Source organism: Methylobacterium nigriterrae (assembly GCF_037106235.1).
Taxonomy (GTDB): domain Bacteria; phylum Pseudomonadota; class Alphaproteobacteria; order Rhizobiales; family Beijerinckiaceae; genus Methylobacterium; species Methylobacterium nigriterrae.
In genome coordinates this window covers 1-54,418 of sequence record NZ_JBAWTG010000031.1, presented here as the reverse complement: position 1 = coordinate 54,418, position 54,418 = coordinate 1, and the positions used below count along the sequence as shown (strand labels likewise).

Below are 54,418 nucleotides of genomic sequence, written 5' to 3'. Positions count from 1 at the left end.
CCCATTCGCGCTCGCCGCTGATCCACGGGCACTGGCTCGCCGAGCACGGCATCGCGGGCAGCTACGAGCGGATCGACGTGGCGCCCGAGGCCTTCCCGGACTTCGTCAGCGGCCTGCCGGGATCGGGGTTTGCCGGCGGCAACGTCACGATCCCCCACAAGGAGGCGGCCTGCCGGCTGGCGGACGCGCTCTCGCCGCGGGCCGCGAAGATCGGCGCCGTCAACACGCTGGTCGTCGGCGCCGACGGCCGGATCCTCGGCGACAACACCGACGCGCCGGGCTTCATCGCCCATCTCGACCAGAGCCTCGGGGCCGACTGGCCGCGCGCGACCGGGGGCACCGCCCTCGTGCTCGGGGCGGGCGGCGCGGCCCGCGCCGTCGTGGTGGGCCTCGCCGAGCGGGGCGTCGCCCGGATCCTCGTCGCCAACCGCACGCCGGCCCGGGCGGAGGCCCTGGCGGCGCTGGAGCCGGCGCAGGCCCGCGCGATCGCGTGGGAGGATCTCGCGAGATGGCTGCCCGAGACCGGGCTCCTCGTGAACACGACCGCGCTCGGCATGGCGGGCCAGCCGCCGCTCGACCTCGACATCGCGGGCCTGCCCGGGCAGGCGGCGGTCGCCGACATCGTCTACGTTCCGCTCGAGACGCCGCTCCTCGCCGCCGCGCGGGCGCGCGGCCTCGCGGCGGTCGACGGGCTCGGCATGCTGCTGCATCAGGCGGTGCCGGGCTTCGCGGCGTGGTTCGGGGTCCGGCCGCGGGTCAGCGAGGCCCTGCGCGCCCGCCTCGTCGCGGACATCGCGCCGCGATGACGCGGACCCTGGCGCGGCCGGAGGGGCGTTCCTTCGTGCTCGGGCTCACGGGCTCGATCGGCATGGGCAAGTCGGCCACCGCCCGGATGTTCGCGCAGGCCGGCGTGCCGGTCCACGACGCGGACGCGGCGGTGCATGCCCTGTACGGGCCGGGCGGGGCGGCGGCCGAGGCGATCGGGCGGGCCTTCCCCGGCACGCTCTCGCCTGACGGCGCCGTCGACCGGGCGGCGCTGCGCGCGGCCGTGCTCGGGGCCCCGGAGCGCCTCGCGCGGCTCGAAGCCATCGTGCATCCCCTCGTCCAGGCGGAGAGCCGCGACTTCCTCGCCCGCCACGCCCGCGAGCCGCTCGTTCTCCTCGACATCCCGCTCCTCTACGAGACGGGCGGCGAGGGGCGCTGCGACGCGGTCCTGGTCGTCACCGCGCCGCCCGAGGTGCAGCGCGCCCGGGTGCTGGCCCGCCCCGGCCTGGACGAGACCGCCTTCGCGGCGATCCTCGCCAAGCAGATGCCCGATGCCGAGAAGCGCGCCCGCGCCGACTTCGTGATCGACACGGGCCTCGGCTTCGCGCACGCGCAAGGGGAGGTGGCGCGGATCATCGCGACGCTCGGGGGGCCGCCTGGATCTCCGTCCCGCCCACCCGCGTCCTGAGATGCCCGGTGGAAGGCTCGCCCATGGATCGGCTCACACCGAGTTCACTTGCTCGGGCCTGCGGCTCCGCCCATCCTGGCTCGGCGCCGAGGCTGCCAGCCATGAACGCCTTCGTCTACATCCTGCGCTGCGCAGACGGCAGCTACGACGTCGGATCGGCCCGCGGGCAGAGCCTCGATAAACGCCTTGGCGAGCATCAGAGCGGCACCTACCCGGGCTACACCAGCCGGCGGCGCCCCGTCACGCTGGTCTATGCCGAGGATTTCGAGCGGATCACCGACGCGATCGCCTCCGAGCGGCGCATCAAGGGCTGGAGCCGGGCCAAGAAGGAAGCCCTGATCCGAGGGGATTGGGCCCGCCTGCAGGATCTGGCGAAGCGGCCATCGGCGCGGAGCCGGCAGCTCCCTTCGTCCCATCCTCCCTCCTCATCCTGAGGCGCCGCGTCAGCGGCCTCGAAGGAGGGCTCCAGAGGGCATTGCGGGTCCTGGAAGCCTCCTTCGAGGCTCCGCTCCGCTTCGCGCCTCAGGATGAGGGCGCGGGTCGGAGGCCGGTCCTCGGCCGGGCCCGTCGGGACGCCGGGGAGGTCAGCCGCGCGGATGCCGGATCAGAGCACCGGCTCCTTCGCGGCAGCCTCCTCGCGGGCGCAGGTCGCCTGGTCGGGCGGGCTGCCGCCGCCGGCGAGCGTCCGGGCGAGCTCCTGGCGGGCGCGCTCGAGGTCCGCCCGGAAGCCCGGATCGCCCTGCAGGGCGGCCACGATCGCGGCGCCGTTGGTGCGGCCGGCCTCGACGTCGCTCAGCCAGTGCACGCCGCAGACCACCCGGCTCTCGCCGTAGGAGCGGCCGCGCAGGAGGATGCCGGTCGCCTTCTCGGGCACGAGGCTCGCCATGATCAGCGCGTAGGCCCAGCCCTGGGTCGCGTGGCCGGACGGGTAGCTGAAGCTGTCGGCGAGCGCCTGCGAGCGTTGCACGCAGATCGGCGCCTCGTTGCCGATGAAGGGGCGCAGGCGCCGGTAATGCACCTTGGGGTCGCGGGTGGCGCGGGCGATGTCGAGGCGGGCGCGCTCCAGGAGGTTGATCAGGGCGGGCACGCGGGCCTGCTCGAGGCGGCTGCCGAGCACGCAGGCGAAATTGTCGAGGATCGCCGCGGCCCCTTCCGCCACGTCGGCCGTGGCGAGGTCCCAGCGCGGGCTGCCCTTGAGCGCCCGGGTGTTGTTGTAGGCGACGCGGTCGGCGGCCTCGGCCGCCGAGTGGCTCGGAGGCGGTGGCGGCAGGATCAGGGTCGTGTCCGGCATCGTCGCGTCGGTGAGATAGGGCTTGTGCGCCGGCTGGTCCGGCTTGATCGGGTCGGCGCCGACCGAGGGCGCGGATTTCTGGGTGCCCGCCTTCTCCTGGGTGCCCGCCTTCTCCTGGGTGCCCGCCCTCTCCTGGCTGCCCGGCCCGCCACCCTGCCGCTCGGCCGCGGGGGCAGCCCCGGCGGGGCCGGCGCAGAGGACGGCGTGGAGCAGGATCTGGGCCAGGAGGGCGCGGGTCGGGAACGGGCGGTGCATCTCGGTCTCGGGCCTTCGGGCGAGGGTGCCACGCTCTACGCGCGGCGTGCGACACGGCTGTGATCGGTCAGGCGGCCGCCCGGATCGCGGCCGCGACCTCGCCGGCATATTCCTCGTGCGGGCTGAGCGCCCCCGGAATCGTCGCCCGGGCGACGCGGCCGGTGGCCACGAGCGCGTCCATCTCGGCGCCCGAGCGGCGCGGCGCGCGCTCGGGCCGCAGCACCCGGATCGGCGGCAGGGCGCCGGTGAAGAGGTCGAGGAAATCCTCGCGGGTCTCGACCGGGTCGAGGCCGCCGGTGACGAAGGCCGCGGTGCCGAAGCGTCCGCCGGGCTGGCGGGTGATCGCGTGCTTGTCGGCGATCACGCCGGGCGTGACGTGGGCGGGATCGGCGTAGACGTGGGCGCGCATCATCCGCCCGATCACCGGCGGGCTGATGTTGATGCGGTAGAGCACGTCGCCGAGGAACGGCGACTCGATGGTGCGGCGCAGGGCCCGGAACAGGCCGCGCCGCTCGGGGCCCATCATGGTGGGCAGCGGCCCCCGCCAGGTCGGGGCGATCAGGACGAGCCGGGAAAAGCGCCGCGGCTCCTTGCGGGCGGCGACCACGAGGTAGCCCGCCGCGTGGCCGGCCGCGATCCCGAGCGCGTAGGGGCCGGGCGCGGCGGCGAGCAGCGCGTCGAGGAAGGCGTGGAGCGTTCCCGGGTTGAGCGGCAGGCGCGCCCGCGGCTGGTCGCCGAAGCCCGGCCAGTCCGGCACGAGGCAGCGGTAATCGTGGCCGAGATCCTTGGCGAGCGCCCGCATCTCGGAGCGGGCCGAGATCGACGACAGGGCCGGCAGCAGCAGCGCCTCCGGCCCGTGGCCGACCACGTCGCAGGGCGTCGGGACCCGCCGGCCCGCGACGTCGAGGCTCAGGGTGCGGGTGGCGTGCGCCGGCTCGACCATGGCTCTCCCCCCTCGGCGGCGGACCGGACCGATCCGCGGTCCCGCCATCCGGCGACATGTAGCGCGTTTCGGGCGCGTCCGGGCGCGCGACACGTCGCCCGACGACGCGCCGCGCGCCCGGCCCTCAGGTCCGCAGGAGCTCGTTGATGCCGGTCTTGGCGCGGGTGCCGGCATCGACGCGCTTGACGATGACGGCGCAGTAGAGGCCCGGCCCGGCCGAGCCGTCGGGCAGGGCCTTGCCGGGCATGGTGCCGGAGACGACCACCGAGTAGGGCGGCACGCGCCCGTACATGACCTCGCCGGTGGTGCGGTCCACGATCTTGGTCGAGGCGCCGATATAGACGCCCATCGAGAGCACGCTGCCCTCGCCGATGATCACGCCCTCGGCCACCTCGGCGCGGGCGCCGATGAAGCAATTGTCCTCGATGATGACGGGGTTGGCCTGGAGCGGCTCCAGCACGCCCGCGATGCCGGCGCCGCCGGAGATGTGGCAGTTCTCGCCGACCTGCGCGCAGGAGCCGATCGTCACCCAGGTGTCGACCATGGTGCCCTTGCCGACATGGGCGCCGAGATTGATGAAGGAGGGCATCAGCACCGCGCCCGGCGCGATGAAGGAGCCGCGGCGCACGAAGCAGCCGGGCACAGCCCGGAAGCCCGCCTGCCGGAACGCGTCCTCGCCCCAGCCCTCGAACTTCGAGGGCACCTTGTCCCACCAGGGCGCGCCGCCGGGGCCGCCCGCGATCGGCGCCATGTCGTTGAGGCGGAAGGAGAGCAGCACCGCCTTCTTGAGCCACTGGTTCACCTGCCAGGCGCCGTCGGCCTTCTCGGCGACGCGGGCGCGGCCGGAATCGAGCAGGTCCAGGGCCTCGTCGACCGCCTCGCGCACGCGGCCGCGGGTGCCGGTGTCGATGCCGACGCGGTCCTCCCAGGCGGCTTCGATGGTGGTGGCGAGATCGGCGTGGGACATCGGTTGATCCGTCGGGGTCGTTTCCGCGGGGCCGCGGCGAGCCCGTGCTTACAAAAGCGGACCCGGCCTGTCACCTGAGGGCGCCGCCCCGTCCCTCAGACGCCGTCGAGCTGCGCCCGCACCCGGCCGAGCCCGCGCGTCAGCCCCGCCAGGTCGTCCGCGAGCGTGTCGTGGATCGCCGCGGCGGCGTCCGGGAATTCCTCCAGCACGCGCCGCATCAGGGCCGGGGTGATGCGCATCACCTCGGCGGGCGCGGCGGCGCGGGCATCCGAGGGGCGCTCGCCGCGCAGGAACAGGGCGAGCCGGCCGATCAGCGCGGAGGGGCCCGCGGCCACGGCGCTGCCGCCCGACACCCGCGGGCTCACCTCGATCGTGCCGGACAGGACCACGAAGCCGCCGTCGGCCCGCTCTCCGCGGGCGAACAGGAGGTCGCCCGCCGCGAGGCTGCGCCGCTCGGCCGCGAAGGTGAGGAGGCGGAGCGCGTCGCGGCTCATCAGCCCGAACAGCGGGGCGGCGGCGAGGATCGCGATGTCGTCGTCGAGCGCCAAGCCCTGAAGCCCCTGCCCCGCATCCGGCGGTATCCGGGGCGATCCTTAGAGCATGCTGCGAGAAAGTGGCAACGGCTTTCGCTCAAAGCATGGTCTAACTTATTGAATCGATCATGTTTTCTGCGTTTTGACCGATTCGGTCGGAACGCAGCATGATCGAGCCGAAGCCCGGCGCCGGCACCGAGCCGGAAGCGCGGGCGTCAGGGAAGCAGCTTGTAGCCGCCGCCCTCGGTGACGAGGATCGCGGCCGTGGCCGGGTTCGGCTCGATCTTCTGGCGCAGGCGGTAGATATGGGTCTCGAGGGTGTGGGTCGTGACGTGGGCGTTGTAGCCCCAGACCTCGGCGAGCAGCGTGTCGCGCCCGACCACCTCGCGGCCCGCCCGGTAGAGGAAGCGCAGGATCGCGGTCTCCTTCTCGGTGAGCTTCAGCTTCGAGCCGCGCTCGCCGACGAGGAGCTTGGCGCCCGGCCGGAAGGTGTAAGGGCCGATCTGGAAGATCGCGTCCTCGCTCGCCTCGTGCTGGCGCAGATGCGCGCGGATGCGCGCGAGCAGCACCGCGAACTTGAAGGGCTTGGTGACGTAGTCGTTGGCGCCCGCCTCCAGGCCCTCGACCGTGTCCTCCTCGGAATCCTGGGCGGTGAGCAGGATGACGGGGCCGCGGAAGCCGTTCCGGCGCATGATCCGCACCGCCTCGCGCCCGTCCATGTCCGGCAGCCCGAGATCCATCACGGCGAGGTCGACCCGCTCCTCGGCGACGCGGTTGATCGCCGTGCCGGCATCGGGATCGCTCACCACGATGAACTCGTCGTAGAGATCGAGCTGCTCCGTCAGCGTCTCGCGCAACGTGGCGTCATCGTCGCAGATGAGGAGGCGATGGGGATTCGACATCGTCCGCGGGACTCTCAAACAAGGCACACACGCCCGGAAACCGGGATTTCAGGCTGGCCCCGCGCGGGGAGGGCGCGGGCGGCGCCCCGGCCTCGGGCTCGTCGAGACTGACGCTCCGCGATCCGGGCATACGCGCCAAAGTAATACGGATTTCATGCCTGGGAATTGGCTTGCGCGCAATGATACAGGATTTTCGCGCCCGCCGCGCCGCGCACGCCCCCTCCGACCGGATCGCGACATCCCGATGAAACGAACCACGCTCACCATCCTGCGGGTGCGCCCCCTCGTCGGCGACCGGCGGCGCGGCCAGGTCCTGGCGGGGCCCTCCGCGATCCCCTGCGCGCTCGGCCGCTCGGGCCTGACCCGCGCCAAGCGCGAGGGCGACGGCGCCTCGCCGCGGGGCGCCTTCCGGCTGCGCGGGGGCGCCTACCGGCCGGACCTGTTCGGAGCCCGCCCGCGCACGGCCCTCCCCTTGCGCGCGACGCGCCCGCGGGACGGCTGGTGCGACGACCCGCGCGACCGCCGCTACAACCGTCCGATCACGCTGCCGGCCCCCGGCGTGAGCGCGGAGGCGATGTGGCGCGGCGACGGCCTCTACGACCTCGTCATCGACCTCGACTACAACCGCGGCCCGATCCGGCGGGGCCGCGGCTCCGCCATCTTCCTGCACGTCGCGCGGCCGGGCTACGGGCCGACGGAGGGCTGCGTCGCCCTGGCGCGGCCGGACCTGGTGCGCCTGCTGGCCCGGCTCGGGTCCCGGACCCGCATGCAGATCGGCTGAGGAGGGCCGGGATGCTCCCTCAGGCGGTGCCGTCCTCGCCGATATACTCGCGCCAGATCGCGTTCGCCCCGAGCGTGCCGAGGAAGGCCTCGTGGCGGGCCCGCTCCCCCGGCGTGAGGCGCGCGCGGACGCTGCGTGGCCCGATCGCGACGGGATCGGACGATCCCGGCAGGGCGAGCGCGCCGGCCGCATCGGCCTCGACCGCCGCGAGGCCGAGGCTCGTCTGCTTGCCGCCGAGCAGCTCGACATAGACCTCGGCGAGGATCTGCGCGTCGAGGAGCGCGCCGTGCTTGGTGCGCCGGGCGGTGTCGATGCCGTAGCGCGCGCACAGGGCGTCGAGGTTGTTGGCGGCGCCCGGATGCTTGCGCCGCGCCATCAGGAGGGTGTCGACCACCGCCTCGAGGTCGATCGCCGGCGGGGCCGCCGCCCCGAGCCGGGCGAACTCGGCATTCAGGAAGCCGACGTCGAAGGGCGCGTTGTGGATCACGAGCCGGGCGTCGCCGCAGAAATCCCGGAAGGCGTCCACCACCTCGGCGAAGACCGGCTTGTCGGCGAGGAACGCGTCCGACAGGCCATGCACCGCGAAGGCGCCCTCGGAGACCGCCCGCTGCGGGTTGACGTAGCGGTGGAAGCTCTTGCCCGTCTGGATGTGGTTGAGGAGCTCGACGCAGCCGATCTCGATCAGGCGGTCGCCGCCCCTGGCATCGGTGCCGGTGGTCTCGGTGTCGAGGACGATCTCGCGCAGCATGTCGGGTCCGTGGCGGCGGGCAATGCCTGAACAGACCGCCATCGGCCTAAGGCGCGGTTAACCGTTCGCGGGCGCGCCGCGCCGGCCGGGGACGGGTGCCCCGCTTCCTCTCCCATCCCGGCCCCGGAGTCGAGCGCGTGCCGCCGGAAACCGGGATTTCATGTTGTCCAGGGCCCCGTGCCAGGCGCGCCCGGGCAGCACGCCCTCCGGCGCGGGCTCGCCGCGATCGAGCGCGGGACGACCAGCGGAGGCATTGCAGCCAGTCTCCGTCGCCCAGTTTGAAGTTATTTTAAGTATAGGTTTAAATTCATCAACTGATCTTGAACGGCAAAGCTTGTCGCGGCAAAGGTGAGACTCGGGCGCACCAGATGTCCGCCAAGGGTCTCATCATGAATCAGCTTGCCTGTCGCTTCGCGGCCTCGATCGCAATCCTGCCGTTGGCGCTCGCGGCGGACGGGGTGCGGGCCCAGGATGCCAGCGTGAGCCTCGACCAGCTCTCGGTGGAGGGCACGGCGCCCGCCAGGCCCGGCATCCGCAACGGCAGCGCCACCAGCGGGGGCGGGGGCGGCCCGAGCGGGGTGGTCGGCTACACGGCCAGGGTCAGCCCGACGGCCACCAAGACCAACACGCCGCTGATCGAGACGCCGCAATCGGTCACGGTGGTGACGCGCGAGCAGCTCAACGACCGCAACGTGCAGACGCTCAACGAGGCGCTCGCCTACGCGCCGGGCACCTCCACGGACGTGTTCGGCTTCGATCCCCGCTTCGACGCCTTCTACATCCGCGGCTTTTCCGCCACCTATGACGGCGTCTTCCGCGACGGCCTGCGCCAGGCCGCGGTCGGCCTCGCGGTGCCCCGGATCGAGCCCTACGGGACGGAGGCCGTGACCATCCTGCGCGGTCCGGCATCCGGTCTCTACGGGCTAGGCTCCCCGGGCGGCATCGTGGACGTGACAACGAAGCGCCCGGTCTTCACCCACTTCGGCGAAGCCTGGTTCCAGGCGGGAAACTACGACCGCTACCAGGGCAATTTCGATCTCGGCGGGCCGATCGAGGGATCGAACGGCACCATGGCCTACCGCCTCACCGGCATCGTGCGCCGGTCCGATACGTTCCTGCCCGGCGCGACCGACGACCGGATCAACATCGCGCCGGCCTTCACCTGGAAGCCGTCGGCCGACACCACCGTCACGCTGCTCACCGAGTTCCAGAACGCGACGCTGCCGGGCACCTCGGCGTTCTACAACGCCCCGGGATTTCGCGTGTCGCGCCTCTACCAGGGGGATGCGGCGTTCAACGCCTTCACGCAGCAGCAGTATCGTGTCGGCTACGCCTTCGAGCACGCCTTCTCGCCGGAGCTGATCTTCCGCCAGAACCTCCGCTACTACGGCGTCAACGGCGACTTCCCCTACACCCAGATCGACTCGGTCACCGGGCTGACGGCGCAGCGCTCCACCGGCCTGTTCATCGAGGATCTCGGCTCGGTCGCCCTCGACAACCAACTCGAGGGCCACGTCGTGACCGGCCCGATCGTCCACACCCTGCTCGGCGGCGTCGATTATCAGCACTACGATTGGAACCGCGTCGGCGGCTTCGGCACCGCCCCCGACCTCGACATCGCGACACTGAACTACGGTCGCCAGTTCATCCCGCGGCCAGCCCTGACGAGCGCCACGCGCCAGGCTCAGGACCAGATCGGGCTCTACCTGCAGGAACAGGCGAAGTGGGACCGCTTCGTGCTGACGCTCACCGGGCGGCACGACTGGGTTTCGCAGACCTCGGCCAGCGGCGCTCCGGGGGCGCTCGGCGCGGCCTCGACCAAGACCGACACCGCCTTCACGGGCCGCGTCGGCCTGAACTACCTGCTGGCGCCCGGTCTGGTGCCGTATGCCAGCTACGCGACGACCTTCACGCCGCAGGTCGGCGCGGACGTGAAGGGGCGCCCCTTCCGGCCCGCGACCGGCGATCAGATCGAGGCCGGCGTCAAGTACGCCGTCCCGGGCACGAACATCACGGCGGCGATCGCCGGCTTCGACATCACGCAGTCCAGCATCCTGCGACAGGACCCGAACAACCTCGCCAACGTCGTGGCGACCGGCGTGGTGAATTCCCGGGGCTTCGAGATGGAGGCGATCGCGAATTTCGGGCCGGGCACGAACCTCACGCTGGCCTATACACATCTCGACTTCCGCTTCCTGCGCCAGACCTCGCTGGTCACGGGCCAGCCGATCGACGGCAACTATCTCTCCGGCATTCCGGGAGACAGCTTCAAGGCATTCGCCACCTACCTGTTCCCGCCATCCTCCCTCCTGTCCGGGCTGACGCTGGGCGGCGGCATCCGCTTCGCGGGCCCGAGCTTCGCCGACGACGAGAACACGGTGCGCAACCCGACCGTGACCCTCTTCGACGCGCTCATCGCCTACGACTTCGCCGCGATCGACCCGAAGTACCAGGGCTTCCGCGCCCAGGTGAACGCCTTCAACATCTTCGACCGCGACTACACCAACTGCCAGGCGGGCTTCTGCTACCGGGGCGCTCCCGCGACCGTGATCGGCAGCCTGATCTATCGCTGGTGAGGGGGCCCACGGGTAAGCGGGGCCAGTGCGCGGCTCGACGTCGATCGGACCGCGCGGGTCCCCTGCCCGTGCCGGAGACGGCGCCGGACCCGCGTCGAGGGCGGCCCGGACGCGGCCTCACGCCTTCGCCCGGCGCTGCACCGGCACGGGCTTGGCCGGCCCGTTGCCCGGCCTGGTATCCGGCTTGGCGCCGGCCTTGGCTTGCCTGCGGCGGCGGGCCAGCATGTTGAGGCCCTCCACCGCCGCCGAGAAGGCCATGGCGGTGTAGATGTAGCCCTTCGGCACGTGCGCCCCGAAGCCCTCCGCGATCAGCGTCATGCCGATCATGATGAGGAAGCCGAGCGCCAGCATCACCACCGTGGGGTTCGCCGCGATGAAGCGCGAGAGCGGGTCGGCGGCCACCAGCATCACGGTCACGGCGACGACGACGGCGATCATCATGACGGGCACGTGCTCGGTCATGCCCACCGCCGTGATGATGCTGTCGATGGAGAAGACGAGGTCGAGCAGGAGGATCTGCCCGATCGCCGCCGCGAAGCCGAGGCCCGCGCCGGAGCCCTTCGCCTCGTGAGGGGCCGGATCGACGCTCTCGTGGATCTCCTTGGTGGCCTTCCAGAGCAGGAACAGGCCGCCGCCGATCAGGATCATGTCGCGCCAGGAGATGCCCTTGCCCAGGATCTCGAAGACGGGCTCGGTGAGGTGCACGATGAAGGCGACGGTGCCGAGCAGCGCCAGCCGCAGGAACAGCGCCAGCCCGATGCCGATGCGGCGGGCCTTCTGCCGCTGCTCGGGCGGCAGCTTGTTCGTCAGGATCGAGATGAAGATCAGGTTGTCGATCCCGAGCACCACCTCCATGACGATGAGGGTGGCGAGCGCGGCCCAGACGGTCGGGTCGGCGGCGAGCTGAAGGAAGTGATCCACGGGGCGGGACTCGACGTGTGAGGGGATTCAGAGGGGAAGCAGGCCGCCCGCGCCCTGGCGGTCCGGCCGGCTCGCCCGGTCGGGCGAGAAGATCCGGACCGCCTCGGGGACGACCTTGAAATGGGCGGGCGTGTGCGTCGTCAGCTCGCCGTCGGTGTTGACCGGCCGGGGCTTGCGCGTCGTCAGCCGGATCTCGGTGGTCTTGAAGGCGCGCACGTCCTGCGAGCGCCCGTGGGTGCCGCGCCGCAGCGCCGGCAGTAGGGCGATGAGCCGCCACCAATGGGCGACCTCCAGGCTGTAGAAGTCGAGCTTGCCGTCGTCGACGGTGGCCCCCTCCTCCACCGTCATGCCGCCGCCGTAATGGCGCCCGTTGCCGACCGAGGCCTGGATGGTGACGACCTTCTCGGTGGTGCCGTCATGCTCGATCGTGACCGTGAAGGGCCGCACCCGGCGCAGCACCCGCACCGCCGCGATGGCGTAGCCCAGGACCCCCCAGGTCTTCTTCGATTCGGCCGTGAGGTCGCCGGCGAGCTCGGCCGAGAAGCCGATGCTGGCGACGTTGAAGTAGTAGTGGCCGTTGACCCAGCCGAGATCGGCCGGCCGGGCCTCCGCGGTGGTGATGAGGCGGGCGGCGGCGAGCGGATCGAGCGGCAGGCCGAGGGAGCGGGCGAGGTCGTTCGCGGTGCCCAGGGGCAGGATGCCGAGCGGGAGCCTCGTCTCGACGAGGGCGGGCGCGGCGGCGTTCAGGGTGCCGTCGCCGCCGCCCAGGACGACGAGGTCGACGCCGGGCGCGTGCCGCCTGATCACGGCGGTGCAGTCGGGGTCCTCCGGCGGCTCGACCGGCTCGATCCCGCCCCGCCGCAGGATGTCGCGGACGGCATCGAGGGAGACGCTCCCGTTGCGGGCCTTCGGGTTGACGAGGAGGAGCGCCCGGCGGGGCGCCGGCGAGCCGCTCATCGCCCGGCTCCCGCGAAGGGACGCGCCGAGGGACGCGCGCAGCAAGGCAAGCGGGGGGCGTAGGCCGGGATGACGGGCAAGGGTCGGGACCCTCCGTTGCGTTCGCGCCGCGTCAGCGCAAAGGCAGGGAAGGGGTCCGACATCACGGTCGACGCCTCGACCGCCAGAGGGGCCCGGACCCGGATAGTCCCGAACTTGGGAGCTGCCCGCGCGATCTCAAGCCCGGCGCCAGATCAAATCCCGGCGCCAGATCAAATCCCGGTGCCAGGTCAAATCCGCGTTGCCCCCGCGCCGCGGGCAAGGCGGATCCGACCCGCCGCGGACGGGCTGCGGCGGGGCCGTTGGATTGCGGGCACGGACGCGCCCGAGCCTTGCCGCGGGCGCAGGGCGCGTGGCATGCCATCGGGAGAGGGGCGGCGCGCCCGCATGGAACCCACGCCACCCGGGCGGACGTTTCAGACCGGCCGGCCGAGGCAATCCGGCCGGGCGGACCCGCCTCCCGTCGGCCGCGAACCGGTGATCTGCATGCGCCTGTCCCTCGTCTCCGTGTCCGCCGCGTCCCTCCTCTGCGCTCTTCTCGCCGCGGGCGGGGCGAGCGCCCAGTCCGGGCCGGGATGGGTCGACCCGCCGGCCCGCGCGGCGGTCCCGGACGCCGCGCCGCGCGAGGCCAGGCCGCCGCGCGACGTGAAGGCGCCGCGCAATGTGAATCCTCCGCGCGAGGCCGCGCCCCCGCAGGCCGCTGCGCCGGAGGCTCCGGAGGCGGACGAGGCCGCGGCGCCACCCCGCCGCAGGGCGGAGCGGAGCCGCCCCTCCCGCGCGGCCGCCCGGCAGGAGCGCCGCGCGCGCGGCCTGCACCGCGCGCCCCGGCGGCTCGCCGACACGCCCGCGCCTGTTCCCACGCCCGCGCCGATGGCGCCGCGGCAGGCGGAGGGCCGCGTGGCCGACTGGGCGGGCGCCGCGCAGCGCTTCGTCGACGATTATCTCGACAGCGTCTCGGCGCCCGGCGACGTCATGGTCGGCTCGACGCCCAGCCTCTATGCCGAGCGGGTGCGGTTCCACGGCCGCACCCTGTCGCTGGCCGCCATCATGGCCGAGAAGCGCCGCTTCGTCCGGCGCTGGCCCGAGCGCCGCTACGCGGTGCAGCCCGGCACCACCCGCACCGCCTGCAACGCGGCGCTCGCCACCTGCATGGTCTACGCGGTGTTCGATTTCCGGGCCGGGAACCCGGCCACGGGCGCCCGCTCGCAGGGTGTGTCCGAGCTGGCGCTGGAGCTGAGCTTCGCCGGGGGGCGGCCCGTGATCGTGTCCGAGCGCAGCCGCGTCCTACGCCGGGACGGCGCGGTCGGGGCGCTGGCGAGACCCGCGCGCAGCGCCGAGAGCGGGCTTCCATCAAGCGGACGCGGCAGCCCGCTCTATCCCCCTATGATCGCATGATGTTTCCGGAGAGCCGGATTCCCCTTCCCCGCGTCATGCTCTAATCAGGCCCCGACCCGCAACCGCATCCGCGAGCCGTGTGACAGGTCGCGGCAGGAGACCTAGATCCGTCCGATGACATTGTCGGGAGAGGCAGAGCCCTTGGACGAGCGCAGGGTGCCCGAGACCGCCGCGAGCGTGCCGACGGCCGACGAGCGCGAGCGGCTGCGCGCCCGCATCCGGGCCGCGATCGAGGAGCGCGGGCCCCGGCCCGTGGCCCTGCGCACCCTGCAGCTCCTCGCGGAGGCCGCGACCGAGCCCCTCGCCGAGGAGCCCGGCTACCGGGTCGTCGACCGGAACGGGGCGCCGCGCCTGCGCCCGCCGGAGGCCGGCGAGCCCGCGGATGAGCCCGTCTTCCTCACGCTCGCCGAGCTCGTCGCCGAGCTGCAGGTGCGTCACCCCGCCCTGTTCCTGCCCCCCGAGCCGTCGCCGGAGCCCGAGCCCGTCCCGGTCAAGCGGAGCGCGCGGGCGGCCGCGCAGGCCGCGCCCGAGCCCGGCACCCCGGACGCGGCGCCCTCCGAGATGCGCGCCGCCACGGCCCGCTTCGTCGAGACGCAGTCGGTGCTGGCCAGATCGCTCGCGGCGGAATCGGCCGCGCGCGGCCGGGCGCTGGCGACCTCGGTGGCCGGACGGTTGGCGGACCTGCGCAGCGGCCTCGCCGGGCGCCTGCGGAGCCGGCCGACGCTCGCCGGGGCCGGGGCCGCGGAGCCCGCCGCGGGCCCAGGCGTAACCTTCGCCGCCGCCCTGCGGGCCCGGGCCGGGCGCCTGCGCGAGGGCGTGTCCGGGCTCGGACGCGACCGCGACGACGGCCTCCACCGCCGCTGGCTCTACGGCGGCATCGCCGCCGTCGTGCTCGCGGTGGCGGCCGCCGCCCTCGTGACGATCGAGCGCGAGCCCGCCGCGCCGCCTCCGAAGACGCCCGCCGTCACCGCCCGGACCGAGCCCGGGCCGGACGCGAAGTCCCCGCCCGCCCAGCCGGCCGAGGTCGAGAAGGCGCCGGCCGAGCCGGCGCCCGGCCCGCCCGCCAACCCGAACGAGATCAGCGGCCAGGCCGAGGTGATCGACACCGCCACGCTCCGGGTCGCCGGCAAGCTCGTGCACCTGTTCGGCGTCGAGTGGGTGCGGGGCGGGCAGGCCGACGAGCTGACGAGGTACCTCGCTGGCCGCACGGTCGCCTGTCAGCCCGTGACCGGAAGCCAGAACGTGCTGTGCCAGGTGGAGGGGCGCGACCTCTCCGAGGTGGTGCTGTTCAACGGCGGCGGCCGCGCCTCCCCCGAGGCCACGCCCGACCTCGTGGCGGCCGAGGACCATGCCCGCACCGAGCGCCTCGGCGTCTGGAAGCGCTGAGCCCCGGCCGCCCCTTGCGCAACCGGGCCGGCTCCGCCTCAATGGCCGCGCGGTCCGTCGAGGGGGGCAACCATGGATCTGTCGGTCGGCCTGAGCGCCTTCGCGGTGGCGCTCGCCGTGCTCGTCATCGTCACGCTCGCGATCGGCATCAACATCGTGCCGCAGGGCCACGTCTACACGGTGGAGCGCTTCGGGCGCTACGCGCGCAACCTCGAGGCCGGGCTCGGGCTCATCGTGCCGTATGTCGAGCGGATCGGCCGGCGGGTGAACGTCATGGAGCAGGTCATCGACGTGCCGAGCCAGGAGGCCTTCACGCGCGACAATGCCGGCGTCACCATCGACGCTGTGGTGTTCTACCAGGTGCTCGACGCGGCCCGCGCCTCCTACGAGGTCTCGAACCTCGAGGTCGCGATGATGACGCTCACCATGACGAACATCCGCACGGTCGTCGGCTCGATGGACCTCGACCAGCTCCTGTCCCACCGGGACGAGATCAACGAGCGGCTCCTCCGGGTGATGGATGCCGCGGCCGCGCCCTGGGGCGTGAAGATGACCCGCATCGAGATCAAGGACATCGTGCCGCCCGCCGACCTCGCGGGCGCCATGGCCCGCCAGATGAAGGCCGAGCGCGAGAAGCGCGCCTCGGTGCTGGAGGCGGAGGGCCAGCGCCAGGCCGAGATCCTGCGCGCGGAGGGGCGCAAGCAATCGGCGATCCTCGAGGCCGAGGGGCGGCGCGAGGCGGCCTTCCGCGATGCCGAGGCCCGGGAGCGGGGCGCCGAGGCCGAGGCCCGGGCGACCGCGATGGTGAGCGAGGCCATCGCCAAGGGCGACCTCGCCGCGGCGAACTTCCTCGTGGCCGAGAAGTACGTCGAGGCCCTGCGCGCGCTCGCCACGGCGCCGAACCAGCGGGTCGTGGTGGTACCGATCGAGGCGGCGGCGCTCGCCGGCACCCTCGGGGGCATCGCCGAGATCACGCGCTCCGTGTTCGGGGAGGGCGCCGCCCCGGCGCGGCCGCGCTCGGGCCTGCCGCCGGGCGTCGGCCCGGCTCCGAAGGCGTGAGGCCGTGCTGAGCGGGCTCGCGGCCGAGATCGGGCCGGCCTGGATCTGGGTGCTCGCCGGGCTCGCCCTGATGGGGCTCGAGCTGCTGGCGCCCGGCGTCTTCCTGGTCTGGCTCGGGCTCGCGGCGCTGCTGACGGGTGCCTTGAGCGCCGGCCTGCCGCTGCCCTGGCAGGCGCAGCTCCTCGTCTTCGCGGGCCTCGCGGTGGCGAGCGTCGCGGTGGCGAGCCGGCTCCTGAGGCGGCCGGCCTCCGGCCTGAACCGGCCGGATCGCGGCCTGATCGGGCGCGAATGCGTGCTCGCCGAGCCGATCGCGGGCGGGGAGGGGCGGCTGCGCCTCGACGACACCCTCTGGCGCGTCCGCGGCCCGGACGCGCCCGCCGGCACCCGGGTGCGGGTGACGGGCATCGCCGGCACGGTGCTGACGGTGGCGCCGGTGTGAGACCGCCGCCGCTTGATCGCAGCGGCTCCGGGACCCTCCTCAGCCGAACGCGCCGACCTCGTGCTGGATCATGCCCGAGACTTCGCGCACCTGCAGGAACATGCGTCCGATCGGCTGGAACAGGCCGGTATGCTCGGTCTCGTAGGTGCCGACGTCGCGCGGGCCGGCGGGCTCGCCGAAATTGAGGCCCAGCGTCGGATCCGGCGTGATCGGGAAGATCTCGTCGAGGAGCGCGAGGCAGCCGTCGATGTCGAGGCGCAGGAAGCGCTCCAGGAGCTGCTCGCGGCTGACGCCCGCCTGCGGGCGGAAGCCCGGGATGTGGACGGCCAGGAACCAGATCCGGTGGATCAGCGCGAGGCGGATCGCGTGGAGCAAGGTGAGGCGCACCGACATCTTGCGCAGATCCGGCGCCGCCTGCTGCAGGTTCAGCCAGTCGCAGGTGAGGCGCCCGAACAGGCGGCGCAGCGAGGGCGCGAGGCTGAGGCCCTCGAGCGCGCCCGCGATGACGACGAGCTCGTCCCGGCGCCCGTCCTTCTGGGTGCGCCGCGCCCGCTCCAGCCACACGGCCGGGTCGAGCGTGTCGATGTAGGCGCGCAGCACGTCGAGGTCGCTGACCTGGGCGGCGTGCTGCACGAGGCGGAAGGCGCGGGAGAAGCGCATCGAGTCGCGGCGCAGGTCGCGGAACAGGTCCGGCGCGCGCGCCGCCGCCCGGCCCACCCCGTGCAGCGAGTTCGCGAGGTAGCCGAGCTGGTGCAGGATCGCGTTGTTGGGGATCGCCCGCATCTGGCGCGGATGGGTGATCATGGCGGGGCCGCCCGAATCCGACTGGCGGGCCACCGGGCGCGAGCCCGTGCGGTCGATCAGGCTCGGGCCGAAGGTGCCGAGCAGCGCCGCGTAGCCCGGATCGTCGACGAGCGCCTCCATGTCCTGGCGCACAACGGCGAAGAACTCGGTGGCGAAGTCGGTCTCGGCGTAGATCGGGTCGTTCGCCTCGTCGGGACCCGGGTCGGCGCCGTCATGGGCCGCCGACAGGGCGTAGCCCGCGAAGGCGTCGTCCTCCGCCACGTCGAGCGCGAAGACGTGCTCGGCGATGCGCGCGACGCTCGCCGTCGCGAGCGGCAGGGTGCCGAACAGGAGGTAGCCGTCCGTGCCCTGGAAGCTCGATTCGAGGCGCACCGGGATGCCGGCTCCGCGGTTGCGGCGGCGCGAATCCTCGGGGGCGAGATAGGCGAGGCGGTCGCGCAGCGATGTCGGGTGGGCGCCGCGGCCGATCGACTCGCCGTGCGTGTCGAAGATCACGAGCTCGACCCCCGCGAGGTCGTTCTGGACGAGGAGCTCGGTCAGCCGCAGCCGCAGCCGCTCGATCCAGAAGGTGGCGGCGAGCTGCCCGACGTAGCGGCCCGAATCCGAGTAGCCGAACTGCACGGCGAGCCGGCCGAGGCGCTTGAGGTACTGCCGCCAGTGCGGGTTGCGCAGCGCGTCGTCGAGCACCCGGATGCCCTGCTCCAGCGCCGAGGCCGTCTCGAAGAGCGGCGTGATCTCGACCTTGTCGCTGATCCCGTAATGGCGGGCGAGCCAGAGGGCGGCGAGCAGCGTGTAGCCCGTCTCCGTCTCGGCGATCAGGAAGCGCACCGGATGGGTGCCGTCCACGTGCTTGAGGATCTGGGTGATCGTCATCATCAGCCGCGCGGCCGAGGCCCGCTCGGCGGCGAGCGCCCCGAAATCGACGGCGACCGGGGTCACGTCGTTGAGGAGCGCGTGGATCGTCGAGAGGTGCGAGCGGCGCCGCGCGGCGTCGGTCGGCTCGCCGTCGAGGTCGATCACGCGGCGCACGGCATTGTGGATCTGGCTGGCGTTGAGCCGGAAATGCGGCAGCGCGTTCGAGAGGCCGTGGGTGGCGATGCCCGAGCGCAGCACCGCGATAGTGCGCTTGTCGGCCTCGTCCGCGGCCGCCGTGAGGGCGCCCGCGAGCCCTGCCAGGATCGCGCCCGCGTCGGTCTGGGCCCGCTCGCGCTCGATGATGAGGGCGAGGGCGAAGCGGTGCGTCGCCTCGAGCGAGGGCTTGGTGCCGAGGCGGGGCGCCACCGCGAGCTGCCGGTTGACGGCGCTGAGCGCGCCCTCGGTGAGGTCGCGCACCACCTGGGTGGCGGGTATGGCGGGCAGGTGGCGCACCACCCGCTCGAGCTGCATCCGCTTCGATTCGAGCCGGTAGCGCAACGTGTCCCACCAGCCGATATCGGTGCGCCCGTCGGTGTCGCAGCCGACCCAGGAGGCGATGGCGAAGGGCTTCGGCACCAGCTCGGTCCAGCGGTCCGGCCAGCGCTCGCGGGCGGCGTCGAGGAGCGCGCCGTTGAAGGCGTCGAGCGCGTTGCGGCCGTGATTGGCCGCGATGCAGGCCTGATCGAACTCGTCGTCGAGGGTGATCAGCGGGTCGGGCCGCGTCGAGAGCGCCGCCGCCTTCGCGATCAGGGGCGCGCGCGCACCCGCCTCCGGCGCGCTCGCCGCCTGGGCGAGCAGGGCCGCGATGGCCTTCGGCATGCCGAAGGTGGGATGGGCAGTGAACACCACCGCGAAGGCGGTGCGGCCGACGCGGTCGCGCAACGCCTCGAAATCGCCGCTGCCCTTCGGGATCGCCGCGACGATCCGGGCCGGCATGGCGGTGTCCGCGTCGAAGCCGGATTCGCCGTCGAGCCCGACATAGCCGCGCAGGCGCTCGGCGCGCTCGGCGAGCGCCTGCTCGCGCAGGCGCACGAACAGCGCGTCGAGGTCGGCCTCGCCGATCTCGCCCCGGTCGAACCGGCGGGTGATCGCGAGCGTCACCGCGAGCACGGGATTGCGGAACGGGTCCTCCCGCGCCTGCTCCCGCGAATCCTCGATCAGGCCGAGAAGATGCCGTTCCAGCTCCTCCGGGGTGCGGCTCTGATGGTCCGTTCGCATCGATCGGCCTTCGGGCATGGGGGCTCGCGCGTCGAGATGGACGACGGGTCGGGCCGGCCGGCGGCTCGGAGATCCGCGCCCGGCCGGCTCGCCCGTCTTCTCGACGGCCGGGCGCCTCGACGCAAGGACCGTTCCGCATCCGGCGCGCAAATCGGGCGAACGGGACCGAGCGCCCCCGGGAGCGGATGCGGGATGCAACCGCGCCCGCCATGGGGTAACGCTGGTCGGGCATGGAAACCCTCCTGATCCTTGCGGCCGTCGTGGCCTGCGCGGCCGTCGGCGTCATGGCCGTCTCGATGACGCGGCGCGCCCGTCGCCCGCCGATGCGGATGCCGCACGATCTCGACGACGACGACACCGACATGCTGATCGGCTCGCTGGGCAGGCCGGAGAGCCCGATCGACCGCACGGCGCCGATCCTCGATCTCGAGCCGCTCGAGCCGCGCCCGGAGGGCAGGGGGCCGGGCGGGCGCCCGGACGCGTCGCGATGAGGTCGACCACGCGATCCGTCGGCATCGGCCTCGCGGCCGGCCTCGTCCTCACGGCCGGCGGCCTCGCCGCGCTGACGCTCGCCACGCTGCAGCAGCCGGGCCCGCCGCCCGCTCCGGTTCCCGAGGCCCGCGTCGAGGCGCCGGAAGCTCCGGTCGCGAAGCCGTCCCCGCCGCCCGTTCCCGTCCCGCCCCCCGCCCTCGACGCCGCGCTGGCGGCGAGCGCCTGCGGGGCGAAGGCCGCGCGCTACGAGGGCGCCAAGGGCTTCGTCGTGTTCGTGACCCGCAAGGGCCGGTCGGAACTCGAGAACCCGCTGCGGCCGCTCACGCCCGAGGTGACGCAGGTGCTGCAGGTGACCATCGCCGGCAAGGCCGCCACCGCCTACGGGCCGGACCTGAAGGCCCTGCGCCGCGGCGGGGCGCCCGGCGCCCTCGAGGCGCAGCTCGGGGCGCCGATCCGCTGGGACGCCGCGCTGCCGGCCCTGCCGGACCCCATCGCCATCGTGTCGGAGGCCGGGGAGGTCCTGACCCGCCTCGATTTCCGCGACTGCGCCGAGGCGCCGCCCGTGAAGGCGCCGCCCCCCGAGGCGAAGGCGAAGGACGGGAAGGGCAAGGACGCCAAGGCCCAGAAGGACAATAAGACCAAGGCCAAGGAGGCCAAGGATGCCCGGGAGAAGCCCGCCGGGGCGACCGAGCCGGAGGGTGGGACGACGGCCGAGGCAGCGAAGCCCGCATCCAAGCCGGCCCGCAGGGCTGCGGCGCCCAAATCCGACGCCCAGAAGGCGCCGCCGGGCTTCAACCTGCCGCAGGGCGCGATCGCCGAGTAGCGCCGGGCCGTTTCGAGGGAGAGGGCCAGGATGCAGGGTTCGATGCAGGGTTCGATGAAGGCCGCGCAGGTGATCGCCGCGCTCGGGCTCGCGCCGCATCCGGAAGGGGGCCACTACCGCGAGACCTTCCGGGATCCGCGCGAGGCCGGGGGCCGCTCGGTCGGCAGCGCGATCTACTACCTGCTCGATGTCGGCGAGGTCTCGGCCTGGCACCGGGTCGATGCCAGCGAGATCTGGTTCTGGCACTCCGGCGCGCCCCTCGTGCTCACGGTGAGCCCGAACGGGCACGACGCCGCGGCGCGCCATCTCGGGCCGGACCTCGCGCGCGGCCAGCACCCGCAGATCGTGGTGCCGGCCGGCCACTGGCAGACCGCCACCAGCCTCGGGGCCTGGACGCTCGTGAGCTGCACGGTCTCGCCGGCCTTCCGGTTCGAGGGCTTCGAGATGGCCCCGCCGGACTGGCGCCCGACGCCGCGGGGCTGAACTTGGCTCAGAGCGCCCGGCGCTGGCCGGCCCGCGCCGCGACGAGCGCGCCGAGGACGATCAGCGCGCAGGCGAGGCCGAGGGCGGGCGTCGCGGCGGCGTAGCCCGCCGCGACGAGGATCAGCGTCGAGAGCACGGGCGCGGCGTAGGACGCGATGCCGAGGAGCCGGATGTCGCCCCGCTTCACGCCGACGTCCCAGAGGTAGAAGGCCGCCCCGACCGGACCGAGGCCGAGCGCTGCGACCGCCGCCCATTCGGCGGCCCCCTGCGGCCAGACCGTGCGCTCCAGCGCGAGGTGGCAGGCGAGGCTCAGGGCCGCGGTGCCGAGGCAGAAGCCCGCCACGGCGTCGGTCGGCACGGCGCCGACGCGCCGCGAGAGCACCGAGTAGGCCGCCCACACGAAGGCCGCCGCGAGCGAGGCCGCGTAGCCGGGCAGCGCGGCCGCCTCGAAGCGGAGATCGCCCCGGCCGAGGAACAGCGCGGCGACGCCCGAGAGGCCGAGGAGCGCGCCGGTGAGATGGCCCGGGCGCAGGCCGCCCTCGCCCGGCAGCCGCGCCGAGAGCAGCACGATCAGGAGCGGCCAGAGGTAGTTGAGGAGCCCGGCCTCCGCCGGCGGGGCGAGCCGCAGGGCCGCGAAGTAGAGGGCGTGATAGCCGAACAGGCCGCCGATCCCGAGGGCCCAGACCCGCCAGGGCTGGGCGAGCGCCCGGACCCCCTTCGGCCGCAGGATCCAGGTGGCGCATCCGACGAGGCCGCCGAGCGCGAACGTCATGGCGGCGAGCTGGAAGGGCGGCACGGCGCCCGACGCCGCCGTGAACAGGGCGAGCAGCGACCAGAGCAGGATCGCGCCGGAGCCGACGAGGGTCGCGGTCGGGGAGGCCGTCGCTGCGGGAAACGTCATGGCCCCGCGGCTATCATGGCGACGGAGCGGAGGCGAGGCGGCGGGCGCCGCCTCGCGGGAACGCGATCAGGTGAAGTACTGGCCGCCGTTGATGGTCAGCGTCGAGCCCGTGATGAAGCCGGAATCGTCGGCCGCGAGGTACTCGACCGCGCGCGCGATCTCCTCGGCCTCGCCGAGGCGGCCGGTGGGGATCGTCGCGATGATCTTGTTGCGGATGTCCTCGGCCACCGCCATCACCATCTCGGTGGCGATGTAGCCCGGCGCGATCACGTTGACGGTGACGCCCTTCGAGGCGCTCTCCTGCGCCAGCGCCTTGGCGAAGCCGATCACGCCAGCCTTGGCGGCCGAGTAGTTGGTCTGGCCGGCCTGGCCCTTCTGGCCGTTGATCGACGAGATCAGGATGATGCGCCCGAAGCCGCGGCTGCGCATGCCCTCGATGAGGGGCCTCGTGCAGGTGAACATCGAGTCGAGGTTGGTGCGGATCACCGCCTGCCACTTGTCGAAGGTCATCTTGTGGAAGGCGCCGTCGCGGGTGATGCCGGCGTTGTTGACCAGGATGTCGATCGGGCCGACTTCCGCCTCGATCTTCCTGATGCCCTCCTCGCAGGAGGCCATGTCGCCGACGTCGAACTTGAAGACCGGGATGCCGGTCTCGGCCTTGAAGGCGTTGGCCGCCTCGTCGTTGCCGCCGTAATTGGCGGCCACCTTGTAGCCCTTGGCCTTGAGACCCTTCGAGATGGCGGCGCCGATGCCGCGCGTCCCGCCCGTGACGAGGGCGACGCGTTCCTGAGCCATGGTTTCCTCCGATTTTCTTTGGGAATCGACGACGTGGTGCGGGTGCCGGTCCGGCGGGCCGGATGATTCATCCTGCCACCCGCCGGGGGCGTCCGCACGGCATTTGAATTTGGGGCGCCCTCAAACCGGATTGAGGGCGCCGCCGTCGGGCCTCAGGGCCGCTCGACGCCCATCAGGGCCGCTCGACGCACATCAGGGCCGCTCGACGCACATGGCGACGCCCATGCCGCCGCCGATGCAGAGGGTGGCGAGCCCCTTCTTGGCGTCGCGCCGCTTCAGCTCGTGCAGCAGCGTGACGAGGACGCGGGCGCCGGACGCCCCGATCGGGTGGCCGATGGCGATGGCGCCGCCGTTGACGTTCACCTTCTCGTCGTCCCAGCCCATGTCCTTGTTGACCGCGAGCGCCTGGGCCGCGAAGGCCTCGTTCGCCTCGATCAGGTCGAGGTCGGAGGGCTTCCAGCCGGCCTTGTCGAGGGCCTTGCGGGAGGCCGGGATCGGGCCCGTGCCCATGATCTTCGGGTCGACGCCCGCGGTCGCCCAGGAGACGATCTTCGCGAGCGGCTTGAGGCCGCGGCGCTCGGCCTCGGAGGCGGACATCAGCACGATCGCGGCGGCGCCGTCGTTGAGGCCGGAGGCGTTCGCGGCCGTCACGGTGCCGTCCTTCGAGAAGGCGGGCTTGAGCTTGGCCATCGCCTCGACGGTGGCGCCGTCGCGGATGTACTCGTCGGCGTCGACGATCGTGTCGCCCTTGCGGCCCGGCACCGTCACGGGGACGATCTCCTCCTTGAAGCGGCCCTCGCGGCGGGCGGCCTCGGCCTTGTTCTGCGAGCGGGTGGCGAAGGCGTCCTGCTGCTCGCGGGTGAGCTGGAAGGCCTGGGCCACGTTCTCGGCGGTGGTGCCCATGTGGTAGCCGTTGAAGGCGTCCCAGAGCCCGTCCTTGATCATGGTGTCGACGAGCTTGACGTCGCCCATCTTCTGGCCGCCGCGCAGGTACTGGGCGTGGGGGCTGAGCGACATGGATTCCTGGCCGCCCGCCACGATGACCTTGGCGTCGCCGTTGGCGATCTGCTGCATGCCGATCGCGACGGTGCGCAGCCCCGAGCCGCAGACCTGGTTGAGACCCCAGGCGGTGGCCTTCTCGGGGATGCCGGCCGCGATCGCCGCCTGGCGGGCCGGGTTCTGGCCCGCGCCCGCGGTGAGAACCTGCCCGAAGATCACCTCGTCCACGTCGTCGGGCGAGACGCCGGCACGCTCCAGCGCCGCCTTGATCGCGATCTTGCCGAGTTCGTGCGCCGGCATGCTGCCGAACGCGCCTCCGAAGGAGCCGACCGGGGTGCGCGCCGCACCGACGATCACGATCTCTTCGCTGCCTGCCATCTGACGTTCTCCTCTCGCGGCCGGCGCTGCTTGGGCTGATGCGCGCTCTGATGCCGTTCAGGGGATGAAAGCCTTGGGCTTGGTGAAGTCAAGCAGGCACTTGGAAGGTGCGTGACGTACGGGCAGGATTGGATACACGAGGCGTCCGGGCCAGCGGCATTATTCTGCGGGGACGGGGGGCAGATTGCTGTTTTCGTCGGCAGGGGAAAGTCTTAAGGTCGGCCGCAGGCGCGGGAGCGGCCCCGGTGCGGTTTCCGGGTGCTGCCCCAGGGTTTGCGCCGGTACGCTCGGGTCGGGAGAGGCCGCACAGATGGCGGAAAACGGCAAGGCACATCAGACCGTCATCAAGAAATACGCCAACCGGCGCCTCTATCACACCGGCACCTCGACCTATGTGACCTTGGAAGACCTCGCGACCATGGTGCAGAACGGCGAGGACTTCGTGGTCTACGATGCCCGCTCGGGCGACGACATCACCCGCTCGGTGCTCACGCAGATCATCTTCGAGCAGGAGAACAAGGCCGGCGACGACAACCTCCTGCCCGTGGCCTTCCTGCGCCAGCTGATCCGCTTCTACGGCGACAGCATGCGCACGATGGTGCCGAGCTTCCTCGAATTCTCGATGGCAAATTTCGCGCGGGATCAGGACGGGCTGCGCGAGAAGCTGGCCCAGAGCTTCGGCCCCTCGGCCTTCCAGCACGCCCTCGAGGAGCAGGTGCGGGCCAACATGAACTTCTTCGGCGACGCCATGAAGATGTTCACGAATTTCGGGCCTCCCGCGCAGCCGCCGGGCGGGCCGGCCTCGCCGCCCATCCCGGCGGCCGGCAGCGACCTCGACGACCTCAAGCGCCAGATGGCCGAGATGCAGCAGCGCCTCGAGGCGCTCGCCAAGAAATAGGCCCCGGGCGCATCGGCGCCTTCCGGGCCAGGTCGTCGAGCCAAGGTTTTCGGGCCAAGAGTTGACGAACCGTTAACGCCGGCCTCCAGCTTGCAGCGTTCACGCCGTGGCGGCACGGATGGTGAGGGCGATGGCTCGGGCTGGGACGGACGATCCGGAAACGGGGCAGGTGGGCGCGCAGGCGTCGCGGCCCGGCACGCGGGAGCGCGCGCTCGTCGCCCTGCCCGACAGGCAGGGCACGTCGCGGTCCGGCACCGTCTCGCCGGTCCGGGGCCCGCTCGCGGGATTCGTGGCTCAGCTGATCGTCAGCGCCGACCCGCGCCTGCGCCCCTCCCGGGGCGAGCGGACGCGCTCGGCCGTCGCCCTCTACGCCGAGGCGGCGCGGCGGCGCGCCTGATCGCGGCGCGCCCGTTGCGGCACGAAGCCCGGGCCTCGCGCGCGATGAGGCTCAGGCCTCGGCCGACTTCACCTTGAGGACCTGACGGCCGCGGTACATGCCGGTCTTCAGGTCGATGTGGTGCGGACGGCGCAGCTCGCCCGAATCCTTGTCCTCGACGTAGGTCGGGGCCTTGAGGGCGTCGGCGGACCGGCGCATGCCGCGCCGCGAGGGGGAGGTCTTTCGCTTCGGAACGGCCATGGCGGGGATCCTGCTAAACTGGCAAAGGCGCGCTCCGGCGCTCCCCCACTTTCGGAGGACCGCCTCGCACACCGTGTTCAAACGGAGATTCGAGGGCGCGCTTATAGCGGCACGCCCCCCGTCTGGCTAGAGCCCCCGGCGCGGCCCTGGCACGAACCGGCGGCCGCCGCAATCCGGCGCGATCAGCCCGCGCGCGCTTTGGCCGCACCGTTAAGCCGGGGTTCAACTCGCTGGCCCTAGATCCTGCCTGTCGATGCGGCCGCTCAGGCCCGCACGGCTCCGGGAGATCCCCATGACGTCATCCCTGCTGCGCACCCTCGCCGTCCTGACCTGCCTCGCGGCCGCGCCCGCTCTGGCCCAGACGCCGAGCCCCGCCACGCCGGCGAAGCCGAACGCGACGGCGCCCGCCTCCCCGGCGGCTCCCGCCAAGCCGACCGCGCCGGTGGCCGGTCCGCCGAACGCCGCCAAGGGCGCGCTGGTCGACCTCAACAGCGCCAGCGCCGAGGAACTCGACGCGCTCCCCGGCATCGGCGCCGCCCGCTCGGGCGCCATCATCAAGGGCCGCCCCTACAAGGGCAAGGACGAGCTCGTCTCCAAGAAGATCATCCCGCAGAACGTCTACGACGGGATCAAGGACAAGGTCATCGCAAAGCAGAAGTAGGGCGCCTCTCCCTCAACGCCTCCCCTCGGACCGGGCTGCCCGGTCCGAGGGGGCCGGCTCGGCAGAGGCAGGGGCGATCTCGGGGGCAATCTCGGGCAGGCGAGCGCGTCGCGACCGGCGTGCAAGCGTGCCCGGGACGAGACCGGTCATCCGGCCCGCGTGCTTGTCGCGACCCGGCCCCGGTGCTAGGCGGCGGGACACCGTCCCCGACTGCCCCCGACCCCGCCGATGCCCGCCCAGCCCACCATCCGCGTCCATCGCGGCGACCTGCCCGCCGATTACGAGGCCGGGCCGGCCATCGCCATCGACACCGAGACGCTCGGACTCAACCCGCTGCGGGACCGGCTCTGCGTCGTGCAGATCTCGCGCGGGGACGGCGGCGCCGACGTGGTGCAGATCCATCCCGACGCTCCCCCGCCCGAGACCCTGAAGCGGGTGCTGGCCGATCCGGGCGTGCTCAAGATCTTCCACTTCGCCCGCTTCGACCTCGCGGTGCTCCTCCACAATCTCGGCGTGATGCCGGCGCCGGTCTACTGCACCAAGATCGCCTCGAAGCTCGCCCGCACCTACACCGACCGCCACGGGCTCAAGGACGTGGTCCGCGAGCTCGTCGGCGTCGATCTCTCGAAGCAGCAGCAATCCTCCGACTGGGGCGCCGAGGCGCTGAGCCAGGCCCAGGTCGAGTACGCGGCCTCCGACGTGCTGCACCTGCACGCGGCCCGCGCCCGCCTCGACGCGATGCTCGCCCGCGAAGGCCGCACCGGTCTCGCGCAGAGCTGCTTCGACTTCCTGCCGACCCGCGCCCGGCTCGACCTCGCGGGCTGGCCGGAGGTCGACATCTTCGCCCACAGCTAGAGCGGGCGGCTCCTTCGCATCCTGGACCGGCCGGATCGGCGTCCCGGCGGTCCCCTCCGGGCGTGTGGCCCCGCACGTCGCCCACGCGAAAACGGCCCGTCGGCAATCGTCGACGTTCCGGCCTGGTTGAACATTCAGAAACGCTCAGGCCATAACTTCGCCACCGGGCAAGCGCATCCGGCAGCCGCCGGCCCGACGGGGACGCTCCAAGGGGACGCCCCGCGGGGTCGCGGACCGGCGGCGCGACGGGGGAGGCGCCGGTGTCTCTCAGGATTGTCATGCAGGTGGTCGACGCCGTCGAGACGAAGGGCGAGACGCGGGGCTCCGCGGGTGCGGAGGCGCGCCGGACGCGGGCGCATGCCCGCGCGCGCTCTCACAGCACGCAGGTGCGCACCCTGCGCCGCATCATCCCGCTCGTGGCCGGGGGCGCTGCCGTCTGCCTCGCCGCCGCGACGCTGTTCAACCCGTTCGGAACCCTGGCGCCGAGCGTCGCCATCGGTCCGGTCAGCCTGTCGGGCACCAAGGTCCGGATGGAGAATCCGCGCCTGTCGGGCTTCCGCAAGAACGACCGCGGCTACGAGGTGACGGCCTCGGCCGCCCTCCAGGACGTGCGCAAGCCGAGCCTGATCGAACTCGAATCCATGAGGGGCCACATCGCCACCGACGACAAGGGCGGCATCGCCCGGATCGAGGCCGCCGCCGGCCTGTTCGACTCGTCCCGCGAATCGCTCAACCTCGATCGCGACATCCGCCTCTGGACCGACAAGGGCGAGGAGGCGCGCCTCACCTCGGCCGCGATCGACTTCAAGGCCGGCACCGTGACGTCCCGCGAATCCGTCACCGTGACGGTGCCGAGCGGCTCGGTGGTGGCCGACAGCCTCGACGTCGTCGACAACGGCCGGGTGATCTCCTTCATCGGCAACGTCCGCACGGTCTTCCACGGCGAGGACAAGGGCGCGAAGGCATCGACGAGCGAGGCGGCGCAATCCGTCCGCCTCGTGACCTCGGCTGCCGAACCGGCGGACGGCCGGCCATGAGGGCCATGGAAGCCATGAGGGCCATGAGAATGAGGGCTCTCGCCCGTTCAGCCGCCCTCGCGGCCGGCCTGTCGCTCCTCGCCGCGGCCCCCGCCCTCGCGCAGAAGCCGGCCGTGCCGGCGGCCAAAGAGGTGCCCAAAGAGGTGCCCAAGGAAGCGGCCAGGAAGGAGCCGGCCTCGCCCCTCGGCGCGCTCGGCGGCGGCGGCAAGGAGCCGATCAAGATCGACGCCGACCGCCTCGACGTGTTCGACCGCGAGAACAAGGCGATCTTCGCCGGCAACGTCGTGGCGGTCCAGGGCGACAGCACCATCCGCTGCTCCAGCATGACCGTGCACTACAAGCGCGGCAGGGACGGCGCGAAGGAGGCCCGCGAGGGCGCGGCGGACGAGAAGGCCGCCGACAAAACAACCGATAAGCCCGCCGATAAGGCCGCCTTGGGCGAGAACGGCATCCAGAAGGTCGAGTGCGCCGGCCCCGTCACGGTGGTGCAGAAGGATCAGGTCGCCACCGGCGACAACGCCGTCTTCGATCAGGCCGCCAAGCGCATCGTGCTCACCGGCAACGTCGTGCTGAGCCAGTGCCAGAACGTCACCCGCGGCTCGCGCCTCGTCTACGACATGGGCACCGGCCGGGCGAATATGGATCCGGTGGCGGGCGGGCGCGTCTCGGCCCTGTTCGTGCCGGGCGAGAAAGCCGACGCCAAGGGCGGCTCCAAGGGCTGCCCGCAGCCGGCGGCCGCCGCCAAGGCGCCGCCGAGGCCGGCCGAGGACCGACCCGCCGCCGAGGGCTCCCCGGGCAAGCCCCGGGCCCAGGCCAACTGACCGGCGCCCCCTTGAGCACCTCAGCCCTGCCTCTGCAGGCGCCGCCCCGGCCTCCGCGCTCCTCCGGCCCCGTCGTCCGGGACAGATCGGCCGCGGGGGCGAGCGCCCGCACGCGCGGCTCCTCGCTCCTCGGCCGCCTGTTCGGCCGGGCGCGGCAGCGCGAGGCCGAGGTCGCGGAGGCGGTCGACGCGGGCGGCGGGCCCGGCATCCTCAGCGTGCGGGGCCTGCGCAAGAGCTACGGCGCCCGCACCGTGGTGCACGAGGCGGGGCTCACCGTGCATAACGGCGAGGCGGTGGGGCTGCTCGGGCCGAACGGCGCGGGCAAGACCACGATCTTCTACATGATCACCGGCCTCGTCGCGGCCGACCGGGGGCATATCAGCCTCGACGGGCTGCCGATCACGCACCTGCCCATGTACCAGCGCGCGCGGCTCGGCATCGGCTACCTGCCGCAGGAGGCCTCGATCTTCCGGGGCCTGACGGTCGAGGACAACATCCGGGCCGTGCTGGAAGTGGCCGAGCCCGACAGGCGCGAGCGCGAGCGCAAGCTCGACGCGCTGCTCGAGGAGTTCGACATCACGCGCCTGCGCCGGTCGCCGTCGATCGCCCTCTCGGGCGGCGAGCGGCGGCGCTGCGAGATCGCGCGGGCGCTCGCCTCCTCGCCGAGCTTCATGCTGCTCGACGAGCCCTTCGCGGGCATCGACCCGATCGCGGTCGGCGACATCCAGGACCTCGTCAAGCACCTCAAGCAGCGCGGCATCGGCGTGCTGATCACCGACCACAACGTCCGCGAGACGCTGGGGCTGATCGACCGCGCCTACATCGCCCATTCGGGCCGCATCCTCACCGAGGGCACGCCCGAGGAGATCGTGGCGAACCCGGACGCGCGCCGCCTCTACCTCGGCGAGGATTTCCGCCTCTAGCGCGCTTTCCGCCGAAGTGGTTGCCGGTTCGGCGATCAGAAAGCGCGCCAGATCAATGATCTGGAGCATTTTCCGTGATCCGGAAATCACGGAAAATGCTCTCGGGCGCGGGACGACGACGCAGCGTCCGGCTCCGCGAAAACGTCCCGCGACCCGTGACGCGATCGGGCACGCCGCCGCGAGGGGCCAATCACGCGAGCGTGCGCCGGCCAGGGAGGCCACCTTCAGCAAACCTTAGCGGCCGTCGCGCACGATCCGGGCGCCGCATCTGTGCGCTTCGCGCCACGATCGTGCGCAATCGGGACGCGCCCGCGAACACGCTTTGACGCGCCCGCGCAATCGGTCTACGACTGAGATCAAGAGAGGAAGCAAGAAATGTGCCGAGACCGCTCACCGCTGGGCGCGGCCTCGACCTCTCGCAGAATCGGGGCGCCGCGATGAGTTTGCTGCAACGGCTGGAGATGCGCCAGGGCCAGGCCCTGGTGATGACGCCGCAGCTCCTGCAGGCGATCAAGCTCCTCCAGCTCTCCCAGCTCGACCTCGCGGCCTACGTGGACGCGGAACTGGAGCGCAACCCGCTGCTCGAACGCGTCGAGAGCGAGGCGGGCGAGGTCCAGGAGGCGGCCGAGCCGCGCTCCGAGGGCGCCGATGGGTTCGACGGCGAGGCGGGCGAGGCCGAGCCCTGGCTCGTGAGCGACATCAGCCCGAGCCGCAGCGAGATCGAGGGCGATATCGACACACGCCTCGACAACGTCTTCCCCGACGAGAATCCGACCCCGGCCCGTGAGGCCTCGGCCGGCGACATGCTCTCGCTCACGCCCGCTCCCTACGGCAACACGGGCGGCAGCTTCGATGCCGAGGCGCCGGATTTCGAGGCGACGCTGACGGCCGAGATCTCGCTGCGCGAGCACCTCGCCGCCCAGCTCGACCTCGCCACCCGCGATCCCGCCGAGCGCCTGATCGGCGGCTTCCTGATCGATGCGGTCGACGAGGCCGGCTACATGCGCGAGCCGATCGACGGCGTGGCCGAGCGCCTCGGCACCAGCCTCGACGCCGTGGCGCGGGTGCTCGGGCTCGTGCAGGGCTTCGACCCGCCGGGGGTCGCCGCCCGCGACCTCGCGGAGTGCCTCGCCCTGCAGCTGCGCGAGAAGGACCGGTTCGACCCGGCCATGCAGGCTCTGATCTCCCGCCTCGACCTCGTGGCCAAGCGCGATTTCGGGGCCCTGCGCCGCCTCTGCGGCGTCGACGACGAGGATCTCGTCGAGATGCTGGCGGAGCTGCGCCGCCTCGACCCGAAGCCCGGCCGGGCCTTCGGCGCCAGCGCCGTCGAGGTGCTGATCCCCGACGTGTTCGTGCGCTCAGGTCCCGACGGCGCCTGGCTGGTGGAGCTCAACGCCGAGGCGCTCCCGCGCGTCCTCGTCAACCAGAGCTACTATGCCCGCGTCTCGCGCGGGGCCGCCGCGGAGACCGACAAGGCCTTCCTGTCGGATTGCCTGCAGACCGCCAACTGGCTCACCCGCAGCCTGGAGCAGCGCGCCCGCACCATCCTGAAGGTCGCCTCCGAGATCGTGCGCCAGCAGGACGGCTTCTTCGTGCACGGGGTGACGCACCTGCGGCCCCTCAACCTGAAGACCGTGGCCGAGGCGATCGGCATGCACGAATCCACCGTCTCGCGGGTCACCTCCAACAAGTCGATCGGCACGAGCCGCGGCACGCTCGAGATGAAGTACTTCTTCACGGCCGCGATCCCGGGCGCGGCGGGGGCGGCGGCCCATTCCTCGGAGGCCGTGCGCCATCGCATCAAGCAGCTCGTCGACGGCGAGACCCCGAGCGACGTCCTGTCGGACGACGCCCTCGTGCAGCGCCTGCGCGGCGAGGGCATCGACATTGCCCGGCGCACCGTGGCGAAGTACCGGGAATCCCTGCGGATTCCCTCCTCGATCGAGCGCCGCCGGGATCATTTCGCCCATGCGGGCCGTTGACCTTCGGGCGCCAATCGGCGTTGAGAGGCAGCTCGGCGAGCCGGCGAAGGAACTCGCGTTGACTTCTGCGGGGACCGCTCCTTAACTCTCGCCCATCGGGACAAATCAAACCGGAGGAATCATGGGGTCATTGCGCGTCACAGGCCATGGCCTGGACCTCGGCGAAGCCCTGCGCGGGCGGGTCGAAGAGCGAATGGCCGCCACCCTCTCGAAATACCTCGACAGCCACATGAGCGGCACCTGCTCGGGCCACGTCACCCTGCGCCGCGACGGGGCCGCGTTCCGCACCGACTGCATCCTGCACCTCGTCTCCGGCCTCACGATCGAGGCCTCCTCGGCGGCGCACGATGCCCGGGCGAGCTTCGAGCAGACCGCGGACCGGCTGGAGAAGCGCCTGCGCCGCTACAAGCACAAGCTCAAGGACCACGGCGCCGCCGAGCACAACGGCGCCACCGTCGAGGCGGCCTACGCGGTCTTCGCCGCGCCCGAGGAGGACGCCGAGGACGAGACCCACGAGGAGATGGACGGGGCCGCCCATCCGCCGGTCGTCGCCGAGAGCACGAAGACCCTCCAGCGCCACTCGGTGAGCGAGGCGGTGACCGCCCTCGACCTCACGGGGGCCCCCGTGCTCGTGTTCGTTCACGCTGGCACGGGCCGCATCAACGTCGTATATCGGCGCAGCGACGGTGCGATCGGCTGGGTCGACCCGCCGGACGCCGCGTCGTCCTGAACGCGACGCACGGGAGCGGTCCCGGAACCGGCCCGTACCTCGGCCATTGATCCACGGGGCGTTCCCCGCGGGTCGTGATTCCCGGGGTCTGGTCCCCGGGTCACGCGGGCGCAAGCTCGCGGTGCCATTCTCACTGCGCGGGGCCCGGTCGGGGCCCTGCCGACGGGGCAGCGGTCCTCCATGTCAGTGCTGGAATTCCTCGATCCGAATTCCGTGGTGCCCTCGCTGCGCGCCCGCACCAAGAAGCAGGTTCTGCAGGATCTGAGCAGCCAGGCGGCACGGCAGCTGCCGGCTCTCGACGATCGCGAGGTCTTCGAGACCCTGCTTCAGCGCGAGCGCCTCGGCTCGACGGGCATCGGCGACGGCGTCGCGATCCCGCACGGCAAGCTGCCGGGCCTCGACCGCCTATTCGGCCTCGTCGCCCGCCTCGAGCGGCCGGTGGATTTCGAGGCGCTGGACGGCCAGCCCGTGGACATCGCCTTCCTGCTGCTGGCGCCCGAGGGCGCCGGGGCCGACCACCTCAAGGCGCTCGCCCAGGTCGCCCGCATCCTGCGCGAGCCCGGCATCCTCGAGCGCATCCGGGCCGCGCGCGACGCGAGCGCCCTCTACGCGCTCCTGACGCGCACCTCGGCCTCCCAGGCGGCCTGAGCCGAGCCCCGATGAGTTCCTCCTGCGTCCGCCTGCTCCTGGCCGGGGGCCTGTGCCTGCTGGCGCCGCTCGCCGCCGCGGCCCAGCCCGGCGCCGACACGGCCTGCGCCCGCGACGTGCTCGTCGCCCAGTCGATGCAGCGCCAGGCCATCGACCAGCTCGAGCAGGCGGACGGCGACGACGCGCGGAACTGCCGCGTCTGGCGCCGGCACGTGGAGACCATGCGCCGGGTCGCGAGCGTCTACGGCCGCTGCCTGTCGGGCTCCGAGCGCACCGAGCGCCTGGCACAGGTGCAGGGCTCGGAGAAGGAATTCGGCGGCCTCGTGCGATCCCGCTGCCGGGGGCTCTGAGGAGCGCGTCGCGGAGCCCGCGGCCAGGTCCGGCGCGCAGGCAATCCCCGTCAGTCCAGCCGCCGCACCAGCGGCTCGGCCACCATCTTCAGGGGCTTGCCGCGCCCGATCAGGATCGCGGCGCGGGAGCGCTCGGGATCGCTCTCGAAGCGGGTGCGCAGCCACGCGGCCAGGAACTTCACGTACTCGGCGGCGAGCAGCCGCGCCGAGCCCGGATGCTGCCACCAGCGGGCGGCGTCGAACCCGTCCGCGATCACCGGATGCGGCACGATCCGGTCGCCGCCCATCAGGGCATGGTCGAGCTCGATCAGGGTGCGGGGCATGTGGTAGTTCGAGGTCACGACCGCGACCGTGCCGAACCGGTTCTCGCGCATCCAGCGCCGGGTCTCGATGGCGTTGCCGATGGTGTTGCGCGCCCGGTAGTCGAGGTCGACGCAGCAATCGATCCAGTGGCGCTGGGTCGGGTTGAGCCGGGCGATCTCGTCGCGGCTGGTGCGCTCGTTCACGCCGGTGATCAGGAGCCGCCGCCCATATCCGCCCGCCAGGAGGTCGATCGCGTCGCCGATGCGTTGCGCCCCACCGGTGAGCGCCACAATGCCGTCGGCGCGGGCCGCCGGCGAACGCTCGATGCGGTCGAGGCAGGCCACGAAGGCGAGGAAGCCCGCCGCCAGCGCCACGCAGCCGAGGCCCGCGAGGCCGAGGAGGGCCGTGGCGAGGAGGCCGGTACGCGCGGGCGTCCCCGGAGCGGCGGCCGTCGCGGCCGGCCGGCGCCGGGTCGCAAGCCGCGCTGCCGGCCGTGTCTCCTGCCGGGTCTCTTGCCGTGTCTCTTGCCACGTCCAGCCGAAGGCCTCGGCCGGCGTCATGTCGGGTACGCGTGGCATCCGCGTCGTCATTCTCCGGGAGGATAGCACCGATTGCGGCGCCCGAGAGGCAAGTATTCCGCTCCCCGAAAAGTTCACAAAGGGTTAACGCCCGGTCCCCGGGTTTCGCCGCGCGGTCTCGCGGCGAGATCCGCGCGGGTCGGACGAGCTCCGATGATCGCGTCGCGAGAGCGTGATCGGCCCTGGCCCCGCGCGCCCCGATCCCGGGTCAGGCGAGGAAGCGCCGGACCGTCAGCCGCGATACCACGGCCGTGACGACCGACGCGATGACGCCGATCAGGAGCACGCTCGCATAGCCCCTCCAGCCGATGTGGAAGGCCCCGAACAGGGCCTCGATCTCCTCGCCCGCCGGTCCTGAGCGCCAGGCGCGGGCGAGGAGGCCGGCCAGCCAGAAGGCCGCGAGCGCGAGGCCCGCCCCGATGATGCCGCCGCGCAGCCCGAGGCCGAAGAAGCGGCGCTGGAAGGCGCGGGCAATGAAGTCGTCGTTGGCGCCCACGAAGTGCAGCACCTCCACCACCTCCCGGTTGCCCGCCATCGCGCCGCGCGTGGCGAAGGCCACCGCGAGCCCGGTCGCGACGAGCACGAGGGCGACGATGCCGACGCCGACGCCCACGAAGGTGTTGGCCATGGTCGAGAGCCTCTGCAGCCAGAGGGCGTGATCATCGAGGCTCGCGACCCCCGGCAGGGCCTCCGAGAGCGCCCCGCGCAGATGCTTGAGGTCGGGGACGGGGCTGTCGGCGAGCTTCAGGGTGATGAGGCGCGGCACCGGCAGGTCGGTCAGGTCGAGGCCGCTGCCGAGCCAGGGCTCGAGCAGGCGCTCGGCCTCGGCCTTCGAGAACACCCGCGCCGCCGCGACGCCGGGCTCGGCCTTGGCGATGCCCTCCGCCCTGGCGATGTCCCCGTCGAGGTCGCGCCCCGGGCTCGGCCGGACCTGGATCGTCGCCTCCTGCGTCACGGCGCCCTGCCACTGGCCGGCGCTCGAGGCCACGATCTCGGCCGCGCCCGCGCAGAGGGCGGCCAGGAAGGTCAGGATCGCGATGACGGCGGCGAGCGAGCGGCTCGCGGCGGAATCCGTCGGCACGAGCGGCGCGTTGCGCCGCAGCGTCGGGGGCAGGGCCGGCTCGAAGGCGGCGGGGGCGGCGTGCGGAGCCTCGATGCGTGTCCCGGCCATCATCCCTCGATCTGCAGGCGGCCCTGCCCGAGAATCATCCGGCGCGCATCGACGAGGTCCATCAGGCCGAAATCGTGGGTCGCGATGATCACCGAGGTGCCGAGCTTGTTGAGTTCGACGAAGAGGCGCAGGAGCCGGCGCCCGAGGCCCGGGTCGACGTTGCCGGTGGGCTCGTCGGCGAGCAGCAGCTCGGGCCGGGCGATCAGCGCGCGGGCGATGGCCGCGCGCTGCTTCTCGCCGCCCGACAGGAGCGGCGGCAGCACGTGCATGCGCTCGCCGAGGCCCACCCAGCGCAGGAGTTCCACCACCTCCGCCCGGTAACTCGCCTCGGCCCGGCCCTGGACGCGCAGGGGAAGCGCCACGTTCTCGTAGGTGGTGAGGTGGTCGAGCAGCCGGAAATCCTGGAACACCACGCCCATGCGGCGGCGCAGCCCCGTGAGCGCCTCGCTCGAGATGCCGCTGACCTCCTCCCCGAAAACCGAGACGAGGCCCCGCGTCGGGCGCACCGACAGCAGGATGAGGCGCAGCAGCGTGGTCTTGCCCGCGCCCGAGGGGCCGGTGAGGAACTGGAACGAGCGCGGCTGGACCCGGAAGCTGACGTCGGAGAGCACCTCCGGCCCGAGGCCGTAGCGCATCCCGACATTCTCGAACTGGACCACCGGCTCCTCAGCGCCGGAGAGAAGGCTGCCTGTCTTCACCCGCTCGCCCAAGGTCATCCGCACATTGCCGCGCCCCGGCCCGGATTGGGCCGACGATGCGGCGTTTTCAAGCCCGAACGGCCCCGCTTCACCGGGGATTAACCGTGCGCCGCGACAACCGTGTGAGTCTTTTTTCGACGAGCGGCAACCGCCGATCGAGGATGGAAGCGATTCGCCGTGCTGATCGTCTGCCCCGCCTGCGCCAGCGAGTACCGGATCGAGGCCGACCGCGTCGGCATGGAGGGCCGCTCCGTCCGCTGCGCCGCCTGCCGCGAGACCTGGTTCATCGCCCCGGCCGAGGTGCTGGCGGGCCGCGCCGAGGAACTCGACATCGAGCGCTACGGGCCCGAATCGGGTCTGGAGGCGGCCTGGCAGGCCGCCGCGGCCGAAGAGAGGCAAGCGGAGAGGCAGGCGGAGGCGGCGGTTCTCGACAACGTGCCGCCGCGCCCGCGGGCGCGCTCCGCCGCGCGGGCCGCAGGCCGGCGCAAGTCATCCAAGTCCGCCAAGCCCGCCCGGCGGCGGGGCCTTGCCGGGATCTCGCCCGCCGCCGCCGCGGGACTCGCCGCGCTGGCCCTCCTGCCGCTGATGCTGCTGGCCCGCACCACCGTGGTGCGGGCGATGCCGCAGACGGCGGGGCTCTACGCCCGCATCGGCCTGCCGGTGAACCTGCGGGGGCTCGAGCTTCGCGACGTGGTCGCCTTCCGCGGCGCGGCCGAGCCCGGCCGGGCGGGCGAACTCGTGGTCGAGGCCGACCTCGTCGGGCTCGCCAGGGGCGGCGTGCCCGTGCCGGTGATCGAGGTGGAGGTGCGCGACGCCGCCGACCGCCCGCTCAAGACCTTCACGGCGCCGGCACCCCGCGCCGCCCTTGGCGAGGCCGAGCGCGCGCGCTTCCGCGCGACCTTCGCCGACCCGCCCGCGCAGGGGCGGTCGGTCGAGATCCGCTTCGCCGCGGCGGCCCCCCCCTCGGAGGAGAGGCCGGCCGCCCATCCGTAGGGCGCCGCGATGCAAGGTTCCCGCGCGAGCGTTTTTCCCGCGCGCGAGCTTTTTCCCGCGCGCGGCCGTGGGCAGGGGCCGGGCAAATGCTCTAAGAGAGGGCCATGACCAGCGCCTCCCGACGCGTCCGCGTCCTGTTCGACGAATCCGCCATCGCCCGGCGCAACGAGGAGCTCGCGCAGGAGATCATCGCGACGAATCCCGAGAACCTGCTCGTGGTCGCGGTGCTCAAGGGCAGCTTCATGTTCGCGGCCGACCTCCTCCGGGCGCTCCACCGCGCCGGCCTCTCGCCGCAGGTCGAGTTCGTGCACCTGTCGAGCTACCGCAGCGGCACGGTCTCCTCCGGCCAGGTCGAGATCCTGCGCGACGTCGAGAGCGAGGTGCGCGGGCGCGACGTGCTGCTCGTCGACGACATCCTCGAATCGGGCCGCACCATCGTGTTCGCCAAGGATCTGCTGATGGCGCGGGGCGCCAGGCGCGTGATGACGGCGGTGCTGCTCGAGAAGCCCGGCAAGCGGGCGGTGACGATCGACGCGGATTTCGTCGGCTTCACCTGCCCGGACGTCTTCGTGGTGGGCTACGGCATGGACGTCGCCCACGCCTTCCGGCAGCTGCCCTTCGTGGGCCTCGTCGATTACGAGAGCACGGAGCCCGACCTGTTCGGCGGCACCTAGATCATGCTGCGTTTCGACCGATTCGGTCAAAACGCAGAAATCATGGTCGATCCGATCAATCAGAGCATGCTTCGAGCGAGAAACCGTCGCCACTTTTTCGCAGCATGCTCTTCGGGCGTGCAACGCCCCGCTTGACCATCCGTTAAGGTGGGGGCGGCATTTTCGCGCAGGCGGTGCTGCCCGGAACTGTTCCGGTCACTCGAACCTTGACAGGTCGGGCAAGCCCCTGCGTGATTCGACAACTCATTGTCGACGCAACCATTTCGGAAGACGGGACGAAAGACGGGACGACATGGCGCGCATCCTGCTCGTCGATGACGAAGAGACGGTCCGCGGCTTCCTCAAGCGGGGGCTCGAGATCGACGGTCACGCGGTGATCACGGCCATCGACGGCAGCGACGGCCTCGACCGCCTGAACGAGGCCGACGGCGCCTTCGACCTGATGCTCACCGACATCCGCATGCCGCTGATGGACGGCATCGCGCTGGCGCTCGCGGCCAAGCGCGATTTCCCGAACCTCACGATCCTGCTGATGACGGGCTTCGCCGACCAGCGCGAGCGCGCCCGCGGCCTCGACGCGATCGTGACGGACGTGCTGACGAAGCCATTCTCCCTCGCGGACCTGCGCTCGACCGTGAACCGGGCGCTGGCGGCGTAGGGACGGGGCGCCGCTCCCGGATCGCGCGGGCCCCTGTTCCCGAACGGGGAAGGGACCCGCGCCCGATCCCGCAGCGGCCTTCCCGCCGGGCGGCGCGGAAGGACGGCGCCGGCTCAGAACAGGCCGTCGATCTGGCCGTTCTCGTCGAGGCGGATCGTGTCCGCGGATGGGACCTTGGGTAGGCCCGGCATGGTCATGATCTCACCGCAGATCACCACGACGAAGCCGGCGCCCGCCGAGAGGCGGACGTCGCGCACGCCGATGATATGGCCGGACGGCGCGCCCATCAGGGTCGGGTCGGTCGAGAAGGAGTACTGGGTCTTGGCCATGCAGACCGGCAGGTTGCCGTAGCCCTCCTTCTCGAAGGCCGCGAGCTTCGTGGCCGCCTTCGACTCGATCTGGATGTCGGCCGCCCCGTAGAGCTTCGTCGCGATGGCCTTGATCTTGTCGGTGAGCTTCGACTCGGGCTCGTAGGTGAAGGCCAGCGGCTTCTGCTCGCCCTCCGCGAGCTTCACGACGGCGTGCGCCAGCTCCTCGGCGCCGGCGCCGCCCTCCGCCCAGTGCTTGCAGGTGATGGCCTCGACCTGCAGCCTGTCGCGGCACAGCTCCTTGAGTTTGGCGTGCTCGGCGTCGGTATCGGCGTAGAAGTGGTTGACGCCGACGACGACGGGCAGGCCGAAATTGCGCACGTTCGCGACGTGGCGGGCGAGGTTGGCGAAGCCGCGCTCCAGCGCCTCGATGTTCTCTGAGCCGAGGTCCTTCTTGTTGACGCCGCCGTGCATCTTCAGCGCCCGCACGGTGGCGACGATGACGACCGCCGAGGGCTTCAGGCCCGTCTGCCGGCACTTGATGTCGAGGAACTTCTCGGCCCCGAGATCGGCGCCGAAGCCCGCCTCCGTCACCACGTAGTCGCCGAGCTTGAGGCCGGAGCGCGTCGCGATCACCGAGTTGCAGCCATGCGCGATGTTGGCGAAGGGGCCGCCGTGGATGAGCGCCGGGTTGCCCTCGAGCGTCTGCACGAGGTTCGGCTGCAGGGCGTCCTTGAGCAGCACCGTCATGGCGCCCGTCGCCTTCACGTCCTTGAGCGTCACGAGCTTGCGGTCGCGGGTCTCCGCGATGACGATGCGGCCGAGGCGCTCCTCGAGGTCGGCGAGGTCCTTGGCGAGGCAGAACACCGCCATGACCTCGGAGGCCACGGTGATGTCGAACCCGTCCTCGCGCGGGAAGCCGTTGGCGACGCCGCCGAGCGACTGGTTGATGGCGCGCAGCGCCCGGTCGTTCATGTCGACGACGCGGCGCCAGAAGATGCGTCGCACGTCGATGTTGAGTTCGTTCGCCCAGTAGATGTGGTTGTCGATGAGCGCCGAGGCGAGCGCGTGGGCCGAGGTGATGGCGTGGAAATCGCCCGTGAAGTGCAGGTTGATCTGCTCCATGGGCACGACCTGCGCCTTGCCGCCGCCGGCCGCGCCGCCCTTCATGCCGAAGCAGGGGCCGAGCGAGGGCTCGCGCAGGCACATCACGGTCTTCCGGCCGATGCGGTTCAACGCGTCGCCGAGGCCGACCGTCGTCGTGGTCTTGCCCTCGCCCGCCGGCGTCGGGCTGATGGCGGTCACGAGCACCAGCCTGCCCTCGGGCCGGCTCTCCAGCGAGGCTATGTAGCCGTGGTCGATCTTGGCGATGTGCTTGCCGTAATGGTGGAGCGCGTCGTCCGGGATGCCGAGCTTCTCGGCAACTTGACCGATCGGCTTCAGGGTCGCGGCGCGGGCGATCTCGATGTCTGAGGGCATGGTTTCCTCACCTCGTGGCACGAAGGCTTCGTGTGGCGTCCGTTTCTGGGTCCGCGAACCGCCCCGCATCGCAGCGATCGACCCGCGCGGCCTGCGGCCGGGCCGGTCTCGGCAGCGATGCTCGGGGTCACCGCGGGGCTTGCCGGCTTTTGCCGTGCGGCTGTCGTTGGGCCAAGGGCCAAGCCTGAACCATCGGGGCAGTTTGCGCGAAGGCGGGGGGAAAATCGTGTCGAAATTTTTAAAGGCGCGGCCAAATTTTCGTTTTTGTCAGGTCCCTTCCGGCCGTCCCCGGCCGGCCATCCCCGGCCGGCGATGTCAGCCCGTCATGGCGGTGGCGGTGTAGCCGGCCCGGGTCAGGGCCTCGGCGACCGCGAGGCTCTGGGCGTGGGTCGTCACCGCGACGCGGCCGTGCTCCAGGTCGACCTGCACCCGCGCCTCCGGGTCGAGGCGCCGGATCGCGCGGCGCACGGCCTCGGCGCAGCCGTCGCAGGTCATGCCCTCGACCCGCATCAGGAAATCGGCTCGCGTCTCGTCCATGCGTCGGGCTCCGGTCGGTCCTCGCGGGGGCGGCGGCGGCGCCCCGGTGCGGGGAAGCCTATGTCACAGCTCGGGGAAATCCACCCCGGCTCGCGGTCCGCGCCTTGCCGGGGCCGCAACCCTCGGCGACAACGGGGCGACGCACCGATTCGCGGCGAACGGCCCGGGGCGTCTGTCCCGCGCGTTCGAGGGTGGTTGAGCTTTTTCGATGGCCCGGAACTTCGGCCGGCCCGGCAGCCTGTTGGCCTTGGGTGCCCTCGCACTCGTCGTCCTGGGGCCGCTCGCCGTCGTCTCGCCGCTCCTCGCCCTGCTGGCGCTGGCCGCCCTTGCCGGGCTGGCCTCGCTCCTCGCCCACCGGCGGTCCGCGGCGCTCGCGACCCGCTGCGACAAGCTCTCGGCGGAGGTCGACGTGCTCTCGAAGCGCCTCCTGCGGATCGAGGCGGCTTCCGCGGCCGAGCCCAAGGGCGGCACGGCTCCCGGCGCCGACACGGCCATGCTGGCGGCCGGCGTCGAGGAAGTGACGGTGGAGATCGGCCTCCTCAGCGGCATCGTGCGCGACCTCGCGGCCGTGGTGGCCACCCAGGACGGCGAGATCGCCCGCCTGAAGGCGGAGGCGCTCGCGCCGCTCGTCGCGGCCGGCCCCGTGCCGCGGCCAGCCGTGCCCGCGCCAGTCTCGCCGATTCCGGTCCCGACGCCCGCGGCCGCACGGCCCGTGTTCCCGACGCCGCGGCCCGTGCCGCCGCCGCGGCGGGCGCCGGACGCCGCGGCCCTCCCCGGACACGTGATCGAGGTGCCGTCCACCGAGGAACCAGCCCAGGCGGATCGGGAGCGGGCGCGCGAGGCGGCCCTCATCGCGGCCCTCATCGCGGCCTTCGACGGGGGCGGGCTCGAGGTGCATCTCCAGCCCGTCGTCACCCTGCCCCAGCGCAAGGTCGCCTCCTACGAGGCCCTGGCGCGCCTGCGGGTCGAGGGCGAGGTCCTGCCGCCGGAGGCGTTCCTGCCCGTTCTGGAGCGGCACGGCCGCACTACGGATCTCGACCGGCGCATGCTCCAGCAGGTCGCCACCATCGCGCGTCACCTCGCCGGCCGCGGCAGCGAGGCGGCGGTCGCCTACGGCCTGTCGCCGCTCTCGCTGTTCGAGCCGGGCTTCCTGCGCGGGCTCGCCCGCGTCGTGGCCGCCGAGCCCGCGCTTGCCGGCCGCCTCGTGGTGGCCCTGCCGCAGGTGAGCTGGCGCAGCCTCGACGCCGAGCAGGCGGGGGCGCTCGCGGCGATGCGCGGCAGGATCGGCTTCAGCCTCGACCGCCCGGCGGACCTGCGCTTCGACGCCCTGTCGCTCGCCGAGCGCGGCGTCACGCAGGTCAAGGTCCCGGCCGACCTGCTGCTGCGGCAGGCGAGTGCCCGCCGGCACCTGTCCGACATCGCCGTCGAGGATCTCGTGGCGGCGCTCGGGCGCGCCGGCATCCGCCTGGTTGCGACCCGGGTCGAGCAGGAGGCCGACGTGCCCGACCTGATCGATCTCGACGTGCCCTTCGCGCAGGGCAGCGTCTTCGCCGCGCCCCGCGCCGTGCGGGCGGAGGTGCTCGCGGCGCCGCCCGCGCCCCTCCCGGCGCCCGCCGCGGCCGCGCCCCCGGAGGAGCCGGAGCCCCCGCCGCAGCGGCGCCCCTTCCGCGACTTCCTGCGCCGCGCGGGCTGAGCCCCGCGGCCGTTGCATTCGCGGCCGCGCCCGCCTAACCCGGCCGCCGCACCGCAACAGCAGGATTGACCATGACGCGCATGCCCGCCCCCGCCGGGACGGTCCCGACCCTGGCCGGCATCGCCGGCATCGCCGCGGGCTACGACCTGATCCTGTGCGACGTCTGGGGCGTGCTGCACGACGGCACGAACGGCCACAGGGCGGCGGGCGAGGCCCTGATCCGCTTCCGCGCGCTCCCCGGCGAGGGACGTCCCCGCCGGGTCGTGCTGGTCTCGAACGCACCCCGTCCCTGGGCGGGCGTGCAGCGCATCCTCGACGGCTTCGGCGTGCCGCGGGAGGCCTACGACGCGATCCTCACATCGGGCGACCTCACCCGCGGCCTGATCGCGCGGAGCCCCGGCGCCGCGGTCTACCACCTCGGCCCGGAGCGGGACGCCACCATCTTCGACGGCCTCGACCTCGCCCTCGTGCCCGCCGATGCGGCCGACCTCGTGGTCTGCACCGGCCTGTTCGACGACACCCGCGAGACCGCCGAGGATTACCGCGCGGCGCTCGACGCGTTCCGGGCACGGGCCGTGCCGATGATCTGCGCCAACCCCGACCTCGTGGTGGAGCGCGACAAGCAGCTCATTCCCTGCGCGGGCCTCATCGCGGCGGCCTACGCGGAGATCGGCGGGTCGGTGGTCTACGCGGGCAAGCCCTACCGGCCGGTCTACGAGGCCGCGCTCGCCATGGCCGGCGCCCTCGATTCCCGTGAGGCGCCGGATCCGGCGCGCGTGCTGGCGGTGGGGGATGCGCTGCGCACCGACATCGCGGGGGCCGTCGCCTTCGGTCTCCCGAGCCTGCTCGTGGCGCGCGGCATCCACGCCGAGGAGCTCGGCGTGCTGGCCGAGCACGACCGGCTCGGCGACGTCGCGGCGTGGCTGGGTCGCCAGGCGGTGCGGCCGGACGCGGTGATCGAGCGCCTGTGCTGGTAGGGACGCTCAGGCGAACAGCGCGTCGATGTCGTCCTGCGAGGTCGCGGGGCCGTCGATCTGGGGACCGTTCAGCAACAGCTGCTCGGCCCGCTTCCGGCGCTCGGCCTCGGTCGGGTCGAACCCGGCCTCGTCGCGGGCCTTCACGGCGTTGGCGAAGCGCGCGAGCCGCAATTCGAGCTGGCGCAGGGCCTCGACCACCTTCGAGATGCGCTGCCCGGTGATGTCCTGGAAGGCGCAGGCCTCGAAGATCTCGTAGATGCGGGCCTCGACATTCGCCCGGTAATCGGCGTCGTCCGGCAGCCCAAGCATCGCCTCGGCCGAGGCCATGATCTGGTTCGTGGCGCCCGCGGTCGCGGCCAGCACGTTGCCGAGCTCCTCATGCGCCATCGGGATGCGGTCGCGGGTCAGCTCGTTGGCCCGCAGCGCCGCGATCTCCTGGCGGAGATGGCTGATATACTCCGCGATCTCGACGAGCTCGTTGATCACCCTCGGCGAGGGCGCTGCGGGAGCCGGGTCCCGCGGTTTGCGTGCGAATCTCATCGGCACCGTACTCCTGACGCCCCGGCGCCGCCCGCGGGCGACACCGGCCACTCCTGCGAGGCTCGCCTCCGGCACTCCGTCGAGGCGCGCGATCAGGCGCCGCAGACGGCCTCGATCTTGGACTTGAGCGTGGCGGCGTTGAACGGCTTGACGATGTAGTTGTTCACGCCGGCCTTCTTGGCGGCGATGACGTTCTCGGTCTTCGACTCGGCCGTGACCATGATGAAGGGCGTGGTGCGCAGGCCCTCGTCGGCGCGGACATGGCGCAGCAGTTCGTAGCCCGTCATCGGCTCCATGTTCCAGTCGGAGATCACGAGGCCGTACTTGCGGCTCTTGAGGCGGGCCAGCGCCGCGGTGCCGTCGGAGGCGTCGTCGACCTCCTCGAAGCCGAGCTGCTTGAGCAGGTTGCGGATGATGCGGACCATCGTCTGGTAATCGTCGACGACGAGGATCGGCATGCTGAGATCGAGGGCCATGGGCGGTCTGCTCCGTCTTGCCCGGGGCCGGTGCGGCGGCGACATCCCCGAGGCGTATTGCGGGAAGCGCCGCCTCCTCGCGGCGCCTCGTGTCGCCGAAACTACGCGAGACTGAATTTCAAACCGGTTAACCGCGGTGCCCGGCGCGGAGGCCCGATCCTCCCCCGATGACCGGGCGCCCGCGGCGCCGCCGCGGCCCATCTCCAAGATCCCCCCGGCGCCCCTCGCTTGACCCTTCAGGCGCTTTTCGACAGGGTCCGCGGCGCTTCCGATCCGGCCTGCCGCACCGGATTCGCCCGCCTTGCCGTCCGCCCTGCCGTCCGTCTTGCCACCCGTCCTGCAAGCTCCACTCGTCCTGCAAGCTCCATGAGTTCGATGCCGTCAGCCGACGAGAGCACCGCGCGGCCCTTCACGATCTGCCGCGAGGACGATCCGGTGCCGCCGCGGCTCGCCGGCGCCGTCGCGGCGATCGGCAATTTCGACGGAATCCACCAGGGCCACCGCGTCCTCGTCGAGGCCGTGCGCGAGACCGCGGCGGCGGCCGGCCGTCCGGCCGTGATCCTGACATTCGAGCCACATCCGCGGGCCTATTTCGCGCCCGGCCAGCCCATGTTCCGCCTCACCGGGCGGGGCGCGAAGGAGATCGTGTTCCGCCGCCTGGGCCTCGACGGGCTGATCGTGCGCCGCTTCGATGCCGGGCTCGCTGGCACCGGCGCGCGCGACTTCGTGGAGCGCCTCCTCAAGGGCGAGCTCGGGCTTTCCGGCGTCGTCATCGGGCACGACTTCCATTTCGGGCGCGGCCGCGAGGGCACGCCGGCCCTGCTCGCCGGCATGTGCCGGGAGGCGGGCCTCGGCTGCCGCATCATCCCGGCGGTGTCGCTCGCTTCCGAGGCCGTTCCGGTCTCGTCGAGCGCGATCCGGGCGGCTCTGGCGGCGGGTGACGTGGCCCGGGCCAACGCGCTCCTCGGCTACCGCTGGTTCGTGCAGGGCAGCGTCCGCCACGGGGACAAGCGCGGGCGCGTCCTCGGCTACCCCACCGCCAACGTCGCGCTCGCCGATTGCGGCCTCGCCCACGGCATCTACGCGGTGCGGGTGCGCCTCGCCGACGGCGGCGTCCGGGACGGGGTGGCGAGCTACGGGCGCCGCCCGACCTTCGACGACGGCGCGCCGCTCCTCGAGGTTCACCTGTTCGATTTCGCGGGCGACCTGTACGGGCAGGAGATCGCGGTCGAGTTCGTGGCCTTCATCCGCGGCGAGGAGCGCTTCGCCGGCGCCGAGGCCCTGATCGCCCGCATGGACATCGATGCGGCCGAGGCGCGTGCCCGCCTCGCGACCGATCGCGTGCCCTCCATGCTGGGGTGATCTCCGTGCCCGGATGCTCCCGGAGGAGGCGCCTCAGCGGCCGATGGCGGCGAGTTGCGCCACGGCCCTGCGCAGCTCCGCCTCGTCGCTGGCGCCGCTGAGGGCGTACGAGGACTCGCCCGCGCTCCAGTAGGCGGTGGCGCCGTCGCTGGAGCGGGTGATCTCGTTCTCGCGGCCGACCGTGCGGCGGTGCGTCGCGAACAGCGCGACCTCGCCGAGATTGCCGGCCTGGATCGCCATCTCGACCCCAGCGCCCCGGTGGGCGGGGAAGACCTGCACGTCGCGCACGGTCCAGCCGGTCGGCAGGTCGGGCAGGCGGATGCCCGTGGCGGCCTCGATCTCGGCCCGGTCGTAGCCCGGCGCGGTGCCTTGCGAGGTCATGCGGGCGCGCAGCTGCGCGGTCTGTCGGGCCTGTTGCGCGTCCTCCACGAGGGTCGGGTCCACGGGGGAGGCGAAGGTGTCGGGCACGCCGAACAGGCCCACCTCCGCGTGGGCCAGCCAGCCGGCTCCCACCAGGATCGCGATCGCGGCGGCGCGGCGCAGGCGCGAGGCGACCTGACGCCAGCGCAGGCTCCGGTCGAGCCGCCGCGCGGCGGTGCGGTTGCGCTCCGGGCCGGGGCCGGGATGGCGCGCGAAGGCTTCCCGCAGGGCGTCGCGGTCGTGCAGCTCGGCCATGATGCGCGCGGCCACGTCCGGATGGCGCGCGAGGTGCGCCTCCACGTCGAGGCGCCGCATCACCTCGAGCTGCCCGTCCACGTAAGCGACGAGATCGGAGTCTGTAATCGGATCGATCATCACGCCACGTCCTATTATCCTGTCAGGCGTTTCCCGGAAAGTTGGCGGCCCGGCCCCGAAGGCCGGTCCCGGCCCCTCGTGCGGCCCGGACCGGCGGCCTCAGGCGGAGCCGACGATCCGACTCTCGTAGACCGACGGATCACCGGGCTCTCCCGGGCTCTCGCGCCTGACGAGACGCAGATGCGGCCGTTCCGGCGCGGTGCGGGAGGCCGAGCCCTTGCCGGCGCGCTCGCCGCCCTCCTCGAAGGCGCGGAGCGCGGCGCGGCCGCGCCCGAGCCGCGACATCAGGGTGCCGATGGGAATGCCCAGCACCGCCGCGGCGTCCGCGTAGGCCATGCCCTCGAGCGTCACGAGGTGCAGCGCGGCCCGCTGCTCCTCCGGCAGGGTCAGGAAGGCCTCGCGGATCTGCGCCAGCCGCACCTGCCCTTCCTGCGCGGGCGGCGCGGCCTCGTCGCTCATCTGCGCCAGCACGTCGGCGTGGCGGGCCTCGACCCGCTTGCGCCGCTGGTCGTCGATGAAGACGTTGTGCAGGACCGTCATCATCCAGGTCCGCAGGTTCGTGTTCGGCCGCAGGCTCGCCTGCGACTCGAGGGCGCGCACGAGGGTATCGTGCACGAGGTCGTCGGCGCGCAGCGTGTCGCGGGTCAGCGAGCGGGCATAGCGCCTGAGCGGCACCAGCAGATCGACGATCTCGGGTCGCTTCGTTTTGTCGGCCATCATGATACGGACAACGGTCGAAGGAGGCCGCTTAATCCCCCTGCTTAATCCCCTCGCGTCCCGGCTCGCGCATCATTGATAGGCCGATTGCAGGTCGAGCGTACAGTCGCGGCCGACCTCGTCGTAGTGCTCGGCGAGCCAGGTCCGCGCGGCGGCCCGGCCCTTGTCGCGCAGGCGCTGGAACACCCGCCAGCGGGCATCGAGGCGCGAGGAGGCGTTGTAATCCTCGAGCGCGTCGGTGCCGTCGATGCGGTGGACGAGGACGCGCCGGTACTCGCCCTGGCCGAGCACCCCCTCGTCGATCAGCCCGTCCACGAAGTCGATGGCGCGCAATTCCCGCATCAGGTTCGCGTTGAAGGTGATCTCGTTGAGCCGGTCCTGGATCTCGGCCTGCGTGCGCGGGGTCTCGCGCCGCTCGACCGGGTTGATCTGCACCAGAACGATGTCGCGCGTGACCGCGCCGCGGTGCAGGGGATAGAGCGGCGGGTTGCCGAGATAGCCGCCGTCCCAGTAGGGCACGCCGTCGATCTCGACCGCCTGGAACACGGTCGGCAGGCAGGCCGAGGCCATCAGGTGGTCGGCGGTGAGGCGCTCGCGCTCGAACACCGCGAGCTTGCCGGTCCAGACGTTGGTGGCCGAGACGAACACGCCCGCGGTGTCGGCCTCGCGCAGCCGCGCGAAATCTACCTGCCTGGCGAGTGCCTTCCGGAGCGGGTTGATGTTGAGCGGATTGGCCAGGTAGGGGCTCGGCGCCAGCACCTTGGTCCAGAACTCGGCGACCGGGTTGCCGGTCCAGAGGCCGAGCACGCCGTTGAAGACGCTGCGCTGCGTCGGCCCGAGGTCGCCGTCGAGGCTGACCTCGCGCCAGAAGCGCTCCAGGCCCGCCCGCGCCCCGTCCGGGCCGCCCTCGAGCCAGCCGTCGATCATCACGACGGCGTTCATGGCGCCCGCGCTCGCCCCCGTGATCGCCTCGAAGCCGAGGCGCCCGTCCTCGATCAGCGCATCGAGCACGCCCCAGGTGAAGGCACCGTGGGCGCCGCCGCCCTGGAGGGCGAGCGCCACGGTCTTCTCGGCCTTCGGCCCCGCCAGGATGGTGAGGGGCGGACGGGCCGGGGAATCGTGCGCGATGCCGTCGGAGATCGGACCGGGGGAGGGGACGGCGGTCGACGGGTTGTGCGGCTCGGGGCTCGGCGGCCGGCCAGTCGAATCATCGTTCATCATGGCCTCAACATGGGATGTTGCAATGCGGTAGCAACTGTTGCACCACAGCAAAAAGCGGGCGGCGGCTAGACGGTTCCCCGAATCGGCGGCCTCCGGAGGGCCGTGCGCGCTACGGGACGCGGGCAAACTCGACATTCGGGCGTCAATGCGACATGACACGCGCGACGCTGCCATGCAGGGTCATCAACTTGACGCCGGATCGCGGCAATCTCAGCTAAACGATCGCGCGCATACGGTGACCCGCTGCCGAGCCGCGGTCCGACGGGCAGGACCGGCCGGCGGGGCGACACGACCGTTTCCCGAGGCCGCAGGCCGGCCGCTCTGTGCAAGAACCTCTAGGCCCAAGCTAAGGTCCACGATGGAAGCCATGGAAGCCGCAGGCGAAGCCAAGACCCTCGGCGGGACCGGCCCCGAGATCGCCGGGCCGGCGCCCCGGCACCGCACGGTCGGCGTCCGCGTCGGCGACGGTGAGGGCGCGGTCACGGTCGGCGGCGGCGCTCCCGTCGTCGTGCAATCCATGACGAACACCGACACGGCCGACATCGACGCCACGGTGGCGCAGGTCGCCCAGCTCGCCCGGGTCGGCTCCGAGCTCGTGCGCATCACCGTCGACCGCGACGAGGCGGCGGCCGCCGTGCCGAAGATCCGCGAGCGCCTCGACCGGATCGGCGTGCACGTGCCGCTCGTCGGCGACTTCCACTACATCGGCCACAAGCTCCTCTCCGACCACCCGGCCTGTGCCGAGGCGCTCGCCAAGTACCGGATCAACCCGGGCAATGTCGGCTTCAAGGAGAAGAAGGACACCCAGTTCTCGACGATCATCGAGCAGGCGATCCGCTACGGGAAGACGGTGCGCATCGGCGCGAACTGGGGCTCGCTCGACGGCGAGCTGCTGACGCACCTGATGGACGAGAACGCGAAGTCCCCGACCCCGATCGACGCCCGCGCGGTGATGCGCGAGGCGATGGTGCAGTCGGCCCTCTCCTCGGCCAGGCGCGCCGAGGATCTCGGCCTGCCGAAGGACCGGATCATCCTGTCGGCCAAGGTCTCGGTGGTGCAGGACCTGATCGCGGTCTACCGCGAGGTGGCGCGCCGCTCGGACTACGCCATCCATCTCGGCCTGACCGAGGCCGGCATGGGCTCGAAGGGGATCGTGGCGGCCTCCGCCGCCATCGGCGTCCTCCTCCAGGAGGGCATCGGGGATACGATCCGCTACTCGCTGACGCCCGAGCCCGGCGGCGACCGGACGCTCGAGGTCAAGGCGAGCCAGGAACTCCTGCAGACGATGGGCTTCCGCACCTTCGTGCCGCTGGTGGCGGCCTGCCCGGGCTGCGGGCGCACCACCTCGACGACCTTCCAGGAGCTCGCCCGCGACATCCAGAACTGGATCACCACCTCGATGCCGGAATGGAAGAAGACCTACCCGGGGGTCGAGGGGCTGAACGTCGCCGTGATGGGCTGCATCGTGAACGGCCCGGGCGAGTCGAAGCACGCCGATATCGGCATCTCGCTGCCCGGCACCGGCGAGAGCCCGAGCGCGCCCGTCTTCATCGACGGCAAGAAGGCGATGACGCTGCGCGGCGCGACGCTCGCCAAGGATTTCGAGACCATCGTCACCGACTACATCGAGCGACGCTTCGGCCAGGGCAGCCGCAGCGCGGCCGAGTGAGGCTCGGCGGGCCGGCTCTGCTCCGGCCGATGACGGCCGCGCGCATCTCCGCATGCACCTGCGCGCGTCGAGCGCCGGGGCTCGCGGTTTCCGTGGGTCGGCGCCCGTGGTAGCGTGCCGCCACGATCCCCTGCGGGCTTCCGCCGCCGGCGGCGCCCCGGAAGCCGACGCGTCCCCATCCACGCGTTATCGAGACACGCGTTTTCCATGCGTCGCGTCGCGAGCCTCCGGGCAGGCATCACCCTAGATCACGATCCATGACGCAATCCGCTTCCTCGAGCGCCCCCGACGCTCAACCCGAAGCCGCGGGCGGCCTTCGCGCAGGTCCCGCCGGCGCAAGTCCAGCCGGCGCAAGTTCCGCCGGCGGCCCCGCGGCGGGCGAGGGCGGCGGCGCCGTGCCGATGCCGGCCGGTGCCCTCGACCTGCCCGACGGCGCGCAGCCGCACGCGCCCGTCAGCTTCTGGACCCTCGTCGTCGGCTCGGTGGGCGTGGTCTACGGCGACATCGGAACGAGCCCCCTCTACGCCTTCCGGGAAGCGCTGGGGCCGGCCCGCACCGACAACATCCTGCTCCCCGAGGAGGTGCTCGGCACGGCCTCCCTGATCCTGTGGGCGCTGCTCCTCATCGTCACGGTCAAGTACGTCGCCATCCTGCTGCGCATGGACAACAACGGCGAGGGCGGCATCCTCTCGCTGATGGCGCTCGCCCGCAAATCGCTCGGCGGCTCGCGCATCGTCTTCACGCTCGGGCTCCTCGGCGCGGCGCTGTTCTACGGCGACGCCGTGATCACGCCCGCGATCTCGGTGCTCTCGGCGGTGGAGGGCCTCAAGCTCGTGACCCCGGCCTTCGAGAACTCGGTCCTGCCGATCACGGTCGCGATCATCGTCGCCCTGTTCCTCGTCCAGAGCCGGGGCACCAGCAAGGTCGCGGCCTTCTTCGGGCCGATCATGGTGGTGTGGTTCCTGGCGCTGGCGCTCGCCGCCCTGCCGCACATCCTCGCCAACCCGGGCGTGTTCTGGGCCTTCCATCCCTGGTACGCGGTGCATTACCTGCTCGGCCACGGCTCGGGCGCGCTGGTGGCGCTCGGCGCCGTCTTCCTGGCCGTGACGGGGGCGGAGGCGCTGTTCGCCGATCTCGGCCATTTCGGGCGCCGCCCGATCCAGGTGGCGTGGCTCGGCCTCGTCGCGCCCTGCCTCGTCCTGAACTATCTCGGCCAGACCGCCCTGGTGCTGGCCAAGCCCGACACCACCGATCCGTTCTATCAGCTCGTCCCCGACTGGGGCCTGATCCCGATGGTGATCCTGGCGACGCTCGCCACCGTCACGGCGAGCCAGGCGGTGATCACGGGCGCCTTCTCGCTGTCGCGCCAAGCGATCCAGCTCGGCCTGCTGCCGCGCCTCGAGATCCGCCACACCTCGGAATCGCATTCGGGCCAGATCTACCTGCCGCAGATCAACATGCTCCTGATGGTCGGCGTCGTGGTGCTGGCCGTGCTGTTCCGCTCCTCATCGGCGCTCGCCTCGGCCTACGGCATCGCCGTGACGGGCACGATGCTGCTCACCGCCAGCCTCTCCTTCATCGTGCTCTGGCGCTACTGGCGCTGGTCGCCGATCGCGGCCGCGGCCGCCATCATGCCCTTCATCGTGGTCGAGTTCCTGTTCATGCTCTCGAACCTCCTGAAGGTGTTCGAGGGCGGCTACGTGCCGCTGCTCGTCGCCGGCTGCCTGATCGTGCTGATGTGGACCTGGGTGCGGGGCGTCACGATCCTCTTCAACAAGACCCGCAAGACCGACGTGCCGCTGACCGAACTCGTCGGCATGCTGGAGAAGAGCCCGCCCCACCACGTGCGCGGCACCGCGGTGTTCCTCACGAGCGATCCCGAGATCGCGCCTGCCGCGCTCCTGCACAACCTGAAGCACAACAAGGTGCTGCACGAGAAGAACGTCATCCTGACGGTCGAGACCGTGGACACGCCGCGCTCGAACGAGGCCGACAAGGTCCGCATCGAGCCGATCGGCCCGCATTTCTCGAAGGTCGTGATGAAGTTCGGCTACATGGAGACGCCGAACATCCCCAAGACCCTGACGCTCCTGCGCAAGCAGGGCTTCAAGTTCGACATCATGGCCACCTCGTTCTTCCTGTCCCGCCGCTCGATCCGGCCGGCCGCGCATTCCGGCATGCCGCTCTGGCAGGACCGGATCTTCATCACGCTGGCCAAGAACGCCAACGACGCCACGGACTTCTTCCAGATCCCCACGGGCCGCGTCGTCGAGGTCGGCACGCAGGTCACGGTCTAGCGCCATTCGCGTCCGCGCGGGCGCGCCGGCCTGCCCGCGGCGGGGCGGCCGCCCTCGGTGCTTGACGATGCGGCCGCGATAGCTCTCGAGCAGGCCCATGAGCTCCTCGAGCTCCTGCTCGGGCACGTTGAACTTGTAGAAGGTCGTGCGGCACTCGGTCATCACGATGTCGAACTCGCGGCTCGTGATGTTCAGATGCGCGTGCGCCTCGTCCATCGGGCGCCCGAAATAGGCCTTCGGGCCGGTGAGCTCGGTCACCCAGGCCGAGAGGATGAACTTGAAGCCCTCGTGGCGCCCCGGTCCCGGCGCCTGTGCGCCGTCGAGGGGCCGCGATCCAAATAATTCCAATTGAAATCCGACTGGCCAAGGCGGACCATTGCCCGAAGCCGGACGATCGCATCTATCTTCACGAGATCTTGAAGTTGAGCGGTCCGGAAGAATTGCCGACGGGGCTCGGGCGACTGGTGCTGAGCTTGGTCGCCATCTCGTCCGCCGCAGGTGCCTCCGCGTCCAGGCACGGATGATGCGTGCGAAACGTCACATCCCATGCGCTGGGGACGCAGCTTGGGCGTCGCGAAGCCGGCTGCCCGCGTTGCGCGGCGGGACAAGGCTGTCGTAGCCTGAAGTCATTCTGATGAGCGGGGGCGTGCCGTGGGCCTGCCGCATCGGGCCGGGTTCTTCACCGTCCGCGATGCGGCTTCGCCCCGTGGCCTCACGTCGGTTGGGCTCCCGTCACGCCCGCCGGCCGCTTCCACCCGGCACGGACACCGTTGAATCAACTACCCCGCGGGCGACCGGAGGTCCCGGCCGTCGCGCGGGCCTGCGGAGGACGATCGAGAATGATCAAACTCACCGTGAACGGAGCCGAGCGCGGCTTCGACGGCGATCCCGACATGCCGCTGCTGTGGTACCTGCGCGACGAGCTCGGGCTCACCGGCACCAAGTTCGGCTGCGGCCAGGCCCTGTGCGGCGCCTGCACCATCCATCTCGGCGGCACCGCCGTGCGCGGCTGCGTGACCCCGGTCTCGGCCGCCGAGGGGCAGGCCGTGACCACGATCGAGGGACTCTCGCCCGACGGCAACCACCCGGTCCAGGCTGCGTGGCGCGACCTCAACGTGTCCCAGTGCGGCTATTGCCAGTGCGGGCAGATGATGCAGGCGGCCTCGCTCCTCAAGGATACGCCGAAGCCCACCGACGCGCAGATCGACGAGGCCATGAGCGGCAATCTCTGCCGCTGCGGCACCTATCCGCGCATCCGCGCGGCGATCCATCAGGCC

At 72.3% G+C, this 54,418-nt stretch carries 55 protein-coding genes and 1 pseudogene (1 of these 56 cut by a window edge); 32 read left to right on the top strand and 24 right to left on the bottom strand.

Annotation, left to right across the window (positions count from 1 at the left end; all coding sequences use genetic code 11):
* From WDW90_RS17370 to WDW90_RS17360, 3 genes are all read left to right on the top strand, one after another.
* Positions 1–806, top strand: partial view of a shikimate dehydrogenase gene (locus tag WDW90_RS17370; RefSeq protein ID WP_336488664.1) — the 3' portion only. The gene continues 49 nt to the left of window position 1, outside the view; only the last 806 of its 855 coding nucleotides appear in the window; its start codon lies off the left edge, out of view; its stop codon occupies positions 804–806.
* Entirely contained in the window at positions 803–1,453 is a 651-nt protein-coding gene (gene coaE, locus WDW90_RS17365) for a dephospho-CoA kinase (RefSeq protein WP_336488663.1), read from the top strand. The genes WDW90_RS17370 and coaE overlap by 4 nt, the downstream gene beginning before the upstream one ends.
* Positions 1,454–1,554: 101 nt before the next feature.
* The gene (locus WDW90_RS17360) at positions 1,555–1,887 is read left to right on the top strand and encodes a GIY-YIG nuclease family protein (protein ID WP_336488662.1); all 333 of its coding nucleotides are present in this window, start codon (positions 1,555–1,557) and stop codon (positions 1,885–1,887) included.
* Between the two features lie 170 nt (positions 1,888–2,057).
* Here WDW90_RS17360 and WDW90_RS17355 read toward each other — a convergent pair whose 3' ends face one another.
* The 5 genes from WDW90_RS17355 to WDW90_RS17335 all read right to left on the bottom strand — a co-directional run bounded on the left by WDW90_RS17355 (position 2,058) and on the right by WDW90_RS17335 (position 6,344).
* Positions 2,058–2,999, bottom strand: a complete 942-nt coding sequence (locus WDW90_RS17355) for an acid phosphatase (RefSeq protein ID WP_336488661.1) — start codon at positions 2,997–2,999, stop codon at positions 2,058–2,060.
* A 67-nt stretch (positions 3,000–3,066) separates the two neighbouring features.
* Positions 3,067–3,942, bottom strand: coding sequence for an alpha/beta fold hydrolase (locus tag WDW90_RS17350; protein WP_336488660.1), 876 nt, complete (start codon positions 3,940–3,942; stop codon positions 3,067–3,069).
* A 124-nt stretch (positions 3,943–4,066) separates the two neighbouring features.
* On the bottom strand, positions 4,067–4,909 hold the full coding sequence (dapD, locus tag WDW90_RS17345; RefSeq protein ID WP_336488659.1) for a 2,3,4,5-tetrahydropyridine-2,6-dicarboxylate N-succinyltransferase: 843 nt from the start codon (positions 4,907–4,909) through the stop codon (positions 4,067–4,069).
* Positions 4,910–5,004: 95 nt separating this feature from the next.
* The gene (locus WDW90_RS17340) at positions 5,005–5,457 is read right to left on the bottom strand and encodes a cyclic nucleotide-binding domain-containing protein (protein ID WP_336488658.1); all 453 of its coding nucleotides are present in this window, start codon (positions 5,455–5,457) and stop codon (positions 5,005–5,007) included.
* Positions 5,458–5,657: 200 nt separating this feature from the next.
* On the bottom strand, positions 5,658–6,344 hold the full coding sequence (locus WDW90_RS17335) for a response regulator transcription factor (protein WP_336488657.1): 687 nt from the start codon (positions 6,342–6,344) through the stop codon (positions 5,658–5,660).
* A gap of 244 nt (positions 6,345–6,588) precedes the next feature.
* On the opposite strand from WDW90_RS17335, the gene WDW90_RS17330 reads away from it, so the two are divergent.
* Positions 6,589–7,125: a L,D-transpeptidase family protein gene (locus WDW90_RS17330; protein ID WP_336488656.1), complete on the top strand. Its 537-nt coding sequence runs from the start codon at positions 6,589–6,591 to the stop codon at positions 7,123–7,125.
* A 19-nt stretch (positions 7,126–7,144) separates the two neighbouring features.
* Here the strand turns inward: WDW90_RS17330 and dnaQ are convergent, their stop codons facing one another.
* Positions 7,145–7,873 carry a DNA polymerase III subunit epsilon gene (gene dnaQ / locus WDW90_RS17325; protein WP_336488655.1) on the bottom strand — a complete coding sequence of 243 codons (729 nt, stop codon included), beginning with the start codon at positions 7,871–7,873 and terminating at the stop codon, positions 7,145–7,147.
* A gap of 368 nt (positions 7,874–8,241) precedes the next feature.
* Here dnaQ and WDW90_RS17320 point away from each other — a divergent pair, with 368 nt between their 5' ends.
* A complete protein-coding gene (locus tag WDW90_RS17320; RefSeq protein WP_336488654.1) occupies positions 8,242–10,449 on the top strand; it encodes a TonB-dependent siderophore receptor in 2,208 nt (735 codons plus the stop codon).
* 117 nt (positions 10,450–10,566) lie between these two features.
* On the opposite strand, the gene WDW90_RS17315 is transcribed toward WDW90_RS17320, so the two are convergent.
* Both WDW90_RS17315 and WDW90_RS17310 read right to left on the bottom strand, forming a co-directional pair.
* Positions 10,567–11,370 carry a TerC family protein gene (locus tag WDW90_RS17315; protein ID WP_336488653.1) on the bottom strand — a complete coding sequence of 268 codons (804 nt, stop codon included), beginning with the start codon at positions 11,368–11,370 and terminating at the stop codon, positions 10,567–10,569.
* A gap of 27 nt (positions 11,371–11,397) precedes the next feature.
* A complete protein-coding gene (locus tag WDW90_RS17310) occupies positions 11,398–12,327 on the bottom strand; it encodes a lipid kinase (protein ID WP_336488652.1) in 930 nt (309 codons plus the stop codon).
* Positions 12,328–12,852: 525 nt separating this feature from the next.
* Between WDW90_RS17310 and WDW90_RS17305 the strand changes: the two genes are divergently transcribed.
* The 4 genes from WDW90_RS17305 (at position 12,853) to WDW90_RS17290 (ending at position 16,645) form a co-directional block, all read left to right on the top strand.
* Positions 12,853–13,761, top strand: coding sequence for a hypothetical protein (locus WDW90_RS17305; RefSeq protein ID WP_336488651.1), 909 nt, complete (start codon positions 12,853–12,855; stop codon positions 13,759–13,761).
* Positions 13,762–13,902: 141 nt separating this feature from the next.
* Complete coding sequence (locus tag WDW90_RS17300; protein ID WP_336488650.1) at positions 13,903–15,147, top strand: nuclease; 1,245 nt, start codon at positions 13,903–13,905, stop codon at positions 15,145–15,147.
* A 72-nt stretch (positions 15,148–15,219) separates the two neighbouring features.
* Complete coding sequence (locus tag WDW90_RS17295) at positions 15,220–16,206, top strand: SPFH domain-containing protein (protein ID WP_336488649.1); 987 nt, start codon at positions 15,220–15,222, stop codon at positions 16,204–16,206.
* 4 nt (positions 16,207–16,210) lie between these two features.
* Positions 16,211–16,645, top strand: a complete 435-nt coding sequence (locus WDW90_RS17290) for an NfeD family protein (RefSeq protein ID WP_336488647.1) — start codon at positions 16,211–16,213, stop codon at positions 16,643–16,645.
* Positions 16,646–16,684: 39 nt separating this feature from the next.
* On the opposite strand, the gene WDW90_RS17285 is transcribed toward WDW90_RS17290, so the two are convergent.
* Positions 16,685–19,582, bottom strand: a complete 2,898-nt coding sequence (locus WDW90_RS17285; protein WP_336488645.1) for a phosphoenolpyruvate carboxylase — start codon at positions 19,580–19,582, stop codon at positions 16,685–16,687.
* A 230-nt stretch (positions 19,583–19,812) separates the two neighbouring features.
* Between WDW90_RS17285 and WDW90_RS17280 the strand changes: the two genes are divergently transcribed.
* Genes WDW90_RS17280 through WDW90_RS17270 form a run of 3 tightly spaced genes read left to right on the top strand, consistent with a single transcriptional unit; the run spans position 19,813 to position 21,380 of the window.
* Positions 19,813–20,073, top strand: a complete 261-nt coding sequence (locus WDW90_RS17280) for a hypothetical protein (protein ID WP_336488644.1) — start codon at positions 19,813–19,815, stop codon at positions 20,071–20,073.
* Positions 20,070–20,897: a hypothetical protein gene (locus WDW90_RS17275; RefSeq protein ID WP_336488643.1), complete on the top strand. Its 828-nt coding sequence runs from the start codon at positions 20,070–20,072 to the stop codon at positions 20,895–20,897. The genes WDW90_RS17280 and WDW90_RS17275 overlap by 4 nt, the downstream gene beginning before the upstream one ends.
* A 54-nt stretch (positions 20,898–20,951) precedes the next feature.
* Entirely contained in the window at positions 20,952–21,380 is a 429-nt protein-coding gene (locus WDW90_RS17270) for a cupin domain-containing protein (RefSeq protein ID WP_431311062.1), read from the top strand.
* 7 nt (positions 21,381–21,387) lie between these two features.
* On the opposite strand, the gene yddG is transcribed toward WDW90_RS17270, so the two are convergent.
* From yddG to WDW90_RS17255, 3 genes are all read right to left on the bottom strand, one after another.
* A complete protein-coding gene (yddG, locus tag WDW90_RS17265) occupies positions 21,388–22,281 on the bottom strand; it encodes an aromatic amino acid exporter YddG (protein ID WP_336488641.1) in 894 nt (297 codons plus the stop codon).
* A gap of 66 nt (positions 22,282–22,347) precedes the next feature.
* On the bottom strand, positions 22,348–23,076 hold the full coding sequence (gene phbB, locus WDW90_RS17260) for an acetoacetyl-CoA reductase (protein ID WP_336488640.1): 729 nt from the start codon (positions 23,074–23,076) through the stop codon (positions 22,348–22,350).
* Positions 23,077–23,268: 192 nt separating this feature from the next.
* On the bottom strand, positions 23,269–24,453 hold the full coding sequence (locus WDW90_RS17255; protein ID WP_336488639.1) for an acetyl-CoA C-acetyltransferase: 1,185 nt from the start codon (positions 24,451–24,453) through the stop codon (positions 23,269–23,271).
* A gap of 310 nt (positions 24,454–24,763) precedes the next feature.
* On the opposite strand from WDW90_RS17255, the gene phaR reads away from it, so the two are divergent.
* Both phaR and WDW90_RS17245 read left to right on the top strand, forming a co-directional pair.
* Entirely contained in the window at positions 24,764–25,351 is a 588-nt protein-coding gene (phaR, locus tag WDW90_RS17250; protein WP_336488638.1) for a polyhydroxyalkanoate synthesis repressor PhaR, read from the top strand.
* Between the two features lie 130 nt (positions 25,352–25,481).
* A complete protein-coding gene (locus WDW90_RS17245) occupies positions 25,482–25,748 on the top strand; it encodes a hypothetical protein (protein WP_336488637.1) in 267 nt (88 codons plus the stop codon).
* Positions 25,749–25,799: 51 nt separating this feature from the next.
* On the opposite strand, the gene rpmF is transcribed toward WDW90_RS17245, so the two are convergent.
* Positions 25,800–25,988, bottom strand: a complete 189-nt coding sequence (rpmF, locus tag WDW90_RS17240; RefSeq protein WP_003601373.1) for a 50S ribosomal protein L32 — start codon at positions 25,986–25,988, stop codon at positions 25,800–25,802.
* A gap of 292 nt (positions 25,989–26,280) precedes the next feature.
* Here rpmF and WDW90_RS17235 point away from each other — a divergent pair, with 292 nt between their 5' ends.
* The 9 genes from WDW90_RS17235 (at position 26,281) to WDW90_RS17195 (ending at position 33,995) form a co-directional block, all read left to right on the top strand.
* Entirely contained in the window at positions 26,281–26,649 is a 369-nt protein-coding gene (locus WDW90_RS17235; protein WP_336488635.1) for a ComEA family DNA-binding protein, read from the top strand.
* 228 nt (positions 26,650–26,877) lie between these two features.
* Entirely contained in the window at positions 26,878–27,504 is a 627-nt protein-coding gene (locus tag WDW90_RS17230) for a ribonuclease D (RefSeq protein WP_336488634.1), read from the top strand.
* 278 nt (positions 27,505–27,782) lie between these two features.
* Positions 27,783–28,541 (top strand): lipopolysaccharide-assembly, LptC-related protein, encoded by a 759-nt coding sequence (locus WDW90_RS17225; RefSeq protein WP_336488683.1) that lies wholly within the window; start codon positions 27,783–27,785, stop codon positions 28,539–28,541.
* 29 nt (positions 28,542–28,570) lie between these two features.
* On the top strand, positions 28,571–29,362 hold the full coding sequence (locus WDW90_RS17220) for an LptA/OstA family protein (RefSeq protein WP_336488682.1): 792 nt from the start codon (positions 28,571–28,573) through the stop codon (positions 29,360–29,362).
* A gap of 137 nt (positions 29,363–29,499) precedes the next feature.
* The gene (gene lptB / locus WDW90_RS17215; protein WP_336488681.1) at positions 29,500–30,285 is read left to right on the top strand and encodes an LPS export ABC transporter ATP-binding protein; all 786 of its coding nucleotides are present in this window, start codon (positions 29,500–29,502) and stop codon (positions 30,283–30,285) included.
* Positions 30,286–30,722: 437 nt separating this feature from the next.
* A complete protein-coding gene (gene rpoN / locus WDW90_RS17210) occupies positions 30,723–32,267 on the top strand; it encodes an RNA polymerase factor sigma-54 (RefSeq protein WP_336488680.1) in 1,545 nt (514 codons plus the stop codon).
* Positions 32,268–32,388: 121 nt separating this feature from the next.
* Complete coding sequence (gene hpf / locus WDW90_RS17205; protein ID WP_336488633.1) at positions 32,389–32,997, top strand: ribosome hibernation-promoting factor, HPF/YfiA family; 609 nt, start codon at positions 32,389–32,391, stop codon at positions 32,995–32,997.
* Between the two features lie 180 nt (positions 32,998–33,177).
* Complete coding sequence (gene ptsN, locus WDW90_RS17200) at positions 33,178–33,645, top strand: PTS IIA-like nitrogen regulatory protein PtsN (RefSeq protein WP_336488632.1); 468 nt, start codon at positions 33,178–33,180, stop codon at positions 33,643–33,645.
* An 11-nt stretch (positions 33,646–33,656) separates the two neighbouring features.
* Positions 33,657–33,995, top strand: coding sequence for a hypothetical protein (locus WDW90_RS17195; RefSeq protein ID WP_336488631.1), 339 nt, complete (start codon positions 33,657–33,659; stop codon positions 33,993–33,995).
* Between the two features lie 50 nt (positions 33,996–34,045).
* Here WDW90_RS17195 and WDW90_RS17190 read toward each other — a convergent pair whose 3' ends face one another.
* The 3 genes from WDW90_RS17190 to ftsE all read right to left on the bottom strand — a co-directional run bounded on the left by WDW90_RS17190 (position 34,046) and on the right by ftsE (position 36,763).
* Entirely contained in the window at positions 34,046–34,876 is an 831-nt protein-coding gene (locus tag WDW90_RS17190; RefSeq protein WP_336488630.1) for a YdcF family protein, read from the bottom strand.
* A 208-nt stretch (positions 34,877–35,084) separates the two neighbouring features.
* Positions 35,085–36,047 (bottom strand): cell division protein FtsX, encoded by a 963-nt coding sequence (locus WDW90_RS17185; protein ID WP_431311061.1) that lies wholly within the window; start codon positions 36,045–36,047, stop codon positions 35,085–35,087.
* Complete coding sequence (gene ftsE / locus WDW90_RS17180) at positions 36,047–36,763, bottom strand: cell division ATP-binding protein FtsE (RefSeq protein WP_336488628.1); 717 nt, start codon at positions 36,761–36,763, stop codon at positions 36,047–36,049. The genes WDW90_RS17185 and ftsE overlap by 1 nt, the downstream gene beginning before the upstream one ends.
* Before the next feature lie 159 nt (positions 36,764–36,922).
* Here ftsE and WDW90_RS17175 point away from each other — a divergent pair, with 159 nt between their 5' ends.
* From WDW90_RS17175 to WDW90_RS17165, 3 genes are all read left to right on the top strand, one after another.
* Positions 36,923–37,738, top strand: a complete 816-nt coding sequence (locus WDW90_RS17175) for a zinc-ribbon domain-containing protein (protein WP_336488627.1) — start codon at positions 36,923–36,925, stop codon at positions 37,736–37,738.
* A 104-nt stretch (positions 37,739–37,842) separates the two neighbouring features.
* On the top strand, positions 37,843–38,412 hold the full coding sequence (hpt, locus tag WDW90_RS17170; RefSeq protein WP_336488626.1) for a hypoxanthine phosphoribosyltransferase: 570 nt from the start codon (positions 37,843–37,845) through the stop codon (positions 38,410–38,412).
* 292 nt (positions 38,413–38,704) lie between these two features.
* Positions 38,705–39,070: a response regulator gene (locus tag WDW90_RS17165; protein WP_150961766.1), complete on the top strand. Its 366-nt coding sequence runs from the start codon at positions 38,705–38,707 to the stop codon at positions 39,068–39,070.
* A 113-nt stretch (positions 39,071–39,183) separates the two neighbouring features.
* Here WDW90_RS17165 and WDW90_RS17160 read toward each other — a convergent pair whose 3' ends face one another.
* Positions 39,184–40,857, bottom strand: coding sequence for a formate--tetrahydrofolate ligase (locus WDW90_RS17160; RefSeq protein ID WP_336488625.1), 1,674 nt, complete (start codon positions 40,855–40,857; stop codon positions 39,184–39,186).
* Between the two features lie 315 nt (positions 40,858–41,172).
* Positions 41,173–41,394 (bottom strand): heavy-metal-associated domain-containing protein, encoded by a 222-nt coding sequence (locus WDW90_RS17155; protein ID WP_336488624.1) that lies wholly within the window; start codon positions 41,392–41,394, stop codon positions 41,173–41,175.
* 208 nt (positions 41,395–41,602) lie between these two features.
* On the opposite strand from WDW90_RS17155, the gene WDW90_RS17150 reads away from it, so the two are divergent.
* Together WDW90_RS17150 and WDW90_RS17145 are read left to right on the top strand one after the other, a co-directional pair.
* Entirely contained in the window at positions 41,603–43,087 is a 1,485-nt protein-coding gene (locus tag WDW90_RS17150) for an EAL domain-containing protein (protein WP_336488622.1), read from the top strand.
* A gap of 71 nt (positions 43,088–43,158) precedes the next feature.
* Entirely contained in the window at positions 43,159–44,064 is a 906-nt protein-coding gene (locus WDW90_RS17145) for a TIGR01459 family HAD-type hydrolase (RefSeq protein WP_431311060.1), read from the top strand.
* A gap of 6 nt (positions 44,065–44,070) precedes the next feature.
* On the opposite strand, the gene WDW90_RS17140 is transcribed toward WDW90_RS17145, so the two are convergent.
* Together WDW90_RS17140 and WDW90_RS17135 are read right to left on the bottom strand one after the other, a co-directional pair.
* Positions 44,071–44,604, bottom strand: a complete 534-nt coding sequence (locus WDW90_RS17140) for a protein phosphatase CheZ (RefSeq protein WP_336488621.1) — start codon at positions 44,602–44,604, stop codon at positions 44,071–44,073.
* A gap of 92 nt (positions 44,605–44,696) precedes the next feature.
* Positions 44,697–45,080, bottom strand: a complete 384-nt coding sequence (locus tag WDW90_RS17135; RefSeq protein ID WP_336488620.1) for a response regulator — start codon at positions 45,078–45,080, stop codon at positions 44,697–44,699.
* Between the two features lie 375 nt (positions 45,081–45,455).
* On the opposite strand from WDW90_RS17135, the gene WDW90_RS17130 reads away from it, so the two are divergent.
* The gene (locus WDW90_RS17130; RefSeq protein WP_336488619.1) at positions 45,456–46,442 is read left to right on the top strand and encodes a bifunctional riboflavin kinase/FAD synthetase; all 987 of its coding nucleotides are present in this window, start codon (positions 45,456–45,458) and stop codon (positions 46,440–46,442) included.
* A gap of 33 nt (positions 46,443–46,475) precedes the next feature.
* Here WDW90_RS17130 and WDW90_RS17125 read toward each other — a convergent pair whose 3' ends face one another.
* The 3 genes from WDW90_RS17125 to WDW90_RS17115 form a co-directional block, all read right to left on the bottom strand.
* The gene (locus tag WDW90_RS17125; protein ID WP_336488618.1) at positions 46,476–47,237 is read right to left on the bottom strand and encodes an anti-sigma factor; all 762 of its coding nucleotides are present in this window, start codon (positions 47,235–47,237) and stop codon (positions 46,476–46,478) included.
* A 99-nt stretch (positions 47,238–47,336) separates the two neighbouring features.
* Positions 47,337–47,957, bottom strand: coding sequence for a sigma-70 family RNA polymerase sigma factor (locus tag WDW90_RS17120; protein ID WP_336488616.1), 621 nt, complete (start codon positions 47,955–47,957; stop codon positions 47,337–47,339).
* Positions 47,958–48,026: 69 nt separating this feature from the next.
* Entirely contained in the window at positions 48,027–49,175 is a 1,149-nt protein-coding gene (locus tag WDW90_RS17115; RefSeq protein ID WP_336488615.1) for a patatin-like phospholipase family protein, read from the bottom strand.
* A 358-nt stretch (positions 49,176–49,533) separates the two neighbouring features.
* Between WDW90_RS17115 and ispG the strand changes: the two genes are divergently transcribed.
* Entirely contained in the window at positions 49,534–50,844 is a 1,311-nt protein-coding gene (gene ispG / locus WDW90_RS17110; RefSeq protein ID WP_336488614.1) for a flavodoxin-dependent (E)-4-hydroxy-3-methylbut-2-enyl-diphosphate synthase, read from the top strand.
* 257 nt (positions 50,845–51,101) lie between these two features.
* The gene (locus WDW90_RS17105) at positions 51,102–53,141 is read left to right on the top strand and encodes a potassium transporter Kup (protein ID WP_431311059.1); all 2,040 of its coding nucleotides are present in this window, start codon (positions 51,102–51,104) and stop codon (positions 53,139–53,141) included.
* Positions 53,142–53,222: 81 nt separating this feature from the next.
* Here WDW90_RS17105 and WDW90_RS40750 read toward each other — a convergent pair.
* Positions 53,223–53,399, bottom strand: a pseudogene (locus tag WDW90_RS40750) (globin domain-containing protein); the annotation flags it as partial.
* A 581-nt stretch (positions 53,400–53,980) separates the two neighbouring features.
* On the opposite strand from WDW90_RS40750, the gene WDW90_RS17100 reads away from it, so the two are divergent.
* The coding region (locus WDW90_RS17100; protein ID WP_336488613.1) for a (2Fe-2S)-binding protein at positions 53,981–54,418 on the top strand (438 nt) is incomplete at its 3' end.

Bases quoted from the DNA above. Each gene is read 5' to 3' on its own strand.
- coaE (WP_336488663.1), top strand. From the start codon at position 803: ATGACGCGGACCCTGGCGCGGCCGGAGGGGCGTTCCTTCGTGCTCGGG.
- WDW90_RS17360 (WP_336488662.1), top strand. From the start codon at position 1,555: ATGAACGCCTTCGTCTACATCCTGCGCTGCGCAGACGGCAGCTACGAC.
- WDW90_RS17355 (WP_336488661.1), bottom strand. From the start codon at position 2,999: ATGCACCGCCCGTTCCCGACCCGCGCCCTCCTGGCCCAGATCCTGCTC.
- WDW90_RS17350 (WP_336488660.1), bottom strand. From the start codon at position 3,942: ATGGTCGAGCCGGCGCACGCCACCCGCACCCTGAGCCTCGACGTCGCG.
- dapD (WP_336488659.1), bottom strand. From the start codon at position 4,909: ATGTCCCACGCCGATCTCGCCACCACCATCGAAGCCGCCTGGGAGGAC.
- WDW90_RS17335 (WP_336488657.1), bottom strand. From the start codon at position 6,344: ATGTCGAATCCCCATCGCCTCCTCATCTGCGACGATGACGCCACGTTG.
- WDW90_RS17330 (WP_336488656.1), top strand. From the start codon at position 6,589: ATGAAACGAACCACGCTCACCATCCTGCGGGTGCGCCCCCTCGTCGGC.
- dnaQ (WP_336488655.1), bottom strand. From the start codon at position 7,873: ATGCTGCGCGAGATCGTCCTCGACACCGAGACCACCGGCACCGATGCC.
- WDW90_RS17320 (WP_336488654.1), top strand. From the start codon at position 8,242: ATGTCCGCCAAGGGTCTCATCATGAATCAGCTTGCCTGTCGCTTCGCG.
- WDW90_RS17310 (WP_336488652.1), bottom strand. From the start codon at position 12,327: ATGAGCGGCTCGCCGGCGCCCCGCCGGGCGCTCCTCCTCGTCAACCCG.
- WDW90_RS17305 (WP_336488651.1), top strand. From the start codon at position 12,853: ATGCGCCTGTCCCTCGTCTCCGTGTCCGCCGCGTCCCTCCTCTGCGCT.
- WDW90_RS17295 (WP_336488649.1), top strand. From the start codon at position 15,220: ATGGATCTGTCGGTCGGCCTGAGCGCCTTCGCGGTGGCGCTCGCCGTG.
- WDW90_RS17285 (WP_336488645.1), bottom strand. From the start codon at position 19,582: ATGCGAACGGACCATCAGAGCCGCACCCCGGAGGAGCTGGAACGGCAT.
- WDW90_RS17280 (WP_336488644.1), top strand. From the start codon at position 19,813: ATGGAAACCCTCCTGATCCTTGCGGCCGTCGTGGCCTGCGCGGCCGTC.
- WDW90_RS17275 (WP_336488643.1), top strand. From the start codon at position 20,070: ATGAGGTCGACCACGCGATCCGTCGGCATCGGCCTCGCGGCCGGCCTC.
- WDW90_RS17270 (WP_431311062.1), top strand. From the start codon at position 20,952: ATGAAGGCCGCGCAGGTGATCGCCGCGCTCGGGCTCGCGCCGCATCCG.
- yddG (WP_336488641.1), bottom strand. From the start codon at position 22,281: ATGACGTTTCCCGCAGCGACGGCCTCCCCGACCGCGACCCTCGTCGGC.
- phbB (WP_336488640.1), bottom strand. From the start codon at position 23,076: ATGGCTCAGGAACGCGTCGCCCTCGTCACGGGCGGGACGCGCGGCATC.
- WDW90_RS17255 (WP_336488639.1), bottom strand. From the start codon at position 24,453: ATGGCAGGCAGCGAAGAGATCGTGATCGTCGGTGCGGCGCGCACCCCG.
- phaR (WP_336488638.1), top strand. From the start codon at position 24,764: ATGGCGGAAAACGGCAAGGCACATCAGACCGTCATCAAGAAATACGCC.
- WDW90_RS17245 (WP_336488637.1), top strand. From the start codon at position 25,482: ATGGCTCGGGCTGGGACGGACGATCCGGAAACGGGGCAGGTGGGCGCG.
- rpmF (WP_003601373.1), bottom strand. From the start codon at position 25,988: ATGGCCGTTCCGAAGCGAAAGACCTCCCCCTCGCGGCGCGGCATGCGC.
- WDW90_RS17235 (WP_336488635.1), top strand. From the start codon at position 26,281: ATGACGTCATCCCTGCTGCGCACCCTCGCCGTCCTGACCTGCCTCGCG.
- WDW90_RS17230 (WP_336488634.1), top strand. From the start codon at position 26,878: ATGCCCGCCCAGCCCACCATCCGCGTCCATCGCGGCGACCTGCCCGCC.
- WDW90_RS17225 (WP_336488683.1), top strand. From the start codon at position 27,783: ATGCAGGTGGTCGACGCCGTCGAGACGAAGGGCGAGACGCGGGGCTCC.
- WDW90_RS17220 (WP_336488682.1), top strand. From the start codon at position 28,571: ATGAGGGCTCTCGCCCGTTCAGCCGCCCTCGCGGCCGGCCTGTCGCTC.
- rpoN (WP_336488680.1), top strand. From the start codon at position 30,723: ATGAGTTTGCTGCAACGGCTGGAGATGCGCCAGGGCCAGGCCCTGGTG.
- hpf (WP_336488633.1), top strand. From the start codon at position 32,389: ATGGGGTCATTGCGCGTCACAGGCCATGGCCTGGACCTCGGCGAAGCC.
- ptsN (WP_336488632.1), top strand. From the start codon at position 33,178: ATGTCAGTGCTGGAATTCCTCGATCCGAATTCCGTGGTGCCCTCGCTG.
- WDW90_RS17195 (WP_336488631.1), top strand. From the start codon at position 33,657: ATGAGTTCCTCCTGCGTCCGCCTGCTCCTGGCCGGGGGCCTGTGCCTG.
- WDW90_RS17190 (WP_336488630.1), bottom strand. From the start codon at position 34,876: ATGCCACGCGTACCCGACATGACGCCGGCCGAGGCCTTCGGCTGGACG.
- WDW90_RS17185 (WP_431311061.1), bottom strand. From the start codon at position 36,047: ATGGCCGGGACACGCATCGAGGCTCCGCACGCCGCCCCCGCCGCCTTC.
- ftsE (WP_336488628.1), bottom strand. From the start codon at position 36,763: ATGACCTTGGGCGAGCGGGTGAAGACAGGCAGCCTTCTCTCCGGCGCT.
- hpt (WP_336488626.1), top strand. From the start codon at position 37,843: ATGACCAGCGCCTCCCGACGCGTCCGCGTCCTGTTCGACGAATCCGCC.
- WDW90_RS17165 (WP_150961766.1), top strand. From the start codon at position 38,705: ATGGCGCGCATCCTGCTCGTCGATGACGAAGAGACGGTCCGCGGCTTC.
- WDW90_RS17160 (WP_336488625.1), bottom strand. From the start codon at position 40,857: ATGCCCTCAGACATCGAGATCGCCCGCGCCGCGACCCTGAAGCCGATC.
- WDW90_RS17155 (WP_336488624.1), bottom strand. From the start codon at position 41,394: ATGGACGAGACGCGAGCCGATTTCCTGATGCGGGTCGAGGGCATGACC.
- WDW90_RS17150 (WP_336488622.1), top strand. From the start codon at position 41,603: ATGGCCCGGAACTTCGGCCGGCCCGGCAGCCTGTTGGCCTTGGGTGCC.
- WDW90_RS17145 (WP_431311060.1), top strand. From the start codon at position 43,159: ATGACGCGCATGCCCGCCCCCGCCGGGACGGTCCCGACCCTGGCCGGC.
- WDW90_RS17140 (WP_336488621.1), bottom strand. From the start codon at position 44,604: ATGAGATTCGCACGCAAACCGCGGGACCCGGCTCCCGCAGCGCCCTCG.
- WDW90_RS17135 (WP_336488620.1), bottom strand. From the start codon at position 45,080: ATGGCCCTCGATCTCAGCATGCCGATCCTCGTCGTCGACGATTACCAG.
- WDW90_RS17130 (WP_336488619.1), top strand. From the start codon at position 45,456: ATGCCGTCAGCCGACGAGAGCACCGCGCGGCCCTTCACGATCTGCCGC.
- WDW90_RS17125 (WP_336488618.1), bottom strand. From the start codon at position 47,237: ATGATCGATCCGATTACAGACTCCGATCTCGTCGCTTACGTGGACGGG.
- WDW90_RS17120 (WP_336488616.1), bottom strand. From the start codon at position 47,957: ATGATGGCCGACAAAACGAAGCGACCCGAGATCGTCGATCTGCTGGTG.
- WDW90_RS17115 (WP_336488615.1), bottom strand. From the start codon at position 49,175: ATGATGAACGATGATTCGACTGGCCGGCCGCCGAGCCCCGAGCCGCAC.
- ispG (WP_336488614.1), top strand. From the start codon at position 49,534: ATGGAAGCCATGGAAGCCGCAGGCGAAGCCAAGACCCTCGGCGGGACC.
- WDW90_RS17105 (WP_431311059.1), top strand. From the start codon at position 51,102: ATGACGCAATCCGCTTCCTCGAGCGCCCCCGACGCTCAACCCGAAGCC.